This window comes from Pseudomonas sp. RL_105y_Pfl2_101 (assembly GCF_963970585.1).
Taxonomy (GTDB): domain Bacteria; phylum Pseudomonadota; class Gammaproteobacteria; order Pseudomonadales; family Pseudomonadaceae; genus Aquipseudomonas.
In genome coordinates, this window is sequence record NZ_CAXAPG010000039.1 from 1 (window position 1) to 45787 (window position 45787).

Here is a 45787-nt window from a genome sequence, read left to right on the forward strand (position 1 = left end):
CCCCGTACAGCTTCGACGTGTCGGTGTGGGAGTTCTTCTGGCCGCTGATCACCGGCGCGACCCTGGTGGTCGCCCGTCCCGACGGTCATCGCGACCCGGCCTACCTCAGCCAGTTGATCCAGCAGGAACAGGTCACGACGTTGCACTTCGTACCGTCGATGCTGCGTGCCTTTGTCGAAGAACCGAGCCTGGTCAACTGCCACAGCCTGCGCCAGGTGTTCGCCAGTGGCGAAGCCCTGCCGGTGGACCTGGTGCGACGCTTCATGGGCCGACATCCGGCGGCGCTGGTCAACCTGTATGGCCCGACCGAAGCGGCCATCGACGTCTCGGTCTGGCGTTGCTCGGCGGACGATGTGATCGTGCCGATCGGCAAACCCATCGCCAACCTGCGCTTGTACATCCTCGACGAGGCCCTGCAACCGCTGCCGATTGGCAGCATCGGCGAGCTGTACATCGGCGGCGTCGGTGTCGCCCGGGGTTACCTGAAACGCCCGGACCTGACCGAGCAACGCTTCCTCGCCAGCCCGTTCGTGGCCGGTGATCGCCTGTACCGCACCGGCGACCGTTGCCGCTTCCTGGCCGATGGCAACATCGAATACCTGGGGCGTCTCGACCATCAGGTGAAGCTGCGCGGTCAACGCATCGAACTAGGGGAAATCGACTCTGCCCTGCTGAACCTGCCAGCCATCACCGGTGCCTGCACCCTGGTCATCGACAACCGCCTGGTGGCGTTCTACAGCAGTAGCACCGCGCAACCGGACCTCGACACCCAGCTCGCGGCCGAGCTGCCGGCCTACATGGTGCCGGCCGTGTGGGTGCAGATCCCGGCCCTGCCCCTGAGCACCAACGGCAAGATCGACCGCAAGGCCCTCGCCGCCCTGCCCCTGCCGAACCCCCAGAAGGACTACGCGGCACCGCGCAACGACCTGGAACGCCTGCTTTGCCAGTTGTTCGGCGAGCTGCTCGGCGAGACCTTGACCGGCGACCGTGAAGTCGGCACTTCGGACAGTTTCTTCGCCTTGGGCGGTGACTCGATCCTCGGCCTGAAACTGATCTCGCGCTTGCGTGAACAGGGCTATTCGCTCACCCCACGGGACTTGTTCCGTTCGCCGACCCCGGCGGCCCTGGCCCATGTGACCACCGCGCTGCTGACCCAGGCCGAACAAGGTGACGTGACCGGGCCGATGCCGCTGATGCCGTTGCACCAGTGGTTCTTCGACCAGCAGCAGGTCCAGGTCGCGCACTGGAACCAATCGGTGCTGGCCGACAGCGACCGTCGCCTGGAGCCGGCCATCGTGCAAGCCACGCTGGATCGGCTGGTGGCCCACCACGACGCCCTGCGCTTGCGTTTCACCGACGTCGACGGCCAATGGCAGGCGCACATCGCGCCAGTGGCTCCGGCCCAACTGACCCGCTGCGAGCACCCGGACCAATTGCTCCACGTCGCGCAAAGCCTGGACCTGCAAGACGGCCCGCTGTTTGCCGCGGCTCTGCTGGAGGGCACGCCGCAGCGCCTGTACCTGGTGGCCCATCACCTGGTGGTCGATGCGGTGTCCTGGACGCCGCTGCTGGAAGACTTCCAACACCTGTACCCGGCACTGGAGCGTGGCGAAAACCTGACGTTGCCAGCGAAAACCACCGCCTATCGTCAATGGGCCGAGCACCTGCAAGCCCATGCCGCCAAGGTCGCTGCCGAGCATCGCTACTGGAGTGCCCAGGTCGGCGCAAACCAGCCACCCATGGCCACGGTCGCCGAGCGCCAGACCCTATCGGCCCGCTGGGACGCCAGCCGCACGCACCAATGGCTGACCGAGTCCCAGACGGCTTATCGCACGCAACCGGAAGAACTGCTGATCGCCGCCCTCGCCGCGACCCTGGCCGAGGCCGAACAGCGCAGCGACATCGTGGTGGACCTGGAGCGCCACGGACGTGACGCACCGTTTGCCGGGCTGGACGCCGGCCGCACCGTCGGCTGGTTCACCACCCTCTACCCGCTGCGGGTGAATGCCAGCGGAGCCCCTGGCGATCAGGTGCGCAACACCAAGCAAGCCTTGCGTGACGTACCTGGCCAGGGCCTCGGCTACGGCTTGCTGCGCCAGCGCGGCGAGTTGCCGGCCAGCCACGGTGATGTGCTGTTCAACTACCTAGGGCATGAGCAAACGCCAGAGGGCTGGTTGCGCGCCAGCAGCCTGACCCCGCCGCCGGACGTGGCCCCGGTGAACCGAGTGACCCACGCCCGTGAAGTGGTGGCCTGGCTGGAGGACGGTGTGTTGCGCATTGAATGGCACAGCGTCACGCCGAACGCCGACAGCCGTTTGCCCGCTCGCCTGCTGGAACGTTTGCAGGCGCTGGTCGAACACTGCCTCGACCCGCAGGCCGGTTCGCTGATGCCCGCGGACTTCCCGCTGGCCAAAGCGCTGAACCAGAAGTCCCTGGACAAACTGCTGGGCAAGCTCAAGACCAAACCCAATTCCCAAAGCTAGCGAGCGACGCGGCGCCCGCGCAGGCCTCAGACCGGCGCGGCGCCTGGATCGACTCACTTGAGTTTTCAAGACTTTGAAATGGACCAAGCAAGCATGAACAACATCGAAGACATCTACTCCCTTTCGCCGACCCAGCACGGCCTGTTGTTCCACAGCGTCTATGAACCGGATTCGCGGGTTTATTACCAGCAATTGAGCCTGGACATGAACGGCCCGCTGCAACTGAGCGCGTTTCGCGGTGCCTGGCAGGCGCTGATGCAGCGCCACGCGGTGCTGCGCAGTGCGTTTCTCTGGGAAGAACTGGACGATGCCTATCAAGTGGTGCAACAAGAAGTGGCGCTGCCCCTGACCGAACTGGACTGGCAAGACCGCCCCGAGCCACAGGCCGCGCTGGGACAGTTGGCATTGGAGCAGCGGGCGCAACCCCTGGAGCTCAATGACTCGCCGCTGATGCGCGTGTGCCTGGTGCGCCTGGCCCCCGAGCGCTGGCACCTGATCTGGACCTTCCATCACATCCTCATGGACGGCTGGAGCGTCGGCATTGCCGTCCAGGAGTGGCTGGCGCTGTACTACGAACAAGCCCATGGCCGCCCCGCCGACCTGGCGCCGACCCGCCCTTATCGGGACTACATTGCCTGGCTGGCGGAACAGGACATGGCCGCCACCGAAGGGTTCTGGCGCGAGCAGTTGCAGGACGTCAGCGAGCCGACCCCGCTGCCCACCTTCGCCGAACGCCAGGCAGCACCGACAGGAGCGCCGTTCGCCGAGCGGGAAAGTCTGCTGGCGGCCAGCGAAACCAAGCAACTGGCCCACTTCGCCCGCCAGAACGACCTGACCATCAATACGCTGATCCAGGGCGCCTGGGCGCTGCTGCTGGGCCAACACGCCGGGCGTGACGACGTGGTCTATGGCGTCACCGTCGCCGGGCGTCCGGAGAACCTGGCGGCGGTGGACAGCACCGTCGGGCTGTTCATCAATACATTGCCGTTGCGCGTGCAATGGGCTGACGAACCGACGCTGGTGACCTGGCTGCAACACTTGCAGCAAGCCAACAGCGATCTGCGTCACCACGCCTACCTGCCGCTGGGCAAGCTCAAGTCGATGACGCGCATCGCCGCCGAACAAGCGCTGTTCGACTCGATCCTGGTGTTCGAGAACTTCCCCGTCACCGACGCGCTCAATCAGGACACTGGCGGCTTGAGCTTCAGTGCCCCGAGCAGTGACCAGCAGGTCGACGGCATCACCCTGACCCAAGGCCGCAACCACTTCCCGCTGTCGCTGATCGTGGTGCCGGACAAACAACTGCACTATCTGATCAGCTACGACCGCAGTCGCTTCAGCGATGCCGAGGTCGCGGTGTTGTCGGCACAATTGCGCGCTATCCTGTTGGCGATGACGGCGCAAGCGCAGTGCCGGGTCAGCGCGCTTGAATGGCTGAGCCCTGAAGAACGCCAGCAAGTGCTCGTGCAAGGTCGCGGCGTGCAACTGCCGGTGCCCCCTGAGTGTTTGCACCAGCGCTTCGAACAACAGGTGGCCGCTCACCCAGAACACCTGGCGGTCCGCGACCGTCAGGTCGCCCTGACCTACCGCGAACTGGACCAGCAGGCCAACCGCCTCAGCCAGTACTTGCGCGCCCAGGGCATTGGCCACGACAGCGTCGTGGCACTGGCCCTGGAACGCAGCGCCGAATTCGTGATTGCCCTGCTGGCCACCCTCAAGGCCGGCGCCGCCTATCTGCCGCTGGACCTCAAGCAGCCCGCCGGGCGCCTGGCCGATGTGCTGGTTGACAGCCGCGCCGCGCTGCTGATCGGCGCGGCTGCCTCGCCCCTGCTCAAGGGCTTGGCCGAGCACACGCCGACGCTGTGGCTGACGGAACAAGCCGACGCCATCGCCTCCCAGCCAGACACGCCACCGACCGTGGCCCACAACCCGACCGACGCCGCCTACGTGATCTACACCTCGGGTTCCACTGGCACCCCCAAGGGTGTGGTGGTCGAGCACCAGTCCATCGTCGATTACCTGACGGCGGTGCACGCCGTACTCAACCCACCGCTGGCGGCCCGTTACGGTTTGCTGTCGAGCATCGCCGCCGACCTCGGCCACACTCAACTGTTCGGCGCCCTGTGCAGCGGCGCCAGCCTGTTGCTGGTGGATGAAGACAGCGGTTTCAGCCCCCTGGCGCTGGCCGAACTCTTCGAGCAACACCCGGTGGATGTGCTGAAGATCACCCCAAGCCACCTGGTCGGCCTGTTGCAGGCGCTTCCCGATGCCCGCCTGTTGCCCCGCGCCCTGCTGGTCTTCGGTGGTGACGCCCTCAGCCCGGCGCTGCTGGACCAAGTCAACCGCCTGGCGCCAGGGCTCCGGGTGTTCAACCACTATGGGCCGAGCGAAGCGACGGTCGGGGCGATTGCCACCGAGTTGCCTGCTGGCCTGCGCAGCATTGCCCTCGGCCGGCCGCTGCCGAACCGTCAACTGCAAGTAGTTGATGCCAACGGTCGCCTGGTGCCCACCGGGGTGTCCGGTGAGCTGCTGATCAACGGCGCCCTGGCCCGGGGTTACCTGCACCGCCCGGACCTGACCGCCGAACGCTTCCACCTCGACGCGGATCAGCAACGCTGGTACCGCACCGGCGACCGCGTACGTTGGCAAGTGGACGGCCAATTGGCATTCCTTGGTCGGGTCGACAGCCAGGTCAAGATCCGTGGTAATCGCCTGGAGCTGGGCGAAGTCGAGGTGCAGCTCAAGCGCCTGTCGCCGCTGATCGAACAGGCGCTGGTCCGCGCCGTGGAACTGGACGGCAGCCTGCGCCTGGTGGCCTACCTGGTCGCCAGCCAGTCGCTGTCCGCCACGAAACTGCGTAACGACCTCGCGGCGCGCGTGCCGGACTACATGGTGCCGGCGCACTTCATCACCCTCGACGAACTGCCCCTGACCCGTAACGGCAAGGTCGATGTCCAGCGCTTGGCGCTCCCGCAAAAACCCACGGACGACAGCGCCACCCACGTTGCCCCACGCAATGAAGTCGAAGCGCAACTGGCCGCCATCTGGCAAGACGTCCTGAAGCTTGAACGTGTCGGCGTGCATGACAACTTCTTCGCCTTGGGCGGCGACTCGATCATCAACTTGCAGATCATCGCCCGCGCCAACCAACAAGGACTGAAACTCACGCCCCGCCAGCTCTTCGAAAATCGCACCATTGCCGATATCGCCCGGGTGCTGGGCGCCGATGCCAGCCAGGGCGAGGCACAAGACATTGCCGATGGCTATGAACTGCCGCTGGCCGCCGGGCAGCTGGCCCGCTTGCAACAAGGGCCATTGCACGCGACATGGCGTTGCGTGGCGCTGACCCAGGCAATCGATAGCGAGCTGCTGAGCCAGGCCATCGCCGCTTTGCAGCAACACCACCAGGCCTTGCGCCTGGCGCTCAAGGCCCTGCCGGAGGGCGAGTGGCAGCAACGGGTGCTGGTCGCGGCCAAGGCCCCAGTCATCACCACCGAGACACTTGAAGCCTGCGCCCCGGCGCAACTGCAAGCCCTGGCCCAGGCCGGTGTCGATGCGCTGGACTTGGACGTCGGCCAAACCCTGCACGCCAGCTTGCTGGAGGTAAACGGCAAACATTCGCTGCTGCTGGCCACTCATCCACTGTGCCTGGACGAAGCCTCCTGGTCGCTGCTGCTGACCGACCTCAACCTGGCCTTGGCGCAACTGCGCTATCAGCGACCGGTGCGCCTGTCCTACACCGGCGGCGACTTCACCCAGTGGACGCGGCACCAACAGGATCACGCACAGGGTGATGCCCTGGACGACGCCTGGGAACATTGGCTGCAATACGCAGGCCTGGAACCGCTGCAACTGCCTGGCAACCAGCAGCCGGCCAGCGTGATCGAACAGCCCCTGACGGCGGCCACCTCAGGTGAACTCAAGCGCCTGGGCGAAGTGCTGCAACTGGACTGGAACAGCCTGTTGGCCGCTGCCGTGGCCGAACAGTGCCGTGAACTGTGCGGCAACGGCCTGATCGCGCTGAGCGTGCACGGCGCCCGACCGAGTGTCGAGCGCTTGCCGGTCGCGGCACCCATTGCCGTGGCCGACCTCGACCCGGCACGCATCGTGGGGCCGTTGGCACTGGCGGTGCCGTATTTCCTCCAGCCCGAAGGCGACAGCCTGCTGCAACGCTTGCAGGCACTGGCCGCGCAGATGCGTGCCTACCCGCAACACGGCGTCGACTATGGCGCCTTGCGCTACCTGTCGGACAATACCTACCTGCAAGAACCGCTGCGCGACCTGCCGGCAGCCTCGGTCGCCATTCGCTGGCTGGGCAACCTCGACAGCCATCGCGAAGCGCGCGGCATTCTGGCCCAGGTCGAAGCCGCAAGCCCGTCGGCAGCTTCGTCTTGCCCTCTGACCCTGGACGCCTGGTGGCAGGATGATTGCCTGCACCTGCGCAGCCAGGGCAGCCTCGCCGCCGACTGGGCACCGCGCCTAGCACAACGCTTGAGCGAACTCGCCGGACTGACCGCCACACCGGACCTGCGCCCCGCCAGCCAAGCATTCGCGCTGTGCCACAAGCAAGCGGCGACCCTGGCGGCCGAGCCGCTGGACTGGCTGAACATAGAAGACGTCTATCCGCTGTCGTCGATGCAACAGGGCATGCTCCTGCACACCTTGTTGCAGCCCCACAGCGGCATCTACCTGATGCAACAACGCTACAGCTGGGACGGGGTATTGCAACGCCCGGCGATGGAAGCCGCATGGCAGCTGTTCCTCGAGCGCCATCCGATGATGCGGACCGCCTTCTGGTGGCAGGACGACCATGAACCGTTGCAATGCGTGTACCGCCAAACCCACCGGGCATTCGACTGGCAGGACCTGCGCCACCTCGACGAAGAACAGCAGCGCCTGGCCATGGACCAGGCCCTCGAAGCGCAACGCCTGCAAGGTTTCGACATGGCCGGTGCGCCACTGACGCACCTGCGGGTGTTCCAGCTCGACGAGCGACGCTTCGCCGTGGTGCGCAGCTTCCACCACATCCTGACCGACGCCTGGTGCTTCGGCCTGCTCATGGAAGACCTGCTGGCGATCTACCAGGCCATCGTGCGCCAGGAGCCGGTGGCCCGTCCGCGCTTGCGCTCGTTCCGCGCCTACATGAACTGGCTGGAACGCCATGACATGGCCGCCGCACACGCGTTCTGGCAGGTCGAAATGGCCGGTTTCAGCGAGCCGACGCCACTGCATGTGGACAGCCCCGTGGCCGGCCCGGAACAGGCACCGGAACAGGTCGGCGACTTCGACCAGACCCTGAGCATCGCCCAGACCCAACGTCTGCAGCAGCTGTGCCAGCAATACCAACTGACCCCCAACACCTGGATCCAGGGCGCCTGGGCGCTATTGCTGTCGCGCTACAGCGGCAACCGAGACGTGCTGTTCGGCGTGACCGTCGCCGGCCGCCCGACTGACCTCGCCGGTGTAGAAGAAATGGTCGGGCTGTTCATCAACAGCTTGCCACTGCGCATCGATGTCGACCCAGAAGCCCCAGTGGCCGACTGGCTGCAAGCGCTGCTGTCCCACAACGCGCAATTGCGCGAACACGAAAGCGCGTCGCTGGTGGACATTCAGCGTTGCAGCCAAGTGCCGCGCGGCCAGCAGCTGTTCGACAGCCTGGTGGTGTTCGAGAACGCGCCACTGGACATCAACAGCGTGCAACTGGATGCCTTCAGCATCGACATCTACGAAGACCGGGTCCACACCAACTTCCCGATGACGGTGGTGTTGTACCCCGGCGACCGCCTGGGCATTCGTCTGTCCTACGACAGCATGCGTTTGAGCACTGACACCGTGCAGCGCATGCTCGGGCATCTGGTGCAGCTGCTTTCGGGCATGCTGGAGACACCGCAGGCACCCCTGGGCAGCCTGCACATGCTGCCCGAGGCGGAACGCCGGCAATTGCAGATCGACTGCAACCACAGCGGCGCCGAGTTCCCACTGGAGCGCGGCTATGCGTCGTTGTTCGCCGAACAAGTGCGCAGCCGCCCGCAGCATCTGGCCGCCGTATGCCAGGGACAATCGCTGACCTACGCCGAACTGGATCGCCGCGCCAACAGCATCGCCCATGCGCTGCAAGCTGCCGGTGCCGGCCCGGAAACCCTCGTGGCGCTGTTTGCTGAGCGGGGCCTGGCCTTGCTGACGATGATGATCGCCACGCTCAAGGTCGGCGCCGCGTTCCAGGCGTTGGATATCCAACAGCCTCACGCACGCCTGGCGGAGCTGCTGGACCTGGGCGAAGCGCCGCTGTTGCTGGTGTGCGAGCACGCGACCTCAGCACTGGACAACGCCCTGCCGCAGATGCGCCAGCAACCCACCTGCCTGATCGCCCAGGCACTCTGGCAAGGCCGCGAACAGCCGCCGGTCAGCTATGCGCACAACCCGGATCAACTGGCCTACGTGATCTTCACCTCCGGTTCCACCGGCACACCCAAAGGCGTGATGGTCGAACAACGCGGGATGCTCAACAACATGTTCGGCAAAGTCCCGAGCCTGGGCCTGGGTGAGCACGACCGTATTGCCCAGACGGCTTCGGCGGCGTTCGATATCAGCGTGTGGCAGTTCCTCGCCGCACCGCTGTTCGGCGCCACCGTGCACATTCTTCCCGACGCCCAGGCCCACGACCCGGTGGCCTTGCTCGATGCGGTTCAAGAACAGCAACTGACACTGCTGGAAACCGTGCCGGCGCTGATTCGCGGCATGCTCCAGGAAAGCCAGGCGCACCACAGCCTGGCGAGCCTGCGCTGGCTCCTGCCCACCGGCGAAGCATTGCCACCGGCCCTGGCACGGGACTGGTTCACACGCTTCCCGGCCACCCCCTTGATGAACGCCTACGGACCCGCCGAATGCTCGGACGACGTCGCCTTCTACCCCATCACCCAAGCCCCGGCCGACGACTGCCTGCACATGCCCATCGGCAAGCCAACCGCCAATAACCAGCTGTTCGTCCTCGACTCGGCGCTGCGCATGGTCCCCATCGGCGTACCCGGCGAGTTGTGCATTGGCGGTGTCGGCGTAGGTCGCGGCTACCTGCGCGACCCGCAACGCACCCGCGAAGCCTTTGTCCCGCACCCGTTCCAGGCCGATGCGCGTCTGTATCGCAGCGGTGACATCGGCCGGATGCGCGCCGACGGCGTGATCGAATACCTCGGCCGTCGCGACCAGCAAGTGAAAATTCGTGGCCACCGCATCGAATTGGGCGAGATCGAAAACCGCCTGATGCACCACCCTGCGGTGGACAGCGCGGCGGTGCTGGCGCTGCCCGACGCCCGCGGTGCGTTGCAACTGGTGGCCTGGTATGTGCTCGACGACGCGGCCAACCTGGGCGGCGAGCCCGCGCAACAGGTGTTGGGCGCTTACCTGGGTCAGCAACTGGCCAGCTACATGGTGCCGGCCCGTTGGCTGGCCCTTGCGCAATTGCCGCTGAGCGCCAATGGCAAGGTCGACCGTCGTGCCCTCGCCGCCCAGGGTGTACCCCAGGACGAGACAGCGCAGGCGCAATGCATCGCACCGCGTACGCCAACCGAGAAAGTACTCGCCGAACTCTGGCAGGAAATCCTCGGCCTGGACGACGTCGGTGTGCATGACGACTTCTTCGCCATCGGCGGTCACTCGCTGCTGGCCACCCAGGTGTTGTCGCGGATTCGTCGACGGTTAAACGTGAACCTGCCACTGCGCACGCTGTTCGAGCGTGGCACCCTCGAACAATTGGCCGAAGCGGTCGATCAGCAACGCGATGCCCAGAGCGAAGCCGACGGCGACAGCGAGATGGCCCTGGCGCCGCGCAACCAGCCGTTGCCGCTGTCCTACAGCCAGCAACGGTTATGGTTCCTGGATCGCTTCGAAGGCCCCAGCGCCGCCTACAACATGACCACCACCGTCAGGCTGCGTGGCGCGCTGGACATCGCGGCGCTGCAAGCGGCGTTGCAGGCAGTCTTCGAACGCCATGAATCCTTGCGCACGGCGTTCCACCTCCACGGCGACCAGCCTTGCCAGGTCATCAGCCCGGCTCCTGTGGTGGACTTGACGCCGACCGAGCTGAGTCAACTCGACAGCGACGAACAGGCGCAAACCCTGCAACGCCTGATCGATGAACAGGCCGCACGCCCGTTCGATCTGCAACAGGCACCGATGCTGCGCGCCAACCTGCTGCGCCTGGGCACCGATGATCATGTGCTGCAACTGGTACTGCATCACATCGCCACCGACGCCTGGTCCATGGGCATCCTGATGCAGGAGCTGATTGTCGGGTACCAGGCCCGCACCAGCGGCTCGACACCGGTGCTGCCGGTGTTGCCGATCCAGTTCGCCGACTATGCCTACTGGCAACGCAGCCAAGCGCAACAACGCCTGCTGGCACGGGCCATCGACTACTGGCGCCGCCAGCTCGACGGCGCGCCCACGCTGATCCCGCTGCCGCTTGACCAGCCACGCCCGGCGCGCCCCAACTACCAGGGTGCGGCGCTGGAGCAACGCTTCAGCGCGGCCCAGACGCAGGTGCTCAAGGCCTATGCGCAACAGCAACGGGCGACGCTGTTCATGGTCCTGCTCAATGCCTTCAACAGCCTGTTGCAGCGGGCCACCGGGGCCAACGATTTTATCGTCGGCACCGACCTGGCCAACCGCGAGCATCCGGCCCTGGAACATCTCATCGGCTTCTTCGTCAACGTGTTGCCGATCCGTGCCCGCCTGAGCGACGGCGAAACCTTTGACGTGCGCCTGCAACGCTTGCGCGAGGATTGCCTGTCGGCGTTCCAGCACCAGCAAGTGCCGTTCGACAAACTGGTCGAGGAGTTGCAGCCGCCGCGTACGCCGGGGGTCAACCCACTGGTCCAGGTGCTGTTCGTCATGCAGAACACCCCCAGCGGTAATGCCAGCCTGCCGGACCTTGAAGTGGAACACTTGGTATCGCCCCAGGAGAGCAGCAAGTTCGACCTCGCCGTGTTTGTCGAAGAGGACGAAAAACAAGGCCTCAACGTGCGCTGGGTATATCGCACCAGCGTGTTGCAGGCGCAGACCATCCAGCGCCTCGAACAAGGCTTCGAGAGCCTGCTGGAGCAGATCGTCTCGGTAGCAGACCGGGCGCTGGAGCAGTGGTCGTGGCGCCTTGAGGGCGGCAACGCCAGCGCGCCGTCCCAGGCGAATTCGTCGCTCGACGAGGCCTCGGCCCGCAGCGCACGCAAACAGTCGAAACTGAGCAAGCTCAAGCAGACTCGTGCAACCGCCGTGAGCCAGGTGGCCCACGAGCAGGTCCGTACCCGCACCCTCAACGCCGGGCAAGCCTTGCCGTTGGTGATCGAGCCGCTGCTCGGCGACCTGGACCCGGTGCACTGGGCGCTGCAAGCCCGGGAATGGATCAATGCTCAGCTTCTGACCCACGGTGGCCTGCTGTTCCGGGGTTTCAACCTGCCAGACGCTGGCGCTTTCGAACACTTCGCCCAGGCCATCGAACCCGACCTCTACGGGACCTACGGTGACCTGCCGAAAAACACCTCGGGCAAGAACATCTACCACTCCACGCCGTACCCGGAACAGCACATGATTCTCTTCCACAACGAGAGCTCCCATCTGCCGCAGTGGCCACGCAAGCAATGGTTCTATTGCGAAACGCCAGCACCGCGCGGCGGCTGCACGCCCATCGTCGATTGCCGGCAGGTGTTGGCGCGCTTGCCCGAGGACATCGTCGCTCGCTTCAAGGCCCTGGGGCTGCTGTATGTGCGGCACTTCACCGACAAGCTGGATGTGCGCTGGCAGGACTTTTTCAAGACCGAACAGCGCGAGCAAGTCGAGCGCCAATGCCTGGCGTCGGGCATGCGCTGGGAATGGCTGGGGGCCGACAACCTGCGGATCGCCCAGCATTGCCCGGCCATCGTCGAGCATCCCGAGACCTTGGAGCTGTCGTTCTTCAACCAGGTGCAACTGCACCACACCGCCTGCCTGGATCCGGAAGTGCGCAGCAACCTGATCAGCCTGTTCGGCCCCGGGCACCTGCCCCGCAACGTGTACTACGGCGACGGCAGCGTGATCGAAGACGCGGTGATGCAGCTGATCGGCGAGGCATACGAAGACTGCGCGGTACGTTTCAGTTGGCAAAAGGGTGACATGGTGATGCTGGATAATATGTTAGTGGCCCACGCCCGGGACCCCTTCGAGGGCGAGCGCAAGATCTGTGTCGCCATGGGCCAGATGATGCGTCGCGAACAATTGACCGGGCTACTGCCCGAAGCACAGCCGGCGCTGGCTACGGAGGTGCAGGCATGAGCGCCTTCGAAAAACGTGAGGAAGCCTTCGCCCTCTCGCCCCAACAACGCAGCCAGTGGTTGGCGGGGTTGCCAGCGACGCGCCTGGAACTGGAAATAAATGGCCCGTTGGCACTGGAGCGTCTGCACCAACGGCTCGTCGCCCTGAGCGCTTGCCACGAGGCCCTGCGCCTGCGGGTGCAGCCTGAGCCGGGCCTGCTGTTGCCGTTGCAGAAGGTTGAGTCCACCGTCATGGCCGCGGACGCCATCAGCGTCGAGGTGCAAGCGGTCGGCGCCAATCGCCACCGGGTGACACTGCAACTGCCGGCGCTGAGCGCCGATCGCGGGACCTTGCTGCGCCTGGTACAGGCATTGGGCTCGACGGATGCGCCATCGGTGGATGACGAGGCCATGACCTATACCCAGTACAGTGCCTGGCTCTACGAATTACAGGCCGATGAAGACGCCGAGCTGGGTCGGCGCTTCTGGGCCAGCCAGGCCCTGGACGAGCCCGCCGCCAGCGAATTGCTCTACCGTCAGGTACGCAGCGACCGCCCCGACACCTCGGTCACCACTCGCCTGAGTATCGCCCCGCAGTTGAGCACGACCCTGGACAGCTTTTGCCAGCGTCACGACGCATCGTCCGAGCAAGTCTTGATGGCGGCCTGGGGCGTGCTGTTGCAGCGCCTGAGTACCGGCGACAGTCCGGCACTGACCTTGAACTGGGTCCACGATTGCCGCGACGACTATGAAGAACTCGCCGACTGCTGGGGCTTGTTCGCCAAGCCCATGCCCCTGCGCTGGCAACCGGCGGCTGACAGCCATTTTGCCCAGGCGCTGGCGAACCTGCAGGAGCTCTGCGAGCAAGCCACGCAATGGCAGGAATACTGCGGCGTCAGCGCGGCACTGCCGGCCGACGCCTCGCAGTACGGTTTCCAGTGGGGTGGGCAGTTACCCGATCGGCTCGACACCTTGGGCAGCTTGGCCTCGACGCTCACCGTGCTGGACGCACAGGCCATCCCTGCGGGCATGGAGCTGCTGCTGGTGGCCGAAACCACCGCTGGCGGCTATCGCCTGAACCTCTGCCACCTGCCGAGCCGCTACAGCGAGCAAGCCGCCCAGGTCTTGCTGGAGCAGTTCCAATCACTGCTGCTCGATGCGCTCGCCAATCCCGGCAAGGCTCTGGCCGAGCTGTCATTGCAGTCGCCGAGTTTCAGCGCGACGCTGGCCGCCCTTCAGGCGCCAGTCGACGTCGCGGCGTTGCCATTTTCCAGCGTACCGGCGAGCTTCGATGCGTGTGCCGCGCAGTTCCCCGCGCACTTGGCCCTGCGCGACCACAGTGGGCAACTGAGCTACGCCCAATTGCAGGCCCGCAGCACCCAACTGGCGCGTTACCTGCGCGCTCAAGGCGTGGGTCGCGAAGACCGCGTGGCCTTGTACCTGGATCGCTCGTCGCAGATGATCCTGGCCATGCTCGCCGTGCTCAAGAGCGGCGCGGCGTTCGTCCCCCTGGACGTACATCAACCGGCACAGCGCTCCCTGGCCATCCTGCAACAGGCGCAGCCGGTCTTCGTCCTGAATGGTTCGGCCGGCAGCGCCCCCGCGTTGCCCGGCATCGGCAGCCTCGACCTGCGTGATGAAGCGACCTGGCAGCAAGCAACCGTCCCGGCAATCGACGTCGAGATCCAAGCTCAGGACGCGGCTTATGTGCTGTTCACTTCCGGCAGCACCGGCACGCCCAAAGGCGTCATCGTCGAGCATCGGCAGCTCGCCAGTTATGTCGCCAGCGTGTCCCGCCGCCTGGCGTTGGCGCCCGGCGAACGCAGCGCGGTGGTTACATCCCTGGCGGCCGACCTGGGCTACACGTTGCTGTTTCCGGCACTGCTCAGCGGCGGCGAATTGCACCTGCTGGACAAGGACACGGCCATGGACGCCCAGGCCTGGACTGCCCGGCAGGCGCAACACCCGGTCGACCACCTGAAGATCGTGCCATCGTTGCTCGACGCCTGGTTGATTCACGCCCAAAGCGCTGCCGTGCTGCCACGCAAGCAATTGATCCTCGGTGGCGAAAGCTGTTCGCGGCGCCTGTTGCAAAGCATTCGCGGCCTCGCACCGACGCTGGCGGTCTTCAACCATTACGGCCCGACCGAAACCACCGTTGGCGTGGTGATGCACAAAGCCGAGCCAGCCATGGATTATCGCCGCCTGCCCCTCAGCGACCGCCTCGACGGCATGCGCCTGTACCTGCTCGACGAGCAGCAAGCGCTGGCCGCCCCCGGACAAAGCGCCGAGCTGTACATCGCCGGCCCGCAACTGACCCGCGGTTACCTGGACCCGCAACAAAGCGCCGGGCGGTTTATCGAACTGGCGCAACTGCCTGGCGAACGCCTCTATCGCACCGGTGACCTGGCCCGCTATCGCCATGACGGCAGCCTGGAGATCACCGGACGCGCAGACCGTCAGGTGAAAATCCGTGGTTTCCGTGTGGAACTCGACGAGATCCAGGCGCAACTGAACGGCCTTCCGGGTGTCGCCCAGGCTGCAGTGGAATGCATCCCCCGCGGCGAGCTCGGCCAACAACTGTTCGCCTTCATGACCCTGGCGCCCGGGCATTCGACCACCGTCGCCAGGCTGCACGGCCAGGCCCAGGATTGCTTGCCGGACTACATGCTTCCCACCCTGCGGATCGTTGACGCACTGCCACTGATGGGCAACGGCAAGCTCGACCGCAAGACCCTGCAGCAATGGGCCGATAAAGTCCTCGACACGGTCGGCAGCGCCTTGCCGCGCACACCGCTGGAAGCGCTGCTCGCCGACGTCTGGGCACAGGTGCTGGGCCTGGAGCGGGTGGGCATCGACGATGACTTCTTCGAGCTGGGCGGGCACTCCCTGGCAGCAGTGACCCTTGCCAGTCGCTTACAGACCGCGCTGTCGGCACCGGTGACGGTCAATGCGGTGTTCAACGCCCCGAGCGTCTCGGCGTTTGCGGCGCTGGTACAGGCCGAGCTCAAGCTCTCGCCGCTGGTTCGGCTGTCGGCCCCCAACACCGTTGAAGCCGCCAACCTGTTCTGCTTCCACCCCTCCACCGGCCACGTGCAGGATTACCGCACGCTGCTGGCGCCGCTTTCGGGCTGGCATCTGTGGGGCTTGCAGGCGGCGTACCTGAGCGACGACAGCGCAGCGCTGGGCGGCGACATCGAGAGCCTCGGCGCGCTTTATGTCGAGCAACTGCGCCAGCAGCAACCACAGGGCCCTTATCACCTGCTGGGTTTCTCCCTCGGCGGCCTGCTCGCGATTGCCGCGGCCGCTCGCCTGGAAAGCCAGGGCGAAGAAGTGGCGTTTCTCGGTATCATTGACTCGCAATACCAGCATCAGGCGTCGGAAAACAGTGTCGAAGCACTGCTGGAATCGGCTTCCCAAGCACTGACACCGGACAGCCAGATTGTGTTGCGTCAGTTGCCGCCGCCGATCATGGCTGCGTTGCTGGCGCAACTGGAGGCCCTGCCCCCTGCAGCACGCCTGCCGGAACTGGTCCAGTGGGCACGGCAACAAGGCCTGCAACTCGATGGCGACAGTTGGGAGCATTTGCAAACACGGCTGCACTACCAGCAGCATACGCAGCATCTGCTGGCGACGTTCAAACCTGCCCGGCTAAACGGCCCGGTGCATGTCTGGTGGGCCAGCGACACCCTGGCCCAGGCTGACTTCGCCGACCCACATTGGGAACGCCTGAGCAGCGGGCCATTGACCCGCGAGGTCATTGCAGCACAACACCTCACCATCCTTGAGCAACGCGCCTTGCATGAACAACTGGCGGCGCGCCTCACGGCCATTGCTACACACGGAGCGGTTTGAAATGGATCTGTTGTTACTCATGGCTAAACGCTCATGGCGCGCACTGCTGGTGGCGACCTTGACGGGGCTGACCTGCGGCCTCGCAGCGGCCGGCCTGATCGCCAACATCAACCACAGCCTGGAGGTGTTCGATAAGCTGCGCCCGGTGGACGGCCTGCTCTTCGCCGGCCTGGTGGTGTTGGTCGCCGTGTCGCGGATAATCTCCGACATCAGCCTGCTGCGCCTGGGCCAGGCCGCGGTCAACGACATGCGCCTGCACCTGAGCGCCAAGCTGATCGACACGCCCTACGCGCAATTGCAGCGTCTGGGCAAACATCGCCTGTTGGCGATGCTCACCGACGATACGCAAACCATCAGCCAAGCGGTGGAGTTGGTGCCGATTCTGCTGGTCAACGTCGGGATCATCGTCGCGTGCCTTGGCTACCTGGGCTGGCTCAGCATGCCGCTGCTGGGCCTGACGCTGCTGCTGATCGCCCTGGGCAGCCTGAGCTTTCACTGGCCGCAACGGCGGGCACTGACCTCGATTTCCCGCGCTCGCGAGCTCAAGGACCAGTTGTTCAATCAATACCGCCTGCTCACCGATGGCAGCAAGGAACTGCAACTCAACCATCCGCGCCGGCAGCACTTCTTCACCCGTCTGCTAATACCGGTGAGCCAGCAATATCGCCGCGATTTTGTACGGGGCATGAGCATCTACGCCCTGGTCCTGAACTGGGGCAATGCGGTGTTCTACCTGCTGATTGGCGTGGTGCTGTTCGCCGCGCCGCATTTCATCGAGCTGGGCGTAAGCCTGGTCACCGGCTATATCCTGGCGATCCTCTACATGATCACGCCGCTGTCGGAGCTGATGCACGCCTTGCCGACCCTCGGCCGGGCCAGCGTGGCCCTGAACAAGATCCGCGCCCTGGAAGGCCAGATGCAAACCGCCGACGAGGCCCTCGACACGATCTCGCCGACCCAGGTACGCAGCCTGGTGTGCCGCCAGGTCACCCACACCTATTACCGCGAGCGCGAGGACGGTCATTTCACCCTGGGCCCTATCGACCTCACCCTCAATGCCGGCGAAGTGGTGTTCATCACCGGTGGCAACGGCAGCGGCAAGACCACCCTGGCCTTGTTGCTGACCGGACTGTACCGGCCGGAAAGCGGCGACATCATGCTCGACGAGCAAGTGTCCTCGAGCAATGACAACCACCATTACCGGCAACACTTCTCGGCGATCTTCACCGACTTCTGCCTGTTCGAAAACCTGTTCGATGGCGACGATCCGTACCTGGTGAAACAGGCGCAGGACTACCTGGTGCACTTGCAACTGGACCACAAGGTGAACATCGAGGAAGGCAAGCTGACGACGCTGGCGCTGTCCACCGGGCAACGCAAGCGCCTGGCGCTGCTCAGTGCGTACCTGGATGACCGTCCCTGCTACTTGTTCGACGAATGGGCCGCCGACCAGGACCCGGTGTTCAAGCACTTTTTCTACACCCGGATCCTGCCGGACCTGCGCGAGCGCGGCAAACTGCTGATCGTCATCTCCCATGACGACGCCTACTTCGGTTTGGCCGACCGGTTGATCCGCATTGAACATGGCAAGCTTAGCGAAGTTGCCCCGCAGGCTGATACCGAGTCCCTGGCGCAAATGATGTCTTGAGGAAGACCTGGACATTGTGGGGAATGCTGTTCACTTACGGCGCTTCTTTCAGAAATGGAAAGCGTCGTTTTTTTGAAAAAGCTACTCACCTTTTTTCCGGACGGATGGTGTGTATATCCGTTGCTGCGGTAACGGATATGTACCCAATCCAGTCCAACCCACCCCAAAAGAAAACGACTCTCTCCCCCCTACTCATAGATGTAATGCAGATAGCTCACCTGCTCCGCCACCGGCAGGCGGTGCAGCTTGGGGCAGGATTCACAGAGCACGGGCGGTTGGCCCTCGACCGGCTCATGCAACTGGTAATGCAGGCAGCAATGCCGGCGCAGGGGCAAGCACGGGCAAATCTGCGGCGCCGGTGATTCAACCATGCGTTGCAGGCCCCGCAGCTTCAAGCGGCCGTTGTTCACCGTGACCTGTTCCAGCCACTGGTGCGCCTCGGCGAAGCCCTCCCTGGACAGGTCGGGGTCCATCCTGGCGAACGCGCCGTCCCAGATCGCGACGAAGTTGCCCCACAATATTTTCGGAGCCAGGCCACCGGCGGCGGCCAAGGTGCTGAACAGCGGCGCCAGGTGCTCGTGGATCAATCGCGACCAGTACTTGGCACGATCATCCGCGCCCAAAGCCGACAGCCCGGTGGCCAGGCCCAGCGCTGCAGGTTGACCGTCGTCATGCAACAGCAGCGCATCCTCGCCCCAGAACTCGATGGCGCAGCGACGCGTCAGCACACAGGCCAGGGTGGCCGGCAGGACAATGCTCATGTAGTTCATCGACCACTGCGATACCACCGCGGCACGGTTCACCCCCGGGTAACGCAGGGCAAACCGACTCAGCAAGGGTTGCAGTACAGCAGGGTCGGCAAGCTGGCTCAACGCAATGGCAGGCTGGTCGCCAGGCGCCTGCCGGATAACCCGCTGTATCGGCGGCCAGGCCTGGTTAAGCCATTCTGGAAATTCGATAACAGGGCTCCCTTGGCTTTCCCTAATTAATGCAAACGATTAGCATTGGCTGATCCTATCCTCCCGCCCCTGCAAACTCAACGTCGTTAGCGACCAGGCTTACCAAGACCACATGCACACACTTCGCAATTTCTGGCGTCTCGCGCGGCCTTTCTGGGCCTCCGAGGAAAAGTACCCGGCCCTGTTGCTGCTGTTGGCCACCGTGCTGATGACCTTGTGTCTGGTCGGCGTGAATATCCTCACCAATTTCTGGAACCTGCATTTCTATAACGCCTTGCAGGCCCTGGACTACCACGGCTTCCTGGTGGGCAGCCTGCAATTCATCCTGCTGCAGATCGGCACGGCCGCCTTTACAGTAGGCGCATTCCACTTCCAGCAGAAGTTGACCATCCGCTGGCGGCGCTGGGCGACCCGCAACATGCTCGATCAATGGCTGGGCAGCCAGCGCTACCAGAAGCTGAAGCTGACCGAGACCGACGTCGACAACCCCGATCAGCGGATCGCCGAAGACATCGACCTGTTTATCGTCAAGTCGCTCAAGTTGAGCCTGGGCCTATTGACGTCGGTGGTGTCGCTGTTTTCCTTCCTGCATATCCTCTGGCAGGCCTCCAGCCTCGTCAGCGTGCCGTTCAACGACCAATCGGTGGTCATTCCGGGGCTGCTGGTGTGGGTCGCCCTGGTGTATGCACTGCTGGGCACCGGCCTGGCCTTCTGGCTAGGACGCGCCCTGCCCAGCCTCAATTTCATGCAGCAGCGACGTGAGGCGGACTTTCGTTTCTCGCTCATCCGCCTGCGGGAGAACGCTGATTCGGTGGCGCAATACCGAGGCGAAGTCGTGGAGAACGAACGCTTCAACCATCGCCTGGAGGCGGCGCTGGAGAACTTCTGGGCGCTGGTGAAGAAACAGAAGCTGATCATGGGCTACTCAACCTTCTACTTGCGCAGCGCGACGGTCATCCCGATGTTCATCATGGCGCCGCAGTTCTTTGCCGGCGCCTTTCCCCTCGGCCGTCTGACCCAGATAAGCGCGGCATTCGGCGAAGTACACGCGGCCATCGCCTACCTGGTGAGCGTGTTCCCGGAGCTGTCGGAATGGAAGTCGGTGATCGACCGGCTGGTCGGCTTCCAGGAGCGCCTGGATAACGTCGAGGTCAAGTCCCAGGTCCGGCACGAACAGCAGGCCAGCGGCCTCGACATCAAGGACCTGGACATCTGGCTGCCGAACGGGCGGCCGTTGTTCAAAGGCTTCAACCTTTCTCTCAAGCCCGGCGATAGCCTGATGATCAGCGCGCCGTCCGGCTACGGCAAATCGACGCTGATCCGCACGATTACCGGGCTTTGGCAGCACGCTCGCGGCTCAAGTTGTTATGACCGTGAGCGCGCCCTGACACTTTCGCAAAAACCCTACCTGCCGTTGGGCAGCCTGCGCGAGGCGCTTTGGTACCCCACACCGCCCCGCCGCGAAGAAGATGCGGCGCTGCGCCAGATTATGGAGAAAGTCGGCCTGCAACACCTGACCGATCAGTTGGAGCAGGAACGGGACTGGGCGCAGACCCTCAGCGTCGGCGAACAGCAACGCTGTGCATTCGTCAGGGCCCTGCTGGCCCGCCCTGCGGTGCTGTTTCTCGACGAGAGCAGCTCGGCGCTGGATGCAGCAAACGAAGCGCGCTGCTATCAACTGCTCAAGCAAACGCTGCCGGACACGATCCTGATCAGTGTCGGGCACAGCGCCTCCCTCGAGCACTTCCATTGGCAAGTCCTTGAATTGCAAGACGAGGCGCAGTGGGTGCATCGCAAGGTCAGGCAAGCGGTGTAAAAGCGTAAAAGCGAGGAGCGTAGGAGCTGTCGAGTGCAACGAGGCTGCGGTCTTTCCAAGGTCAATTGAGTCGAGAGCAAAAGACCAAGACCCAGACCAAAACCAAGATCGCACACTTCCCCAACGCCTACAGCCTCCAACGAGCACAAGCGCCTCCCTGCGCCACACAACCTCCCTGTTCACATAATGGCATACAGAGTTTGTGGTCTATAGTTCCTGACAGATCCAGAGTTTCGCTCGGGCCATAGGAGCAACACCCCCTCGAGCTGTAACCGAGTCGGATGCCCACCAGCCTTCGGTAGTGAACAATGCAGGGAGCACACCATGCCGATCCAGCGACCTGAGACACTGAGGTTGGCCCCTGGCCCTGCCCATCATGCAGAGATGGATGGCAATACCGAGGCCGGCGTGTTTCGGTTCGGCTTCGACCAGGCCAAGGAAGCCTACATTCTGTTCCCGCTGCTGGCCGCGCTGCTGTTGCTGGCCATCTGGACCGCTACCCTGTACCTGATCAAGGTTGAACATGTCCGCGCGCAGCAGAGCGCCGCGACGGCGAGCCTGGAGATGGGCGCCACCTACGAAGCGCAAATGTTGCGCGCCATTCACGAAATCGATCAAACCCTCAAGCTGGTCAAATACACCTACGAGGCCGAGGGCGAGCCCAATCCCCTGCGTCGGCTCCAGGAGCGGGCCTTGTTGCCGCCGGCCTTGGTGTTTGACGTCAGCGTGGTCAACCCGGACGGCAGGCTCGTGGCGAGCACGCGGGTCAACAACCGGGAAAACATCGCTGACCCGGATGAGCAGCAAACGCTGCGGCACAGCGACTCACTGTCCATCAGTCATCCGTGGAAAAGCCCAGTCACTGGAGAATGGCGTCTGCGCTTCAGTCGGCGACTCGACGCGGCGGATGGCAGGCTTGCCGGGATCGCCAGGGTCGAGGTCGATGCTGCCTATTTCGTCAGCAGCTACGACGCTTCGAAACTCGGCGACCAGGGTGCGCTCGGACTCCTTGGCACCGACGGCATCTTCCGCGTACGGCGCACCGGGGAGACGGTACGGGCCGGCGACACGGTCGATTACAGCGCCGTAGTGCCGGACGCTGAAAACACCGAGGCCGTGCTCTCGGTCAATGGATGGGACGGGGTGAGGCGCTACACCAGTGCCCGTCAGCTTTACGACTTTCCGCTGGCGGTGATTGTCGGGTTGTCCGAGGAAGAACAACTGGCCGCGGTGAACCTGCAAGCGCGTACCTATCTCTGGCGGGCCGCGGGCGGCAGCCTGGTGCTGGTGTTGTTGGTGAGCCTGCTCGCCCGGATGAGCTGGCAACTGGCGCAAAGCCGTTTGCGCGCCGCCGAAGCCCAGACGCAACTGGCCGCGGCCGCGCGTCAGGCCGGCATGGCGGAAATCGCCACCAACGTCCTGCACAACGTGGGCAATGTGCTCAACAGCGTGAATATCTCCGCCGACCTGGTCACCCGCAAGCTGCGTACCAGCAAGGCCTTGGGGCTCGGCAAGGCGGTGCAAATGATGAACGAGCATGCCGAGGATCTCGGCGACTTCATCTCCTACGACGAAAAAGGCAAGCTGCTGCCCGGCTACCTGAACCAACTGGTGGACGCGCTTGCAGTCGAGCAACAGAGCATGACCGAAGAACTCGGCTTGCTGACTAAAAGCGTTGATCACATCAAGGAAATCGTCGCCGCCCAGCAATCGTATGCGGGCACCTCCAGCATTGCCGAAACCGTGCAGATAAAGGAACTGATCGAGGATGCCCTGCGCATGAACGCCGGCATCATCGCGGCGCGCCGGATAACCGTGGTGCGAAACTTTGCCGAAACGCCCTTGTTGCTACTGGACAAGCACCGGGTGCTGCTGATCCTGGTCAATTTGATAAAAAACGCCAGCAGGGCGATGGATGACAGACCGGAGCTTGCCCATCAAATCATCCTTCAGAGTGAGATGCACCAGGGAGACACACTGGAGATCAAGGTCATCGACAATGGCGAAGGCATCGCGCCCGAGAACCTGACGCGAATTTTTGCCCATGGCTTTACCACGCGCAAAGATGGCCATGGTTTTGGCCTGCACAGCTGCGTCCTGGCGGCCATGGAGATGGGTGGTTCGCTGGAGGCCCGCAGCGATGGCCCGGGAACGGGGGCGACCTTTACGCTCAAATTGGCGATCTAGACTACGCTTCGGTGCGTGGTAGCGCGCAGTTTCAGCCAACGTTACAAGGAACAGACGAATGGCGATCCATACAACGAGGTCTCGTTGACCCTATGGCGACAAGACCCAATACACTGGCCCTGGCCGTCGTAACGCTGTACGCCGGAGGGGCCAGCGCCGACACAGCCGATACGTCGATGTTCTCGTTGAGCAGCTTCGGCACGGTGGGGATCGTTCACTCCAGCCAGAAAAAAGCCGACTTCACCTCCAGTATCTTCAAACCCAACGGCGCAGGTCACTCACGCAACTGGAGCGCCGACGTCGACAGCCTGATCGGTGCCCAACTGACCGCCACGTTCACCCCGCAGCTGTCGGCCGTGGTGCAGGTCATTTCAGAGCAGCGCTACGACAACAGCTACCGCCCCTTTGTCGAGTGGGCCAACATCAAGTACCAGTTCACGCCGGACTTCAACGCCCGCATTGGCCGTACCGTATTGCCGACTTTCCTGGTCTCCGACACTCGAAAAGTGGGCTACACCCTACCCTGGGTGCGTGCGCCCATGGAGGTCTACAGCCTGATGCCGATTTCCAGCAGCGACGGCATCGATGGCAGCTACCGGTTTCGCGTCGATGAAATCACCAATACAGTGCAGGCGCACTACGGCCAGAACGACACCCGTCAGGCTGACGGCGCCGGCAAGGTACTGACGAGGAATTTCTGGGGGGTCACCAACACCACTGAGTTCGGCGTGCTGACCACGCGCATCACCTTCATGAAAGCCGACCTGACCCTGGAGCCGTTCAATTCACTCTTCGATACGTTCAGGGAGTTCGGTGCCGAAGGCATCGCCATCGCCGATCGCTACGACTCCGATGACACGCCCGTCGAATTCTTTGGAGTAGGCGCCAGCTATGATCCGGGCGATTGGTTCGTCATGAGCGAATGGGGGCGTCTAGATAGCCGTTCCGGCCTGGGCAGGACCAGTGGCTGGTACATCAGCGGCGGGTACCGCGTTGCAGCGTTCACCCCCTATGTCACCTACGCTCGGTCCAGGACCGAAACAGAAGTCTCCAGCCCGGGTTTGACGACATCGGCCTTGCCGCCCGCCCTGGCGGGGGTTGCCGAGCAGCTCAACGGTGCGCTCAACTCTGTCCTGGGCTCAAATGAAGGCCAACAGACCCTTTCCCTTGGCGTGCGCTGGGATTTCACCAAGAACATGGACGCCAAATTGCAATACGATCACACACGTTTCAAGGGCAACTCGGTCGGTCCGTTGATCAACCCCCAACCGGACTTCACGTCGGGGGGCTCGCTCAACGTCATCAGCCTAGCTGTCGATTTTGTATTCTGATGGAGCAGGCCATGGGGTTTGTGAGGCTCATCGGATTCGCCGTAGCGGGGCTCGCCCTGTGCGCAGCCAGCGCTGCCGTCAAGGCCGAGGTGGTCGTGGTCGTCGCCACGTCCAGCCCGGTGAAAGCGCTCGCGCCCAATCAGGTGGCGGATATTTTCCTGGGCAAGACCAGTCGTTTCCCCGACGGCGGACAGGCAATTCCCATCGACCTAACGGAAGATTCGCCGACCCGCGACGAGTTCTACATAACGTTCACAGGCAAGTCCGCATCCCAGCTCAAGGCGCACTGGTCGAAAATCATCTTTACCGGCAGAGGCCAACCGCCCCAGGCTGTTTCAAGCGGCGCGCAGGTCAAGAAGCGTGTTGCAGAGAACCCCGGCACCATTGGCTATATCGATGCCCGGGCGGTGGACGGCAGCGTCAGGGTGCTGCCGCTTGACCCGCAATAAGCACGGGCCTTTACGTATCAGGATCCGTGTCAGCCGCCTGGGCTTGCAGCAACACCTTGAACTGATCGGCAGGAACCGGTTTGTTGAAGTAAAAACCCTGGAATTCGTCGCAGGCATTGTCGCGCAGGAAATCGGCCTGCGCCTTGGTTTCCACGCCTTGGGCCACCACGGTCAGGCTGAGGGTCCTGCCCATGGCGATAATGGCCTCGGTCAAGGCTTTGTCTTCCGACCCACTGCTGGTATCGCAGATACACGAGCGGTCGATCTTGATGACGTCGAGCGGAAACTGCTCGAGGGCAGAGAGCGAAGAATAGCCAATGCCGAAATCATCGATGGCGATGCGGACCTTCAGGTGTTTGAGCCCGGTCAACACACTCAACGCTCTTTTGACGTCCTGCATGAGCAGGCTCTCGGCGATTTCCAGCTCCAGCAGACGCGCATCCATACCGGTTTCGGCCAATATCTCAGCCAGGTCCGTGAGCAGGTTCTCATCGGCAAACTGCCGTGCCGTGAGGTTCACGGCAACTCCCAGCCGCGACAACCCCTGTTGCTGCCAGGCCACGTTTTGCTGGCAGGCAGTCTTGAGTACCCACTTGCCGATCGGCACGATCAAACCGGTCTCTTCCGCGACGGGGATGAATTGCATCGGTGCCACGATACCCAGGTCCGGATGATTCCAGCGCAGGAGCGCTTCCATGCCAGTAATGCGGCCACTGCCGATATCTCGCTTGGCCTGGTAGTGAAGCTGGAACTCGTGGCGCTCCAGCGCGTGGCGCAAGCTCAGCTCCAGCGTCAACCGTTCCAGTGAGTCCGCGTTCAGCTTCGCGGAGTAGAACTGGAAGTTGTTCTTGCCGCATTGCTTGGCCTGGTACATCGCGATATCGGCGTTTTTCTTGAGTGTCTGCTCGTCCAGGCCATCCTGTGGAAACACACTGATGCCGACACTGGCGGTCACCCGGAACTCCTGGCCCTGGAGGTTGAAGGGCCGGGCAATGGCGCCAAGGATTTTCTGAGCAGTGGTTGCCACGTCCTTGTCATCGGACAGCTCCGGCAGCAGGATCACGAATTCGTCACCGCCCAATCGGGCCACCGTATCGCTGATGCGCAGACACGCCTTGAGTCGCAGCGCAACCTCCTTGAGCAACTGATCGCCGGCATCGTGCCCAAGCGTATCGTTGACTTGCTTGAAGCGGTCGAGGTCAAGGAACAGTACCGCCAGTTGCCGATGATAACGGCTTGCCTGGCTGATGCTCTGGCTCAACAGCTTGCTGAATTGGCTGCGATTGGGCAATGCCGTAAGGCCGTCGTGATAGGCCAGATACTCGACATTTTCAGCGTAGGCAATTTTCGCTTCGCCAGCGCGCAAGCGGCTTTGCACCAGTTGCCAGCTCATCCGGGCGAGCAGCCCCGCCAACAACACCAGCAACAGGCTACCGCCCGCGGCCCGCCAGAGATAGGTACGCGCTTGCTGCTTCACCACGGCCAGTTGTTCTTCCTCGGATAAGCCAACAATCACCGCCAACGGAAAATCGTAGAGCTGACGGGCGCTAATGTAGCGCCGCACACCGTCCAATCCATTGATCGAGCGTACGGCTTCCGTGTTTTCGGTGTCCGGCACCACGGCGGCATAATTGACCTTGTCGCCGGCCGATATCGCCTCCCCACTGCGGCGTGCCCGAAAGACACCGTCGATGCCCAGCAGGCCGAGCAAGCCGTGATTGCCAAGCTTGGAGGCGTCATAACTGCTGACGAAATAGGCCGCGTCGACTTCGACCATGGCGATCCCGGCGAACGCGCCATCCCCGGCGTCAAGCCGCCGGCTGAAACGCAACTTCCACTCCCCCGTCACCGGGCTTTTCCACAGGCGGCTGATCGACAGTACAGTGTCACGCCCCACCGTTTGCAGCTCATCCTTGGCGATCCGGTTTCCGACCTCGCTCGACTGGGTGCTAGCGACGACCAGACCACTGGAATCGACCACGCTGACGTCAAACAAATAAGGTGAAGGCAGCAAGGCACGTGCCTTGAGCTTGGGCAGCGGGTTTGTCTCGCGTCCGGACTCGTAGGTGTACTTGACGAGCTTGAGGGTCTGGTCGATTTCACGCACCGCCCGCAGGATCTGCGCCTCGTAGGTGGCGCCGATTTCCAGGCTCACCTCGGCGATGCCCTGCTGCGCGCGGGCCTGTTCGACCTTGATCAGGTACAAGGTGCCCGCCCAGATGACCGACAGCAGGAGAACCGTCAGCAGCGGGAACAGAATGTAGGCTTCCTTGGCCTGGTCGAAGCGGCGCCGAAACAGATTGCTCGTCGCATCGGACAGGGTGTTTTCAGGCTGGGCGACATCCTGGGCCGACATCAAGACACTCGCCCGTTGGATCGCCATGGTGTGCTCCCTGCATTGTTCACTGCTGACGGCCTGCGGATATCCGACGCGGCAACGCTGCGAGGCGTCCGTGGTTCCTGATCGCCGCCACAGAAGGGTTCCGGACCTGCAGAAAACTATAGACCACAAACGCTGCCTGCCACTGCCAATCGACACGCCGACCGTGGCCTTGCGGCGGTTGTCATGACAAAGTGCAGTTGACGCCCCTGACTTATTGGTCCAGTTTTTAATACAACGGTACCCTGCTGGTCTCTCATGCAGGACGCAATGCCTGATAAATCCCGTTCGTTAATCAAAGGGCCCCTACCAGCCTATGAATGATGTACCTAGGACCTCCCCTGCCATTGAACGCCAATGGATGCCCCTGTGTCGTTGATTCCCCTGGTTGTGTGTGACGACTCCAACATGGCGCGCAAACAGGTGTTGCGCGCGCTGCCGACAGACTGGCCGGTTTCGGTCACCGAGGCGGCCAACGGGCGCCAGGCCATGGACGCCATACGCCAAGGCCTGGGGCAAGTGGTGCTGCTCGACCTGACCATGCCGGAGATGGATGGCTACCAGGTGTTGAGCGCCTTGCACGCCGAGGGATTGAAGGCGCAAGTCATCGTGATTTCCGGTGACGTCCAGGACGAGGCGGTGCGCCGCGTGCTTGAGCTGGGCGCGCTGGCGTTCCTGAAAAAACCTTTCGACGAAAACGAACTGCGCCAGACCCTCATCCGAGTGGGGCTACTGGCCCAATCCGACCAGGTGCCACTGCAGAATCGTTCTGCCACGAACGCGGCCATCAGCTTTCATGATGTATTCCGCGAGACAGTCAACGTCGCCATCGGCCGGGCGGCGGCCCTGATCGCCAAGGTATTGGGGGTCTTTGTGCAGTTGCCGGTGCCGAACGTGAACATCCTCGAGGTCGGGGAGCTGCATATGACGCTCAACGACGTCGGCAGCTCCCAGCAGCTCACGGCGATTTGCCAGGGGTTCATCGGCAGCGGAATCGCCGGCGAGGCCCTGCTGATATTCCATGACTCGGAAATCGCCGACATCGCGCAATTGATGCAGCGCGAGAGCGCCGACTATTCGGACCTGGAAATGTTGCTGGACCTTTCCAGCGTCTTGATCGGTGCGTGCCTGAGCAGCATTGCCGAACAGATCGATGTGGTGTTTTCCCAGGGCCATCCGCAGATTCTCGGCCAACACGCGGCCATCGAAGAGCTGATCCAGGTCAACCGCAAGCATTGGAAAAAGACCCTCGCGGTGGAAATCAGCTACAGCCTGGAAGGACACGATATTCGCTTCGACCTGTTGCTGCTGTTCACGGAAGACTCCATCGAACGGTTGACCCACAAACTCGCCTACCTGATGAGCTGAGCCATGACCGACTCCATCGATCTGAACGAATTTCACTGGTTGCTGGCCATCGTTCAGAGCATCGACGTCGGTGTTGTGGTGCTCGACCGCGAGTACCGTGTGCAGGTCTGGAACACCTTCATGGAGAACCGCTCCGGGGTGCAGCCCAAGGATGCCCACAATCAGCATTTTTTCAGTCTGTTCCCTGAAATCGATCGCCAATGGTTCAGCCGCAAGGTGGAAAGTGTCGCGACCCTGGGCACGCCGGCGTTCACGGTCTGGGAACAGCGCCCGTACCTGATTCGGTTCAAGAGCTACCAGCCAATCACCGGCCAGGAAGCCTTCATGTACCAGAACACCACGCTGCTGCCACTGCGCTCGCCCGACAACACCATCAAGCATATCTGCCTGGTGATCTATGACGTCACCGATGTCGCCACCAACCGGCATCAGCTCCAGACCGCCAATGCACAGCTGCAACAACTCTCCAGCACCGATCGACTGACGGGGTTGTACAACCGCGGTCACTGGGAGGGCAACCTGAAAGCCGCCTATGCCCGGCATCAGCGCTACGGCAACGCGTTGAGTCTGGTGATGCTCGACATCGACCACTTCAAGCGGGTCAACGACACCTACGGTCACCAGGCCGGCGACAAGGTCATCGAACACGTCGCCCGACTGCTACGCGAGCATGCACGCGACTCCGATGTGGTCGGGCGGTATGGCGGTGAAGAGTTTGGCGTAGTGCTTTCGGATACCGACAGCAGCGGTGCGCTCACTTTTGCCGAACGCATGCGGCACTCCGTGGAGGCGCTGGAGGTGGTGTACAACGACCAGCACATCCGTTTTACCATCAGCCTGGGCGTGGCCGACCTGAGCCAACCCTCGAACAGCCACACCGATCTGATCGCCAGGGCGGACCAGGCGCTGTATACGTCGAAGAAGACCGGGCGCAACCGGGTGACGCTCCATGAATAGCGAGCCCACTTGGCTCTGAGGTGATGATGAGGCTTGATGCCAACCACACATCCCCTGTGGGAGTGTGCTTGCTCGCGATACCGGTGGTTCTGCAGCATTGAAGGTCGCGAGCAGGCTCGCTCCCACATTGGATCTGCCACTCACTCACCAACAAGCCTTGGGGAAGCTTCACCATATTTGCCCAGCAGCTTTAGCGTCACCCCGTTTGTCCAGCCGAAGCCATCCTGCAATTCATATTCGCCACCTCCCCCGCCGGCGCCGCGCCCGGACAGGTCGTATTTCTCCACCAGCTTGTTTTCCTTGCGGTAGAGGTTTTCGACTTGCTGCTGAAAGCGACTGCCAATTTGCTGGGCCAAGGCAGTGTGCCGGTAGCGGTCCAGCCCTTCCACCGCGATCCATTGCAACGGTGCCCAGCCATTGGGCTCATCCCACTGTTGGCCATTACTGACCTGGGTGGTGGCGATGCCCCCAGGACGCAACAGGCCGTCGCGTACCGCATCGGCAGTGCGATGGGCATGCTCGACGGAGGCCAAGCCCGTATACAGCGGGAAAAGCGTAGCGGCGGTAAGCTGCTGGCGTTGCTGGTTGCGTTGCCAATCGTAATCCACGTAGACCCCCCTGTCGGCATTCCACAAGCGTTGCTCGATGGCCCGCTGGCGCCGCTCCGCGCGCCGGCTGTAAGCCTGGACGCATGGCGCGTTCTCAATGGTCTCGCAGGCTTTGGCGATGGTTTGCTCGAGATGGTAAATCAGGCTGTTGAGGTCCACTGGCACAATGGATGTGGTGCGTATGGTCGCCAGGCTCTGGCTATCGTCCAACCAGCGAGAGCTAAAGTCCCAGCCGCTTTCGGCACCAGCGCGCAAGTCACGCCAAACGTCCTGCTTGGGTCGGTCCGGCGCCTGCTCGGCGGTCTTGACATCTTGCAGCCAGGACTCCTGTCGAGGCGTCGGACTGGCATCCCAATAGCGGTTCAGAACACTGCCATCGGCGAACTTGACCACGTGCCGGGCGGCCGTGCCGGGCTGGAGCGCCTGGGCGCCTTCCATCCAGTAGGCATATTCTTTCTGCAACTGTGGCAGGTATCGCCCATAAGCCTGATCACCTTCGATACGCGCCTGCAACGCCACCATATAAGCAAAGAACGGCGGCTGCGATCGGGTCAGGTAGTAGGTGCGATTGCCGTTGGGAATGTGACCGTAGGTGTCGATCATGTAGGCAAAGTTGTCGATCATCTGGCGGACCTGCGCCTTATCACCGCTTTTCTCGAGCCCCAGCATGGTGAAATACGAATCCCAGTAGTACATCTCGCGAAAGCGTCCGCCTGGTACTACGTAGGGCTGTGGCAAGGGCAACAAACTGCTGTAGGCCGGCACCTGGCGGTAGGATCGACTTAACACCGGCCAGAGGCTATCGATGTGTTCCTTGATCGGAACGCCGGGCTTGGGTGCCGGGCTTTCGGCTTCGCCGGAGTCGATGAAGTTGTCTTTCACGAAGGCCTTGATATCGAAGCCATCGCCGTTACGACGGGCCAGGTAATCAGCGCGGATCTGCGCTGGATCACGGTTGGGCAGTGCGTCCACGAAATGCTTCTGGTCAGTGAACACCTGCTTGCGTTGCACCGCTTCAAAGAGCTCGGGATAGGCCTGGTCGGGGGGGAGATTGGCCCGTCCTTGGGCGTCTGCGTAGCTCCATGTAGCGGGCGGTTGACTTGAACATGCCACGCACAGCAGCGTGGTAAAGGAGAGGCTGGCGAGGTCAATAGGTCGCATCAGAGGGTCCATCCTGTTTTCGTTCCTGACAAACGAGTGACCTGCCGGGATGGACCTGGGTTCATTAAATGAGCGTCGATAAGCCCAAGGGTTCGCGATGACGGCAGCGCATCCAACACCTATCCAGGCTGATCCACCGCTATCGCGAGCAAGCGCCCACAGGTTTCAACTGACTGGCATCAGAACCAGGTTTCCATCTGGATGCCGTACTGCCAGACACCGCCGGCGTTAAAGTCAGTCTTGCCGAAGGAGTCCGTGGTGCTGTACCTGTCCAAGTCCGATGACCAGTTCATGACGCTGGCGAACAGGCGTAGCTCAGGACGCGTGAGCAGATCGCCCAGGTCGGGCTTGAAGGTCGGGGCGACCGTGAACTTCCAGAAGTTACCGTCGACCGCATTGCGTTGCAGATAGCCCTTGGGGTCCAGCTGCATGGTTTGCCAGCTCATCTCGTAGGCCATCTCGAAATTGCTGTTGATTTCGTTGGCCAACCGCACGTTCAGGGTCATCCAACGGTAGTCGTCGCCCTTGACGTAGCGATCCTTGCTTTGCTCAGCCAGCAGGCTGGGGCCAATGCGCCAGCCGGACGCTATAGGGGTCTCGCCGTAGAGCGCCAGACGCAGGGCACGAGCCTCGTCGATCAGTTCGCCATCCGCGCCAATGTTCTTGACCTCAGCCCCCAACCCCTGACCATAAAGCAGCGCCGTCTTGAAGAAGCCTTCGCGGCCGAAAAAGGTCTTCTGGTGATTGGCAACCATGCTGTGCAAGCCGGAATCGGCCGGCGTCAGCCCCGCTTCATTGGAACGGGTGCTAAAGTCGTTTTTCTTCGAGCCGATGGCGTTGAACATCCACTGCCACTGGCCACCGTCGAAAAACTGGTTGGACGTCAGGATGTAGCTTTCCACATCGGCATTGACGCCACCCTCGCTGAAGTCCCCGTAGTTGCGACCGATCAGTGAGTAGTTCGAGCGCCAGTTCTTGTTCATCTGCACATCGTAGATGCCACCGCCGGTGCCGGCCAGATAGACGACGTCAGAGTCCAGCCAGTGGATGTCGAAATTGTCCCTGTCGAAGCGCTTGCCGGCCCACAGGGTAGAATTTTCGAACATCGGGTTGCCCTTGAATGCTGCCAGGTGATCGAGTTCGGTAAACACCTGGCGTACGTTCAGGTTGCTTTCATCGGCGGTCCAATCGTTGGTACTTTCCACACCATCGGCGATGGAAACCGTGAACTTGGAGCGCGTGCCGTTCTGCGCGTACATCTCTTTCGACAGGTCGATGCGCATGTAGGTGTCGTCCTCGTTGCCGAGTCGCCCGACAGCGCCCCCCACAGAACCCGCCGGTGTCGTGTACGGACCGCCACGACCACCGCCCAACCCATCATTGATCAGCAACCCGGAGCGGGCGTAGCCCTTGAAGCTGAAGCCGTCGGTAAGGTGTGCACCACTGCCCTGCTTCTCCGTGCTTTGCTGGCTGGCTTCGAGTTTTGCCAGGCGAGCATCGAGCGTGGGGACCGTAGCAGCGGACACCACCGGTTGCATGGCGGGCGTGGCGAGTTTGAGTTGCTGCAATTCCCTGGCGAGTGCCTGGGTTTGTTGTTCGGCGGCGGCGGCACGTTTCTCCGCTGCGCTGGCACGGGCCTCGAACGCGGCCATGCGCTCTTCCAGAGTTGCGGCCTGAGAAGTGGCCGCCGAGGCGCCGAGCACGCTTGCGAATAGCCAGCTTGATGCTTTTTGCATGTGATTTTTCCCTGTTTTGTTTTTATTGTTCTGTTGCCACGACCGGCCTTTTTCGCCCAAGTTCTGGATTGTCAAACCTAAGGAAAAAAAGGATGCCTCATCGCAAATACACTGCTACATTTGGCGATGTTAACGTTAACTTTTCTAAAAACAAAAATAAAGAGGGCTTTATGAAACAGCTAAAATCGCTCCTTCCAGCGGCACTGCTCGGCCTTTGCGTCGGGTTTCCGTCCCTCTCCACAGCCGCCAACCTGACGATTTCCTGCGGCGCCGTGGGCGCTGAGTTGCAGCTATGCAAGGAGGCCGTCGAGGCGTGGTCGAAGCAGACCGGCAACAGCGTCGAAGTGGTTTCCACGCCTAACTCGGCGACCGAGCGGCTGTCGTTCTACCAGCAGATCCTCAGTGCGCAATCCAGCGACATCGACATCATCCAGATCGATATGGTGTGGCCGGGAATGCTGGCCAGGCACTTGATGGACCTGCGCGAGGTACTTCCTGCCAACGCGACCCAGGGTTACTTCCAGGCCCAGGTGGACAACGCCACGGTGAACGGGCGCCTGGTGACCATGCCGTGGTTCACCGACTCGGGGTTGCTGTATTACCGCAAGGACCTGCTCGATAAGTACAACAAGCCCGTGCCCCAGACCTGGGAAGAAATGACCGCTACCGCCAGGACTGTCCAACAGGCCGAGCGCGATGCCGGGAACGCCAATGCTTGGGGTTATGTATTCCAGGGGCGCGCCTACGAAGGCCTGACGTGTAACGCACTGGAGTGGATCAGCAGCCAGCCGCAAGGCGGGCTGGTCAATGCGCAAGGTGACATCGTGGTCAACAGCCAGGCCTCAAGAACGGCGTTGACCTTGGCCAAAAGCTGGGTGGGAGACATCGCCCCCCGTGGCGTACTCAATTACACCGAGGAAGAAGGACGCGGCGTCTTCCAGTCAGGCAATGCGCTGTTCATGCGTAACTGGCCTTATGTCTGGGCCCTGGTGCAGAGCCAGGACAGCGCGGTGAAAGACAAGGTCGGCGTTGCGCCCCTGCCCCGCGGCGGCGCGACGGGCACCCATGCGTCCACTCTCGGCGGCTGGGGCCTGGCGGTGTCGCGCTACAGCGCCAACCCCAAGCTCGCCGCAGAACTGGTGAGCTACCTGAGCAGCGCTCAACAGCAGAAACACCGCGCCTTGGTTGGCGCCTATAACCCGGTGATCGAGTCGCTGTACCAGGATCCCGAGTTGCTCGCGGCCATGCCTTACTACAGCCAACTGCGCAGCATCCTCAACGATGGGGTCATGCGCCCCGCGTCAATCACCGCCGACCGCTATCCACGGGTCTCCAATGCGTTCTTCGATCAAGTGCATGGCGTGCTGGCGGGTGAACGGCCGGTCGATCAGGCGCTGGCCGAACTGGAAAGCGAACTCACGCGCATCAAACGCCGGAACTGGTAAGCCACAAGGAAGGAAATCACCATGTCTGTCTCCACTACGCTCGCCCCCGGCGACGACGAGCTCCTGCTCACCCGGGAAACGCCGGTACAACGCCGTCGCGTTCGCGCCGCGTGGCTGTTCCTGAGCCCGATGTTACTGTGCCTGGCCCTGGTGGCCGCCTGGCCGCTGCTGCGCACATTCTGGTTCAGCCTGACCGACGCCAGCCTGGCCGACACGGGCGATGCAACCTTTGTCGGCTTGAGCAACTATCTGTTCCACAGCAGCGCCGGCTGGTCGGGCATTCTGGTCGATCCACAGTGGTGGAATGCGGTACGCAACACCTTGCATTTCACCGTGGTGTCGGTCGGTTTGGAAATCGTACTGGGGCTGCTCGTGGCCTTGCTGCTGAACGTCAAGTTCACCGGACGCGCCTTGGTGCGGGCGTTGATCCTGATCCCATGGGCGATCCCGACCATCGTCTCGGCGAAAATCTGGTCATGGATGCTCAACGACCAGTTCGGCATCATCAATCACCTGATGCTGAGCCTCGGCCTGATCGATGCGCCCCTGGCCTGGACAGCCGATGCGGACCTGTCGATGTGGGCAGTGATCATCGTCGACGTCTGGAAGACCGTGCCTTTCGTCACGCTGCTGATGCTGGCGGCCTTGCAGATGTTGCCCAGCGACTGCTACGAAGCCGCCAGGGTCGATGGCATTCACCCAGTGAAAGTGTTCTGGTGGGTCACGCTGCCGCTGCTGATGCCGGCATTGCTGGTGGCGGCGATCTTTCGCATTCTCGATTCCTTGCGGGTGTTCGACGTCATCTATGTGTTGACCTCGAACTCATCCAGCACCATGAGCATGTCGGTCTATGCCCGCCAGCACCTGGTGGAATTCCAGGACGTCGGTTATGGCAGCGCTGCTTCGACCTTGCTGTTTCTGGTCGTGGCGGTAATCGCCATGGCTTACCTGTACCTCGGCCGCCGTCAACTGGAGGTCCGCTCATGAGCCCGCGCCTGCTGAAAAAAACCCTGCTGCGTCTCGGCTTCTGGTGCCTGATCGGGATCTTGCTGCTGTATGCGGTCTTCCCGTTCTACTACGCCATCGTAACGTCGCTGAAGCCGTCCAGCGCCTTGTTCCAGGTGAGCTACTGGATCGACAACCCCGACTTCTCCAACTATGCCGCTGTGCTGAGCCAGGCCTCGTTCCTGCGGGCCATCGGCAACTCGCTGGTGGTTGCGCTGAGCGTGGTCGCGCTGGCGTTGTTCCTCAGCCTGACCGCCGCCTATGCCCTGGGCCGCGTGAAGTTTCGCGGACGCGGCGTGGTGTTGATGATGGTCCTGGGCGTCTCGATGTTTCCACAAGTCGCGGTGCTGTCGGGATTGTTCGAAGTGATCCGTGCCCTGGGCCTGTACAACTCGTCTTGGGCGTTGATCCTGAGCTACACGATTTTCACCCTGCCCTTCACCGTCTGGGTGCTGACCACCTTTATGGGGCAACTGCCTCATGAGCTGGAAGAGGCCGCGATCATGGACGGTGCGTCACCCTGGGTCACGCTGACCCGCGTGCTGCTGCCGCTGCTCTGGCCGGCACTGGTCACCACGGGCCTTTTGGCCTTCATCGCCGCCTGGAACGAGTTCCTGTTTGCCCTGACCTTCACCCTGACCGACTCGCAACGCACGGTCCCGGTCGCCATCGCGCTGATTTCCGGCGGCAGCCCCCATGAACTGCCTTGGGGTTTGTTGATGGCGGCGTCGGTGCTGGTCACCGTCCCATTGGTGATTCTGGTGCTGATCTTCCAGCGCCGCATCGTTTCCGGCCTCACTGCCGGTGCGTTAAAGGGTTGAGGCCCAACACAAACAAGAAAGGAACAGCATCGTGATCAAGTTGAAGCTGGACAACGTGAACAAACAATTGGGCGGCGCACGCATTCTTCGCGACGTCAGCCTGGAGATCTCGGCAGGTGAATTCGTGGTTTTCGTCGGCCCTTCGGGTTGCGGAAAATCGACCTTGCTGCGGCTGATCGCCGGACTGGATTCGATCTGTGGCGGAGACCTGCTGATCGACGGACGCCGGGTCAATGACCTGGAACCACGTGAGCGTGGCGTTGGCATGGTGTTTCAGTCCTATGCGCTGTACCCGCACATGAGCGTCTACGACAACATCAGCTTCGGCCTCAAACTGGCCAAGACCGAAAAGACCAGCCTGCGCGAGCGGGTGCTGAAAACCGCGCAAATCCTGCAGCTGGATAAGCTGCTGCAGCGCAAGCCACGGGAACTGTCGGGTGGACAGCGCCAGCGGGTGGCCATGGGTCGGGCCATGGCGCGGGAACCGGACATCCTGTTGTTCGACGAGCCGCTGTCCAACCTCGACGCCTCACTGCGCGTGCAGATGCGCAACGAAATCGCCCGGCTGCATGGGCGACTGGGCTCGACCATGATCTACGTGACCCACGACCAGGTTGAAGCGATGACCCTGGCCGACAAGATTGTCGTGCTCAATGGCGGCCGCATCGAGCAGGTCGGCTCGCCGCGCGAACTCTATGAGCACCCGGCCAGCCGCTTTGTCGCCGGTTTCCTCGGCTCGCCCAAGATGAACTTTCTGCCGGCACGCCTGCATACCCCTGGCGAAACCAGCCAGATCGACAGCCCTTTATTGGGCATGACGCCCCTGCCCTTCGACAGCGCCCACCTGGCGGCGAACAGCCCACTGACCCTGGGGATTCGCCCGGAACACGTGTCGCTCAAAGCGGCGCAAGGCAGCGCTGGGGTCGTCGTGGTCGGGGTCGAATACCTGGGCAGCGAAACCTACGTGCACCTGGAATCAGGCGAGGATGAACCCTTGATCTGTCGCTGCGAGGTCAACGCCGGATGGCACGTGGGCGATCGGGTTGAACTGCAACTGGCGTTCGGCAGCCTGCACCTGTTCGATGCCGATGGCACGGCCTTGAGACGCCATCCTGCTGTTATTGAAGTCCTCCCGGAGGACGTCCCGCAGCGCTCGCCTAAAGCAGGCGCCCTATGACTGTGTCTGTGAATGCCATGAACGCCCCCATGCTCTCCCCCCTTGAACGTGCGCAACAGGCGCTGAGTGAAGGTCAGCCTCGCGTCATCGACGACTATCGACCTGACTATCACCTGGCACCTGTCGCGGGCTGGATGAACGACCCTAACGGGGTGGTGTTTTTCCGTGGCGAATATCACGTGTTCTACCAGCACCACCCTTTCGATGCCAAATGGGGGCCGATGTATTGGGGCCACGCCAAGAGCACCGACCTGGTCCATTGGCAGCATCTGCCCCTGGCCCTGGCGCCAGGCGATGACTTCGACCGTCACGGTTGTTTTTCCGGTAGCGCGGTGGTGTGTGGCGACACCCTGGCGCTGATCTACACCGGGCATACCTGGCTGGGAGAAGTGGGTGACGAGCGCTTTATCCGCCAGGTCCAATGCCTGGCCACCAGTGACGACGGCATCCGGTTCGTCAAGCATGGCGCCGTCATCGAGGACGCGCCGCAAGAAACGATCATGCACTTTCGCGACCCCAAGGTCTGGCAGGAGGACGGCTATTGGTACCTGATTGCCGGCGCCCGCCTGGGCGACAAACCGCTGCTGCCGCTTTACCGCTCCACCGACCTGCACACCTGGGAGTTCCTCAACTACGTGTCCAGCGGTAATGAGGGCGATGGCTACATGTGGGAATGCCCGGACCTGTTTCGCCTCAACGGGCGTGACGTGCTGCTGTACTCCCCCCAGGGCATGCAGCCCGAAGGTTACGAACGCCTCAACAAGTACCAGACCGGTTATCGCATTGGCCGGCTCGACAGCGAATGGCACTTCACCGGCGGGCCGTTCATCGAACTGGACAACGGTCACGATTTCTATGCCGCGCAAACGTTGGAGGCCGCCGATGGTCGGCGCCTGGTGTGGGCCTGGCTGGACATGTGGGAAAGCCCGATGCCGAGCCAGCCCCATCACTGGTGCGGCATGCTCGGCTTGCCCCGCGAGCTGCAACTGCAGGGCGATCGCCTGGGCGTGTTTCCGGCACGGGAACTGACCGCGCTGCGCCAGGCGCCGCTGCCGAGCATCGCACCGTGGGGCGAGTCGGGCAGCCGCTGGGTGCCGCAAGTGAATGGCGACAGGCTGGAAATTCATGTGCATCTGGATCTGCTCGGCTGCACCGAAGGCCACCTGGGCATCGCCTTGCGCTGCAGTGCCGATGAGCAGGAACAAACCCTGCTTTATTACGACGCGTCACTGCAACGCCTGGTACTCGATCGCAGCCGCTCGGGTGCGCAAGTGAGCGGTCAACGCAGCGTGTCGATCGAACCGACGCAAACGCAACTGCACCTGCGGGTATTTCTCGATCGCTCGTCCATCGAGGTGTTTGAGGAAAACGGCCGCTTCAGCTTCAGCAGCCGCCTCTATCCGCGGCCCGACAGCCTCGGGGTGAAGCTGTTGGCAAACGGCACTGGCGGGTGCGTCGCCATTCCCAAGGCGTGGCCGCTGGACTCGGGCTGGCTGTGAGTACCGTCATTCGAGTCGCGAGAAGCCCAGGGCCTGTGTCATGATTCTGCGTCAACCTGACTGGCCGCACTTCGCATGACTTCCGTGAAAGACGTTGCACAACTGGCCGGCGTATCCCTGATGACGGTTTCGCGCGCGCTCAACACGCCGGAAAAACTGAGCCCCGAAACCCTTCAGCGGGTACGTCACGCCATTGAGGAACTGCAATTCGTACCGAGCCTGTCGGCGCGCAGAATGCGCGGCGACAACCTGCAGGCGCGCACCATCGGTGTCTTCGCACTGGACACCGCGACCACGCCGTTCGCCGTCGAGTTGCTGCTGTCCATCGAACAGACCGCGCAGCAGGCAGGCTGGAACGTCTTCATCCTCAACCTGTTGAGCAACCCGCCCACCGACCAGAACATCGACCTGATGCTGTCGCACCGCCCCGACGGGCTGATCTTCAGTGCCATGGGATTGCGCCAGGTGAGCATTCCCGAGCGACTCAAGAGTAAACCGCTGGTGCTCGCCAACTGCCTGGCCGATGACAGCCGCCTGGTCAGTTATGTGCCGGATGATGAAGCCGGGCAGCATCGAGCCATGCAGCAGGCGTTGAGCCAAGGCTACCGACGCCCGCTGTGTATCAATTTGCCCAGGAAGAGTCTTGCCTGGAGCCTGCGCCAACAAGGCCTGAAACGCGCCTGTGAGGCCGTCGGGCTGGCACCTGAAGCACTGCTGCAGTACGACCTTTCCGATCACGACGCCTATAGCGAAACCGCCGCCATTCTCGACCGACACATCGTTGATGGCCGTCCGCAATTCGACATCCTGGTCTGCGGCAACGATCGCATCGCCTTTTGCGCCTATCAGCTGTTGTTGGGGCGCGGCCTGAAAATTCCCGGCGATGTCGCGGTGCTCGGCTATGACAATATGATCGGCATCGCCGAACTGTTCGTCCCTCCACTGACCACGGTACAACTGCCGTACTACGAGATCGGACGCCAGGCGGCCCGTCACCTGATCGAGAACCTCGAGGTATCGGGCACCCAGCCGGTGGATTGCCCGTTGGTGGTCAGGGCGTCGCTATAACGCCAATCGGCATCCGCCCCCCCGCCCTCAAGGCTGCTTGGCCGGCGGCGGCGGCAGCGCCGCGATGATCCGAGCGCGGCCAGCGTGTTTTCGATGAGCCGCGGTATACGCCGAAAGGCCCGCCGAAAAGGTGTCAGCTACGCCTTCGTGTTCATGCGTGTCAGTGGTCCTCAACTGCGCGAGATCACCACGCTCGTCGAGTCCGGCAGCATCAAGCCGGTACTTGACCGATCCTTTCCCTTCGACGCCACGGCCGATGTCCTGGGCTACGTAGAACAAGGACGGTCCAAGGGCAAGGTCGTCATCAAGATTCACTCAGGAATGGCCGCTGAGTAAAACCGTTCATCACCACACAGCAATATGCGAATCCGCCCGGGGTTCGGTCCCACCGCACAGCACACCACTGACCGGGTCGCGCAGGATGATCTGGCCGCGGCCATAGTCGGTCAGGTCGCTGGCGATCTGAACCTCATGCCCCCGTCGCGCCAGGGCATTGGCCAGGTCCCGTGAGGCCCCGTGCTCGATCCCGACCTTCATCGCCCCCAGCCATTGCCAGCGCGGTGCATCCAGCGCCGCTTGCGGGTTCAGGCCGAAATCCACCAGGTTCATGACCATCTGCACATGCCCCTGGGGCTGCATGTAGCCGCCCATCACGCCGAACGGGCCAAGGGCCTCGCCATTGCGGGTGAGGAAACCGGGAATGATGGTATGGAAGGTCTTCTTGCCCGGGGCCAGGCCGTTGACGTGGGTCGGATCAAGGCTGAATTCCTGCCCACGATTCTGCAAAGCTATACCGCTGTCGGGCAGCACCACGCCGGAGCCAAACCCGTGGTAGTTGCTCTGGATGAACGAGACCATATTGCCCTCCCCATCCGCGGTCGCCAGGTACACCGTGCCGCTGGCGTGGGGGTTGCCGGGCGCAGGCGGTTGGGCCTGTTCGCCGATCTGCCGACGACGGTGGGCACTGTAGTCATCGCTGAGCAGGTCAGCCACCGCCACGCGCATGTGCAAAGGATCGGTGATGTAGTGCAGGCCGTCGCTGTAGGCCAACTTCATCGCTTCCAGTTGGCGATGCCAGGTCTGTTGGCTGTCACGGTGATCGAAGTCGAAGCCTTCCAATATCTTCAAAGCCATCAAGGCCACCAGGCCCTGCCCGCTCGGCGGGATTTCCCAGACATCCACGCCTCGGTAATTGACGTGGATGGGGTCCACCCACTGGGCGCGATAATCCTTGAGGTCCGAGGCCCGCAGATAGCCGCCGCTGGCCCGGGAGTGGGCGTCCAGGCGCTCGGCCAACGCACCGCGATACAGGCTCTCGCAGCGGGTGTCGGCCAACTCCTGGAGGGTGCGCGCCTGAGCCGGGTTGCGAAAAACCTCCCCGGCCCGTGGTGCCCGGCCGTCGATCAGAAAGGTAGCGAACCAGGCCTCCAGGACGGCATCACGATGGGGCGTGAACTCGTTCATCGCGCCCTGCCATTGATGGGCTACCACCGGCGACAGCGCAAAACCGTCCCGCGCCAGGCTGATGGCCGGTTGCAGCAGCTCGGCAAAGGGCAGCTTGCCAAAGCGTCGGGACAATTCGGCCCAGGCCGACGGGCAGCCCGGGACGGTCACCGGTGTCCAGCCATAGAGCGGCATCTGCTCGTGGCCGGCGGCCTTGACCGCCTCGATACTCAAGGCAGCCGGTGCATGGCCGTTGCCGTTGAGGCCGTGCAACTGGCCCTTGCACCAGACCAGCGCAAAGGCGTCACCGCCAATGCCACAGCCGGTGGGTTCGACCACGGTCAGTGCGGCTGCCGTGGCGATGGCGGCGTCGATGGCATTGCCACCCTTTTGCATGATCTCGATGCCCGCCTGGGCAGCCAGGGGCTGGGACGCGGCGACCATGCCTCGACGGGCGAAAACGCTTTGGCGTTGCGACGGATAAGGATATTCGTGGGCAGAAAATTTCAGCATGGTGAAGGCTCTTCGATACAGGAATTCAGTGGCCGGGAAAAGTCATAACACGCGACTGAGAAAAGCCCGGGTACGAGGATGAATGGGGTGACAGAAAATCTGCTCCGGCGGCCCTTGCTCGATGAGTTCGCCCTGGTCCAGGACCACCACACGGTCGGCCACTTCCCGGGCAAAGCCCATTTCATGGGTCACCACGACCATGGTCATCCCCTCCTCGGCCAACTCCTTCATCACTTGCAACACCTCGCCGACAGTCTCCGGGTCGAGGGCGCTGGTGGGTTCGTCGAACAGCATGGCCAGGGGTTTCATGGCCAGGGCCCGGGCAATCGCCACCCGCTGTTGCTGGCCGCCAGAGAGCATCGACGGGTAGTGATCGGCCTTGTCCGCCAGGCCGACCCGCTCCAGCAGGCCGCGGGCCTGCTCCAACGCTGCGGTGCGAGTCACGCCAAGCACCTGGATCGGCGCCTCGATGATGTTTTCCAGGGCCGTCATGTGGGGGAACAGGTTGAAACGCTGGAAGACCATGCCGATGTCCCGCCGCTGTCGGGCGATGTTGCGCTCGGACTCACGCACCAGGCTGCCATCGGCCCGCTCGCGATAGCCCATGGCCCGGCCATTGACGCGGATGCGCCCGCCCTGGATGTCCTCCAGCAAGTTGATGCAGCGGATGAAGGTGGTCTTGCCGGAGCCCGAAGCACCGATCAGCACCACCACTTCGCCGCGCCGCACTTGCAGGCAGATGCCTTTGAGGATCTGCAGCTCGCCGAAAGACTTGTGGACATCCAGTGCCTCGATAATCAGCTCTTCGCTTTTTTGCGCCATGGTTAACGTCCCCTCAGCAGGTTCAGGGTGCTACGACCGAACATCCGCGTCGAAGCCGGCGGCGGTGACGAGGGCCGGTCCGACTGACCGAAGCGAGCCTCCAGCCAGCGCTGGAAAAAGCCCCACAACGTGGTCAGCAACAGGAAGTAGATCGCCACCACCAGATACAGTTCGAACACCCGGAACGTCGCCGACGTGACCATCTGGGTACTGAGCAGCAATTCCTGTACGCCGATCACGCTGACCAGCGTGGTGTTCTTGAGCATCACGTTGAACTCGTTGCCCAGCGGCGGAACGATGACCCGGAACGCCTGGGGCAAGACAATGCGGCGCATCAGTTTGGCGAAGGTCATGCCCAGCGAGCGCCCGGCCTCGTATTGGCCCTTGTCCACCGCACCGATGCCCGCGCGGATGATCTCGGCCATGTAGGCACCCTCGTTGAGGCCCAGGGCAATGATCGCCGCCTGGATATTGCCGGGGATCACCAGACCGAACAGGTCGATGTCTTCGAAGCGGAAAATCCCGCCAGCGGCCAGTGCGGTGTAGAGAAAGACGATCTGCACCAGCAGCGGCGTACCGCGCATCAGCCACACGTAAAAACGCACCGGCACATGCAGCAAGGGGTTGCTCGACAACCGCAGCAGCGCGGCGGTCAGCCCGAGGACACAGCCCAGCAACATCGCCAGCACACTGATCAGGCAAGTCAGCCAGAGCCCGGTGAGGTACACCCCACTGGGCTGCAACAAGTACTGCCAGAACACATCCCAATTGAAACCCATCGACGGTTCACCTCAATCAAGCGTGTCACTGGCGACATGCCATTTGCCAAGCAGTTGGCTGTAGCTGCCATCGCTGCGCATATCGCCGATGACCTGCTGCACGGCAGCCGTCAGTTGCGGATCGTCCTTGCGAATGCCCAGGCCGGTGAGAATCCGGCTGAAGGCCGGCACGCCTTCCTCGAACAGATCGGGTGCCATGGCGGCGTAATAACCGGCGGTTTCCACGGTGGTGCCATAGGCATCGACCTGGCTGATGCGCAAGGCCTGGAAGGCATCGGTGTCGGTGTTATAGACCACCAGTTTCATAGGCGGCTTGCCGGCCTTGGCCAGGGTTTCGTTCTCGGTGTCGAGCAGGGTCTTGATGGTGGAACCGTTGAGCACCGCGACCTTGTGTCCGGAAAGGTCCGACAGCGTCTTGAGCCCCTTCGGATTGCCCTTGGGCACCACCACCGCCTGGCTGGAATACATGTAGTTGACGATGTCGATCACCTCGCGGCGCTCGGGCTTGTCAAACAGCTGGTCGACGATCATGTCGCATTGTCGGGCCAACAACGCGGGGAGCAATCCGGAAAAGGGAATGACCCGCCATTCCACCTTCTTGTCGCCCAGGCGCTTGGCGATCTCCAGGCCCAGGTCCACGGTCAGTCCCTTGGGTTTCTGCGCCTCATCAAAGGACACCAGCGGCGGCGAATCCATGCCCGAGCAGTAGACGAGTTTATCGACCTTGAGCAAACGCTCCGGGACAACGGGCGCGGCAACCGCCCACTGCGCACAGAAACCCAAGGATAAAGCGGCAACCAACAGGCGAGGCTTATGCATGACCAGACACTCCAGTTCAGTAAATGACGGCAGTACTCAAAGTCAAAACACGGGCAGGGTTCTAATCCCCTGCTCTCGTTATTTTTTCGATTGCAGGAACTCGATCAATTCAGGAACGGTGCCTTCGATGTGCGCACGCACCACCGCCTCGGCCTTGTCGGCATCGCCCGCACGCAGGGCGTCGAGAATCAGCATGTGCTCCTGGCGCGCACTCAGGGGCTTTTCCACGTGCTGCAACCACAGGCGCATGGGCGCTTCGATCAGGGAATAGAGCGCGCTGATCTGCTTGAGCAATCGCGGGCGACCGCTGAGGCTGCACAGGTATTCATGGAACGCGCGATGGCGGCTGACCCACTCGGCGCTTTCCTCGCGGTAATCGTCCATCTCGTCCAGCAGTCGCTCCAAGGCAGCCAGTTGGCGTTCGCCAATTCGTGCTGTCGCGACACGGACGGCCAGGCCTTCCAGGGCGCTGCGCATCTCGAAGACTTCGTGCAACTCATCGATGTCCAGGCCGCTGACAATCGCCCCGCGATTGGGTCGCAGGGTCACCAGGCCCTGGGCATCCAGACGGCGAAAGGCTTCGCGCACCGGCATCCGGCTCATGCCGATCTCGTTGGCGATGTCCTCGGCAATCAGCCGGTCGCCCTTGCGTAACCGACCGCCACAAATCGCATCGAGCAGGAAGTTGTAGGCCTCCTCCTCGGCAGTCATCGGTGGGCGTTCAACGTAAGTCGGGGCAAATTGCATGGCAGCACCTTCTGCATTTTTGTATCCAATTATCCATGAATTCAAAAAAGCAGAATGCGTGCCAGGCTCACGCATGATCGTGCAAGGGATTGATTTGAAGGAATTAATCGAGGAGAACGACTGCCAGGCTTAAGCCCTTAGCCGCCCTGGTGTGCTACCAAACAGCTCAGCGGCTGCCTTTTATGGGTGCGGGATGGCGCTTCGGTAACACCGCAATGCCGTTCACTTAAGGCTTGTTGGATTAATAGCGACATTTTTGCGTCGTGTGGGCCGTTTCCTAAGAAATTGCGCCCTTCCCCTATAGGACGCGTCCCAAACGTCGCCGAACCCGATGCGAAAAGATGGAACCATCCTTTGAGCTGATTCACGCTGACCACCCTTGAAAAACCAATCCCTGCGCAAAGACGCAGGCACCAAGGGAAGTCATGCCTGCC

The 45787-nt window shown here is 62.6% G+C and carries 26 protein-coding genes and 1 pseudogene; 17 read left to right on the forward strand and 10 right to left on the reverse strand.

The genetic code is table 11. The annotated features are described in order from the left end of the window. The 4 genes from AACY31_RS25715 to AACY31_RS25730 form a co-directional block, all read left to right on the forward strand. Positions 1–2483: condensation domain-containing protein (locus AACY31_RS25715; RefSeq protein ID WP_339483048.1), on the forward strand; the 2483-nt coding region annotated here is incomplete at its 5' end. A 93-nt stretch (positions 2484–2576) separates the two neighbouring features. Further along, positions 2577–12782 carry a non-ribosomal peptide synthetase gene (locus AACY31_RS25720; protein ID WP_339505299.1) on the forward strand — a complete coding sequence of 3402 codons (10206 nt, stop codon included), beginning with the start codon at positions 2577–2579 and terminating at the stop codon, positions 12780–12782. Then, a complete protein-coding gene (locus tag AACY31_RS25725; protein WP_339483046.1) occupies positions 12779–16615 on the forward strand; it encodes a non-ribosomal peptide synthetase in 3837 nt (1278 codons plus the stop codon). The genes AACY31_RS25720 and AACY31_RS25725 overlap by 4 nt, the downstream gene beginning before the upstream one ends. A gap of 1 nt (position 16616) precedes the next feature. Beyond that, entirely contained in the window at positions 16617–18263 is a 1647-nt protein-coding gene (locus AACY31_RS25730; RefSeq protein WP_339505301.1) for a cyclic peptide export ABC transporter, read from the forward strand. 188 nt (positions 18264–18451) lie between these two features. On the opposite strand, the gene fhuF is transcribed toward AACY31_RS25730, so the two are convergent. After that, positions 18452–19135, reverse strand: coding sequence for a siderophore-iron reductase FhuF (fhuF, locus tag AACY31_RS25735; RefSeq protein ID WP_339483044.1), 684 nt, complete (start codon positions 19133–19135; stop codon positions 18452–18454). A 199-nt stretch (positions 19136–19334) separates the two neighbouring features. On the opposite strand from fhuF, the gene AACY31_RS25740 reads away from it, so the two are divergent. The 4 genes from AACY31_RS25740 to AACY31_RS25755 all read left to right on the forward strand — a co-directional run bounded on the left by AACY31_RS25740 (position 19335) and on the right by AACY31_RS25755 (position 25005). Then, positions 19335–21038 carry an ABC transporter ATP-binding protein/permease gene (locus tag AACY31_RS25740; protein WP_339505303.1) on the forward strand — a complete coding sequence of 568 codons (1704 nt, stop codon included), beginning with the start codon at positions 19335–19337 and terminating at the stop codon, positions 21036–21038. A gap of 324 nt (positions 21039–21362) precedes the next feature. Continuing rightward, positions 21363–23225, forward strand: a complete 1863-nt coding sequence (locus tag AACY31_RS25745; RefSeq protein WP_339492707.1) for an ATP-binding protein — start codon at positions 21363–21365, stop codon at positions 23223–23225. A gap of 92 nt (positions 23226–23317) precedes the next feature. Beyond that, on the forward strand, positions 23318–24556 hold the full coding sequence (locus AACY31_RS25750) for a porin (protein WP_339483041.1): 1239 nt from the start codon (positions 23318–23320) through the stop codon (positions 24554–24556). 11 nt (positions 24557–24567) lie between these two features. Further along, positions 24568–25005, forward strand: coding sequence for a phosphate ABC transporter substrate-binding protein (locus tag AACY31_RS25755; RefSeq protein WP_339483040.1), 438 nt, complete (start codon positions 24568–24570; stop codon positions 25003–25005). 10 nt (positions 25006–25015) lie between these two features. Here the strand turns inward: AACY31_RS25755 and AACY31_RS25760 are convergent, their stop codons facing one another. Beyond that, positions 25016–27388 (reverse strand): bifunctional diguanylate cyclase/phosphodiesterase, encoded by a 2373-nt coding sequence (locus AACY31_RS25760; protein ID WP_339483039.1) that lies wholly within the window; start codon positions 27386–27388, stop codon positions 25016–25018. Positions 27389–27742: 354 nt separating this feature from the next. On the opposite strand from AACY31_RS25760, the gene AACY31_RS25765 reads away from it, so the two are divergent. Next, complete coding sequence (locus AACY31_RS25765; RefSeq protein ID WP_339483038.1) at positions 27743–28753, forward strand: response regulator; 1011 nt, start codon at positions 27743–27745, stop codon at positions 28751–28753. A gap of 3 nt (positions 28754–28756) precedes the next feature. Next, positions 28757–29710, forward strand: a complete 954-nt coding sequence (locus AACY31_RS25770; protein WP_339483037.1) for a GGDEF domain-containing protein — start codon at positions 28757–28759, stop codon at positions 29708–29710. 140 nt (positions 29711–29850) lie between these two features. Here AACY31_RS25770 and treA read toward each other — a convergent pair whose 3' ends face one another. Further along, entirely contained in the window at positions 29851–31479 is a 1629-nt protein-coding gene (gene treA / locus AACY31_RS25775) for an alpha,alpha-trehalase TreA (protein ID WP_339505305.1), read from the reverse strand. A gap of 179 nt (positions 31480–31658) precedes the next feature. Then, complete coding sequence (locus tag AACY31_RS25780; protein ID WP_339492710.1) at positions 31659–33215, reverse strand: carbohydrate porin; 1557 nt, start codon at positions 33213–33215, stop codon at positions 31659–31661. Positions 33216–33385: 170 nt separating this feature from the next. Here AACY31_RS25780 and AACY31_RS25785 point away from each other — a divergent pair, with 170 nt between their 5' ends. The 7 genes and pseudogenes from AACY31_RS25785 to AACY31_RS25815 form a co-directional block, all read left to right on the forward strand. Beyond that, entirely contained in the window at positions 33386–34660 is a 1275-nt protein-coding gene (locus tag AACY31_RS25785; protein WP_339483034.1) for an ABC transporter substrate-binding protein, read from the forward strand. 21 nt (positions 34661–34681) lie between these two features. Then, on the forward strand, positions 34682–35647 hold the full coding sequence (locus AACY31_RS25790) for a carbohydrate ABC transporter permease (protein WP_339483033.1): 966 nt from the start codon (positions 34682–34684) through the stop codon (positions 35645–35647). Further along, positions 35644–36486: a carbohydrate ABC transporter permease gene (locus AACY31_RS25795; RefSeq protein ID WP_339483032.1), complete on the forward strand. Its 843-nt coding sequence runs from the start codon at positions 35644–35646 to the stop codon at positions 36484–36486. The genes AACY31_RS25790 and AACY31_RS25795 overlap by 4 nt, the downstream gene beginning before the upstream one ends. Positions 36487–36517: 31 nt before the next feature. Then, on the forward strand, positions 36518–37663 hold the full coding sequence (locus AACY31_RS25800; protein WP_339483031.1) for an ABC transporter ATP-binding protein: 1146 nt from the start codon (positions 36518–36520) through the stop codon (positions 37661–37663). After that, on the forward strand, positions 37660–39162 hold the full coding sequence (locus tag AACY31_RS25805; protein WP_339483030.1) for a glycoside hydrolase family 32 protein: 1503 nt from the start codon (positions 37660–37662) through the stop codon (positions 39160–39162). The genes AACY31_RS25800 and AACY31_RS25805 overlap by 4 nt, the downstream gene beginning before the upstream one ends. Positions 39163–39237: 75 nt before the next feature. After that, positions 39238–40230, forward strand: a complete 993-nt coding sequence (locus tag AACY31_RS25810; RefSeq protein ID WP_339492711.1) for a LacI family DNA-binding transcriptional regulator — start codon at positions 39238–39240, stop codon at positions 40228–40230. A gap of 93 nt (positions 40231–40323) precedes the next feature. Beyond that, positions 40324–40566: pseudogene (locus AACY31_RS25815) on the forward strand (zinc-binding dehydrogenase); the annotation flags it as partial. Between the two features lie 9 nt (positions 40567–40575). Here the strand turns inward: AACY31_RS25815 and AACY31_RS25820 are convergent. From AACY31_RS25820 to AACY31_RS25845, 6 genes are all read right to left on the reverse strand, one after another. Next, a complete protein-coding gene (locus AACY31_RS25820; protein WP_339483027.1) occupies positions 40576–42186 on the reverse strand; it encodes a gamma-glutamyltransferase family protein in 1611 nt (536 codons plus the stop codon). Between the two features lie 42 nt (positions 42187–42228). Further along, positions 42229–43008 (reverse strand): amino acid ABC transporter ATP-binding protein, encoded by a 780-nt coding sequence (locus AACY31_RS25825; RefSeq protein ID WP_339483025.1) that lies wholly within the window; start codon positions 43006–43008, stop codon positions 42229–42231. A 2-nt stretch (positions 43009–43010) separates the two neighbouring features. Next, positions 43011–43787: an amino acid ABC transporter permease gene (locus AACY31_RS25830; RefSeq protein ID WP_339505307.1), complete on the reverse strand. Its 777-nt coding sequence runs from the start codon at positions 43785–43787 to the stop codon at positions 43011–43013. A gap of 12 nt (positions 43788–43799) precedes the next feature. Further along, positions 43800–44606 (reverse strand): ABC transporter substrate-binding protein, encoded by an 807-nt coding sequence (locus AACY31_RS25835; protein WP_339483021.1) that lies wholly within the window; start codon positions 44604–44606, stop codon positions 43800–43802. Between the two features lie 78 nt (positions 44607–44684). After that, positions 44685–45353: a GntR family transcriptional regulator gene (locus tag AACY31_RS25840; protein WP_024616528.1), complete on the reverse strand. Its 669-nt coding sequence runs from the start codon at positions 45351–45353 to the stop codon at positions 44685–44687. Positions 45354–45490: 137 nt separating this feature from the next. Further along, a partial coding sequence (locus AACY31_RS25845; protein ID WP_339505310.1) for a hypothetical protein occupies positions 45491–45787 on the reverse strand: 297 nt, incomplete at its 5' end.

Coding starts and splice junctions, on each gene's coding strand:
- AACY31_RS25720 (WP_339505299.1), top strand. CDS start 2,577: ATGAACAACATCGAAGACATCTACTCCCTTTCGCCGACCCAGCACGGC.
- AACY31_RS25725 (WP_339483046.1), top strand. CDS start 12,779: ATGAGCGCCTTCGAAAAACGTGAGGAAGCCTTCGCCCTCTCGCCCCAA.
- AACY31_RS25730 (WP_339505301.1), top strand. CDS start 16,617: ATGGATCTGTTGTTACTCATGGCTAAACGCTCATGGCGCGCACTGCTG.
- AACY31_RS25740 (WP_339505303.1), top strand. CDS start 19,335: ATGCACACACTTCGCAATTTCTGGCGTCTCGCGCGGCCTTTCTGGGCC.
- AACY31_RS25745 (WP_339492707.1), top strand. CDS start 21,363: ATGCCGATCCAGCGACCTGAGACACTGAGGTTGGCCCCTGGCCCTGCC.
- AACY31_RS25750 (WP_339483041.1), top strand. CDS start 23,318: ATGGCGACAAGACCCAATACACTGGCCCTGGCCGTCGTAACGCTGTAC.
- AACY31_RS25755 (WP_339483040.1), top strand. CDS start 24,568: ATGGGGTTTGTGAGGCTCATCGGATTCGCCGTAGCGGGGCTCGCCCTG.
- AACY31_RS25760 (WP_339483039.1), bottom strand. CDS start 27,388: ATGGCGATCCAACGGGCGAGTGTCTTGATGTCGGCCCAGGATGTCGCC.
- AACY31_RS25765 (WP_339483038.1), top strand. CDS start 27,743: ATGGATGCCCCTGTGTCGTTGATTCCCCTGGTTGTGTGTGACGACTCC.
- AACY31_RS25770 (WP_339483037.1), top strand. CDS start 28,757: ATGACCGACTCCATCGATCTGAACGAATTTCACTGGTTGCTGGCCATC.
- treA (WP_339505305.1), bottom strand. CDS start 31,479: ATGCGACCTATTGACCTCGCCAGCCTCTCCTTTACCACGCTGCTGTGC.
- AACY31_RS25780 (WP_339492710.1), bottom strand. CDS start 33,215: ATGCAAAAAGCATCAAGCTGGCTATTCGCAAGCGTGCTCGGCGCCTCG.
- AACY31_RS25785 (WP_339483034.1), top strand. CDS start 33,386: ATGAAACAGCTAAAATCGCTCCTTCCAGCGGCACTGCTCGGCCTTTGC.
- AACY31_RS25790 (WP_339483033.1), top strand. CDS start 34,682: ATGTCTGTCTCCACTACGCTCGCCCCCGGCGACGACGAGCTCCTGCTC.
- AACY31_RS25795 (WP_339483032.1), top strand. CDS start 35,644: ATGAGCCCGCGCCTGCTGAAAAAAACCCTGCTGCGTCTCGGCTTCTGG.
- AACY31_RS25805 (WP_339483030.1), top strand. CDS start 37,660: ATGACTGTGTCTGTGAATGCCATGAACGCCCCCATGCTCTCCCCCCTT.
- AACY31_RS25810 (WP_339492711.1), top strand. CDS start 39,238: ATGACTTCCGTGAAAGACGTTGCACAACTGGCCGGCGTATCCCTGATG.
- AACY31_RS25820 (WP_339483027.1), bottom strand. CDS start 42,186: ATGCTGAAATTTTCTGCCCACGAATATCCTTATCCGTCGCAACGCCAA.
- AACY31_RS25825 (WP_339483025.1), bottom strand. CDS start 43,008: ATGGCGCAAAAAAGCGAAGAGCTGATTATCGAGGCACTGGATGTCCAC.
- AACY31_RS25830 (WP_339505307.1), bottom strand. CDS start 43,787: ATGGGTTTCAATTGGGATGTGTTCTGGCAGTACTTGTTGCAGCCCAGT.
- AACY31_RS25835 (WP_339483021.1), bottom strand. CDS start 44,606: ATGCATAAGCCTCGCCTGTTGGTTGCCGCTTTATCCTTGGGTTTCTGT.
- AACY31_RS25840 (WP_024616528.1), bottom strand. CDS start 45,353: ATGCAATTTGCCCCGACTTACGTTGAACGCCCACCGATGACTGCCGAG.